Consider the following 57,671-nt stretch of genomic DNA (forward strand, 5'->3'; position numbering starts at 1 on the left):
TTCAAGAAACTCTATCCTGCTATCAAGCTCTGCGCAGTTAACGTAGATACTCAGGAGCAGTATGAGGAACTTGTTAAGGACGGCGGCTATGACTTCTATGAAGGAAAATTCTTCAGAATGCCTGTAAGCCGTTCTGATAAAGAGGTAAGCCCTCTTAAGGTCAACTATATAGAGCTTCTTAACGTTGTTAACGCTCCTGACTTTGACCTTACAGATGCAGCAGATGTCATTGGAAAAGACCCTGCTCTTGTAATTTCTCTTTTAGAAATAGTAAACAGAATGGCCCTTAATTCTGAGATCACTTCTATCAGACACGCAGCTGCGATGCTTGGTCAGAAGGAACTTAAGAGATGGATCAACACAGCCGTTACAAAAGAGCTGTGTGCAGACAGACCAAGTGAGATCGTAAGACTTGTAATGATAAGAGCTAAGTTTGCCGAAAACCTGGCAAGTGACTTCGAACTTGCAATGCAGGCGCCTGAGCTGTTCATCATGGGACTGTTCTCAGCTCTTGATATCATGCTTGAAAAACCAATGGAAGAAGCTCTTAAGATGGTTCAGCTATCCAAGAACGTAACTGACGCTCTTTTGGAAAATAAAGGCGACTTCGCCAAGGTACTTGAGTTTATCAAATGCTATGAGGATGCAGACTGGAACGAGGTTTCAAGACTTCTTGTCCTTTCAGGTATAGATATGGACAAGATCTATACAGCATACCTTGGAGCACTTAGATGGTATAGAGATCTTATTCCTGCATAATATGGCTTTTGATCTGGTACCATGAGGGCGGTCTATGAGTATTGCTAACGGCATAGGAAATGCTATTACCTTTAATCTTGCAGCCGTAATAATCGCCGTAACATGTCTTTTCTACACTCTGATAATGCGGCGTAAGCTCAGGATAAAGAATAAGCTTTTTATAGCAAACTTAATAATAATCATTCTCAATGCTCTTACAGTAGTAGTCGGAGATGTGATGCTAAACAGTGAGCTTGCGGTTGACAGCAAGCTCATTTTAGCCAACATCCTTCAGTTCCTCTACTATTTTACCCACTATGCCATTGCGCCTTTCTTTGCGCTGTATATTATTCTTGTATGTAATGTCTCTTACAGATTTCCAGAAAAGTCGAGGCTTATTATTGTCATGCCTTTCTACATTCTGGAGCTCTTAGTTCTTATCAATCCCTTTACCAATCTTGTTTATACCTATGATTACGATCTGGTGCTCCACAGGCATTTTGGAGTATATCTTGCCTATATTCAGGCTGCATTTTACATTCTCTTTGCAATCGTAGCTCTTTTCCTGTACTGGAATACATTAAATGGCCTGAAGAAGGTCGCCCTTTTGTATTTCTTTGTCATTGTTCTGGCTGGAACAGCTATCCAGATGTTCTTCATTGATGTTAAATGTGAGCTTATGTGTGAAGCCATAGGCTTTATGGGCATCATGATAGTTCTTGAAAATGACGACGACAGAGTCGATACCCCGACAGGAGCTTTTAACAGAAACGCATTTACCAAAGATGTATCCAGCTACTTTAAATATGGCAGAAAATTCTGCGTCATCTGTATAAGGATTGAGAATGCGGATGTCTTCAGAAAGATAACCGGTTATGAGGCATTTGAAAAGGTTCTTACTACAGCTGTTAACTATGCAGGAAACTTAAATAACAAGATAGACGTTTACAGGTCTTCGGCGGACAGTATTATGGTCCTTTGTGCTGATATGGGACTGGATGAGGCGAAATCTATCGCCTATACCCTCTATGAAAAAGCCCACGGCGACTGGGCAACATTAGGAAACAGACTTCATCTTAAGACCAACGTCCTTCTTTGTCAGTGCCCTGAACAGTTTTCATCCCTGGATCAGATTTTCTTGCTTTCTGATTCAAACTTTGAAGTATCAGAAGATAAGGTCCTTATGGGAGATGACCTCAACTTCCTTCTTAGAAGAGGAGAGGTTGAAAACGCAGTAAGGCGTGGAATCAAGGAAAAGACTTTCAGGGTTTACTTTGAGCCTATCTATAAAAAAGAGGATCTTTCAATCTGTGGAGCACAGGCCCTCCTTAAGTTTGAGGACAGCCGTCTTGGAGAAATTGATGCTTCAGAGTTTATCCCAATTGCGGAACAGACCGGTATGATCGAAAACCTTGGCTGGTTCATGATGGATGAGGCTATGTATTTCCTTGGCGGTATGACGCAGGAGATGGGCCTTGAGTTTATTGAGATCGGACTCTCATCAGTTCAGCTCATTAAATCAGATTTCGTAGAAAATACCAGAACCCTCATGGAAGAGCACGGCATTTTGCCAAATCAGATAGTATTCGATATCACAGAATCTGCAGCTGCAACAGATCAGGATGTCCACGAAAACATCATGCAGGACCTCAGTGAAGATGGCGTCAGATTCTTTATGGATGAGTATGGTACAGGATTCTTTAACATGCAGTCTGCATCCTCCCTTATCTTTGAAGGTGTCAAGATGGATGCGCGGCTTCTAAGTAAGTCAGAAGACCAGAGGCAGAACAGGATCATCTTAGAGAACAGACTTAAGATGATGAGCCAGATGGGTAAAAAAGTTTTCCTCGACCATATAGATTCTCAGGAGATCATGAACAGCACAGCTGTCATAAAGCCTGACTACCTGAAGGGAAGTTATTTCTCTGAGCCGGTTAGCAAAACAGAGTTTATCGCTATCCTTCGTGCAACAGAGCTTGCCAAGATGGAGGAGAGAAGAGCTAAGGCTGCCAATGACGCTAAGAGTAATTTCCTTGCCAATATGTCCCACGAGATCAGAACTCCTATCAATGCTGTTCTTGGCATGAATGAAGTTATCCTTCGCGAATGTAAGGATGAGAAGATCCTTGAATATGCCCAGAACATTGAAGGGGCAGGAAGAACTCTTTTGTCCCTTATAAATGATATCCTTGACTTCTCCAAGATCGAATCCGGCAGCATGGAGATCCACGAGGCTGCCTATGACCTCAGTACCATACTTAACGACATCTTTAACATGGTGCATATCAAAGCTGAGCAAAAGGTCATCGATCTGATATTTGATGTTGATGAGACGATCCCGGACAGAATGCTTGGCGATGAGATGAGACTTCGTCAGATCATAGTAAATGTCCTTAATAATGCCATCAAATATACATCAAAGGGAAGTGTCACCCTTAAGATAAAGGGCGAGAGAACCTTTAATGACAGCATTCTCCTAAGGATCGATGTCATCGACACCGGTATTGGAATAAAGCCAGAGGATATAGATTCTCTGTTCGATAAGTTTAAGAGACTTGATATTGATAAGAATAAGACCGTTGAGGGAAGCGGCCTTGGCCTTGCTATCACATCGTCGCTTCTTGAACTCATGGGCGGAACCATAGGTGTTCACAGTGAGTATGGAAAGGGTTCAGTATTTAAGATGACCCTTCCACAGAAGATCGTAAATGATGCACCGATCGGTGACTTTAAGACAAGACTTCAGGAATCCTTAAAGGAGAGAAAGACCTACAAGGAGAAATTTACAGCTCCAAAAGCTACGGCTCTTGTAGTAGACGATACTCCAATGAACCACGTAGTAATAAGAGAGCTCTTAAAGCACACGCTTCTTAAGATAGAGTCTGCAAGAAGCGGCCTTGAGTGCCTTGAAAAGCAGCACGGCAAGAAGTACGACATTATCCTTCTTGACTATAGAATGCCCGGAATGGATGGAATTGAAACACTTTCTGCCATGAAGAAGGATGTGGATTCTCCAAACTATGAAACTCCCGTTATCGTTCTTACGGCCAATGCCATTTCAGGAGCAAGAGAGAATTTCCTCAGGGAAGGCTTTGATGATTACTTAAGTAAGCCTATTGAAAGTGACAAGCTTGAAGAGACTCTGATCAAGTATCTTCCAAAGGACAAGGTGGAGATCACAATGTCTGATGAGGATGAAAGTGCTAAAGCGGCGCAGAGTACCGACGATGAAAAGATCCCTGATTACCTTATGAACCTTGAAAAGGTTGATGTCACGGAAGGACTTAAGAACTGCGGAAGTGTTGACAGTTACCTGAGCATCCTTAAGGTTTATTACGAATCAGCAGATATGACAAGGGACAACATTGAGACAGCCTACGATACCAAGAACATCAAGGATTACACCAGCTACGTACACTCATTAAAGAGTACCAGCAGGACCATCGGGGCAAAAGAGCTGTCGAAGCTCTCTGAGATGCTTGAAAAAGCAGGTAACGACGGAGATGTTGAAACTATTGAAGAATTCCACAATGAGCTTTTGAACCTGCATTCAATAGTTATCTATTCCCTGTCAAAGATTCCTGATTTTGATGAAGATGCCACTGAGGATATGAGTGACATCAACAAGGAACAAATAAGTGTGCCTCAGATGATAGATGCATATCAGACTATCATTGAAGTCAGTAAGTCTCTTGACTATGACACACTTACCTTTATTCTTGATTCACTAAAGAAATACAGACTTAGACCTGAAGACAAAGAACTTATCAAGAAGATTGGAGACAGAGCATATAAGCTTAAATGGGATGAAATAACAGAGCTCTCGTCTCAGGGCCTTAAAGGGCTCAAGGAGTAAGATATGTTTAACAAAAAGATTTTGCTTGTAAGAAATGAAGAGACCTTCCTTGTAAATGCCATCAAGAACGCCATGATAGCAGCTAAGTATCAGGTGATTGAATCCACCTACTCAATAGCTGATCTGTCCAGCAAGAAGAGCGGCGCAAACCTCATTGTTCTGTACACTGATACGGAATTTGAGGAGCATCGTGATGCCATGGTCTTCTTTAAGGATCTTAGCATGGAAGAGAATATCATCATGATGGTCATCGGCGATAAGCCGGCTTTTGATTTGGTGCATCATTACATTCCAAAAGAGGATGTGGCATTTGAGATAACAAGGCCTCTTGATATGACGGACCTTATGAGCAAGATCATGATTGCTACAGACGACGAGTTTGAGATGCAAAGAAGAAAATGCATCCTTGTGGTTGACGATGACCTTACCTTCCTTCAGATGATAAGGGAGTGGCTAAAGGATACCTACAGAGTCGGAATGGCTAACTCCGGAACCCAGGCGGTGGCGTGGCTTGCCACCAACAAGGCGGATCTTATCCTTCTTGACTATGACATGCCGGTTTTAGACGGGCCAAAGGTCATGGAGATGCTAAAGAGTGAGTCCTTCTCAAACTCAACTCCTGTAATGTTCCTTACGGGCAAAAACGACAGGGAAAGTGTTACCAACGTTATCTCATTAAAACCAGTAGATTACCTGCTTAAATCAATTTCCAAAGACAAGCTCCTTGCTACTTTGGATGCATTCTTCAAATCAAGAAAGAGCGACAAATGAGCAATACTCTGATAGGTGGATTATCATTTAGAATAGCTGCAGCGCTGATCTGCGTGACGTGCATTTTCTACACGGCAGTTATGCGAAGACTCAATAAGAAACGTCTTCGCAGCCGCCTTTTCATTACCATGCTCTCAATTATCTTCATTAACTGCACCACAGGCTTTATTTCCACCTACGTCACACCATCGAGCCTTCCGTTTATTGCAAGGCTTGCCATCACCTATGCATGTAAGTTTATCTATTACATTACCCACATCGCACTGATCCCGGTATTTTGTATCTACATCATCGTGGTGTGCGAAGTATTCCACAAATTAAGCCGCCAAAAGCTCTTGCTTTTCCTTACTCCATTTTTACTTCTTGAGATTTTGGTAATATCAAATCCTCTTACGCACCTGTATTTTTATTATGATCAGGATCTTAACTACGGAAGAGGGATTGGCGTCTATATAGCTTACGCCGTATGTATTGCTTACGTTGTTTTCTGTGTTTATCTGCTTAAGCGCTTCTGGCATTCCATGAACGGCCTCCAGCAGATAGCCATGTTCTACTTTATGTTCCTTGCAACCAGTGCAACCATTATCCAGATGGTGTTCCCTGCTGTAGTTTGCGAGCTCATGGGTGAAGCGCTTGGTCTTATGGGTCTTATGATCATGATAGAAAGAGATGACTACAGACTGGACTATAGGACCAATGCATATAATAAATCAGCTCTTTTGCACGACATGAACGTATACTTTAATGTTAAAAGAGATTTCTACGTAGTCTGTGTAAGAGTCATGAACGATGATATGTACAGAAGAGTAGTAGGTCATGAGGGCTATGATGCTCTTATGGCTGAGATTGCAGACTTTCTGGAGAAGCTTGATACCAGATACGATGCTTACAGGTCTACCGGAGGAAACTTCTTCCTGGTATGTCCGGAAGCCAACAAGGATATCATCGATGGAATCCTTGTTAAGATCGAAGAGAGATTTAAGCTTGGTTTTTCGGCAGCAGGCGGTATCGCCAATGTTAAGATAAAGGTTCTCTGCGCAAAGTGCCCTGATGAGCTTCAGGATGCCAGCGACGTACTTCTTCTTGCTGAAGCAGAGCTTGAAAATACCGATAAGATGGTATTTGAGGGAGATGACCTTGATTTCATCCTAAGGAAGATCGCTATTGAGAAAGCTATCACCAAGGGTATGGCAGATAACAGTTTCCTTGTAATGTACCAGCCTGTTTATGACAAGAATTCTCACAAGATATCTTCCGCAGAGGCTTTCCTTACTCTTAAGGAACTGGAAGCACAGAACATAAGCTTTGCAGAGTTTATGTCAGTTGCAGAGAATTCTGGATTTGTAACAGAGCTTGAGTTTAGAATGATCGATTCTGTCTGTGCCTTTATAAGAGATGGCCTGTCTCGCAGCGGAGTAGGAGATGTGAATCTTGTTATTCACATCATGTCAGTTCAGGTTCTTACTCATGAGCTTATTAAGAGAGTAAGGGAGTGCCTGGATAAATATGTTATCGATCCATCCTTCCTTGTCTTTGACGTAAGTGACACAATAGCCATGCAGGCTCAGGATGAACTTGAATACATTATTGATGAATTCCAGAAGATGGAGATTCCATTTGTTCTTGCAACAGATGACGCAGGACTTCTTGGTCTTGACAGCAGAATCGTAGCCAAGTTCGACGGCGTTTCCATAAATGTACGAAAGCACTATGAGACAGTTCATACCGGACAGGAAGACATAATCCTAAAGAACAGGACCACCATGATCAATCAGCTTGGAAAGGTAATGATCCTCTCAGGTATTGATACAGAAGAGCTCTATGAAAAGGCCAATAAAGTCATGGGTAACCTGATGGTTGGTAATTATCTGGCAAAGCTCTGCACCAAGAACGAGCTTCAGAACAAGTTCTGGCATGAAGAGATCTTTAGCAGGGAATGGTAAACTCTAATAATTCATAGACAAACAAGGCTCCCGGCAAAGAGTTGTTGCTTTGCAGGGAGCATTTTTATACAATAAAGACTATTAGGACAAAAAACGCATAATTATAAGGGGAGAGCTATGGCAACAACACCATTTTGTGAAGTCAAGGAATTGGCAAAAACGGGGAAATACCGCCTGATTCCAATTATGAAGGACATCCTCTCTGACGTGGCAACGCCGGTTCAGGTCATGAGGAAACTCAAGAATGTGAGCAATCACTGCTTCCTTCTTGAAAGTGTGGAAGATTCAAGACAGTGGGGAAGATATTCTTTTCTTGGATATAATCCCACAATGCAGCTGTCAGGCCGCGGCCAGGAGATGACAGTTACCTATGACTGCGGAAAAGAAGAGACCTTTACCATTGATAACCCAAGTGACTACATAAGGGAACTGGTTGATAAGAACAGGGCTCCAAAGCTTCCTGATGCCCCGACCTTTACTGGAGGGCTTGTTGGATACTTTTCCTACGACTACATGCAGTATGCTGAACCCTCATTGCATTTTTATGCGAAAAATGAGCACGATTTTTCTGACTTTGATCTGATGCTCTTTGAGAGCCTTATCTGCTTTGACAACCTGAAGCAGAAGATCCTTCTTATATCAAACGTTAAGGTCCCTGAGAATACAGAGGGTGCATCTTTTGAAAGAGATATCACTGATGCCTATGAGGTTGCGATTAGCAATATAGCTAAGATGGAGGACCTTATCCTTAACGGGCAGATGATGGAGATCCCTAAGGGTAAGCTTAAATCGGAGATACAGCCTCTTTTCCCTAAGGAGGAGTACTGCAGGAAGGTTGATAAGGTCAAGGAGCATATCGTAGAAGGTGATATCTTCCAGCTTGTTTTATCAAATCCCATGGAAGCTGATTTTGAGGGAAGCCTTTTTGATACCTACAGGATCCTTAGGACCACCAATCCATCCCCTTACATGTTCTATTTTTCAGGAGATACAGAGATCGCAGGTGCTTCCCCGGAGACCCTTGTTAAAGTTGAGGACGGAGTTATAAGGACATTCCCGCTTGCCGGCACAAGGCCAAGAGGTGCTACCCTCGAGGAGGACCTTGCTCTTGAAAAAGAGCTTCTGGCTGACGAGAAAGAACGGGCTGAGCACAACATGCTTGTGGACCTTGGAAGAAACGACCTTGGTAAGCTGTGCGAATTTGGCTCTGTAGAAGTTGAGAAATACATGGTGGTTGAAAGATACTCCCATGTTATGCATATTGGATCATCAGTTAAGGGAAAGCTTCGTGATGACAGGTCTGCTATAGATGCAATCGATGCTGTCCTTCCAGCCGGAACATTATCCGGGGCTCCCAAGATCAGAGCCTGCCAGATAATAGATGAGCTTGAAGGCGTAAAGAGAGGTATCTACGGCGGAGCCATCGGATACGTAGACTTTACTGGAAACCTCGATACCTGTATCGCCATAAGACTTGCCTACAAGAAAAACGGAAAAGTCTTTGTAAGAAGCGGAGCGGGACTGGTTGCTGATTCTGTTCCTGAAAGTGAATTTACTGAATGCGTAAACAAGGCTAAGGCTGTTGTGAATGCGATCAAGGAGGCCTGCGATGATTCTGATAATTGATAACTACGACAGCTTTACATATAACCTATATCAACTTATTGGCTCCATCGAGCCTGATATGAAGGTCATAAGAAACGACGAGTGCACCATAGATGAGATCAGACAGATGGCGCCTTCAGTCATCATCCTCTCACCTGGCCCTGGTAAGCCATCAGATGCCGGAATCTGCGAGGATGTAGTTAAGGAGCTTGGAAAAGAGATTAAGATCCTTGGAGTATGTCTTGGACATCAGGCAATCTGCGAGGCCTTTGGAGGCACTGTATCCCACGCCAAAAAGCTCATGCACGGCAAACAGTCAGAGACCACAGTTGATAATACGTCAAAGCTCTTTAAGGGACTTGATAAGAGGGTTAAGGTTGCAAGATACCACTCCCTTGCTCTTAAGGAGGAGACACTTCCATCATGCCTTAAGGTTGTGGCTACTGCTGACGACGGCGAGATTATGGCAGTTGAGCACAAAGATTTCCCAGTTTACGGTGTTCAGTTCCACCCGGAATCCATAATGACCCCTGATGGAATGGACATGCTGCGGAATTTCCTGATGTAATAAATTGGCCAAAATAAGAAAAGAATTAAAAAAGGTAGTTGTGGTAGAATCTCAGATATGAAATACGTTTATGAAACACATCTTCACACCATAGAGGCCAGCGCCTGTTCAAGGACACCTGGCGAAGATTATATAGATTACATGAAGAACCTTGGCTACAGCGGGTTTATCGTTACGGATCACTTTTTTACTGGTAACACCTGTATCCCCGCTAACCTTCCCTGGGATGAAAGGGTAAAGAGATACTGTAGTGGTTACCATCATGCTCTTGATAAAGCGGGGGATGATTTCACGGTCCTTTTTGGAGTTGAGTATAACTTTAGAGGGGATGAGTTCCTGATCTACGGTATCGACGAGCAGTGGCTTCTTGATCATCCTGATTTTACGGAAAGGGAAGACAGGAACAAAGTCTATGAGATGGTCCACGAGGCTGGTGGCATAATGCTTCAGGCCCATCCCTACAGGGAGAGAGGGTATTTATCAGATATCAACATCACTCCATCTGCCTGCGACGGAATAGAAGGCTACAACGCAGCCAACCCTGATTACCAGAATGCTCTTGCATATATGTACGGCAAAGAGCGGGGATTTAAGATGACTGGCGGATCTGACATTCACTATTTTGAACAGCCGGACATGGGTGGAACTGCCTTTGACCACCCCATAAACACAATAGAAGAATTTGTGGCAGCATTCTTAAATGGTGAGGGAGTGCCTGTTTACAAGAAAGATATATTAAATTCGAATATAGATTTTGCACCTGTATCAGAGTGTGAGGATCTGATATTCACAACCAAGAGCCCGACACTGCCGGTGTTCTGGCACTAAGATCTTATTTTGGAGGTTATTCAATGGAGAAGTGGGCAAGACTTAAGTATCAGCCTGGTATCGCACTTTATGAGGATGGAGAGAGAGTAACTGGCAGCAGGAGCCATATCGAGATTTCAAAAAGAGCTGCTGACGAAGCAATAGTTCTTTTAAAGAATGACGGCGTTCTCCCTCTTTCAGGAGATAAGCCACTGGCGCTCTTTGGCAAGGCGAGCTTTGAGTACGTAAAGGGAGGCGGCGGTTCAGGTGATGTTTACTGCAAGTACATCCACTCTCTCTATGACGGACTTAAGATAAGGGGCATCAAGGTATTTGAGCCTTTGATCGATCTGTATAAAGAAGAACTTGATAAGCAGTACAAGGAGGGACTGGTTCCCGGAATGACCAGCGAAGTTGCGGTTCCGGATTCTCTTTATAATGAGGCAGCTTCCTTTACTGATACTGCTCTTATAGTTATCAACAGGTTCTCTGGTGAGAGCTGGGACAGAAGCAACATAGAGTGTACCGGCGAGTTTAATCCATGGCCCAGAGGACTGTCTATGCCTGAGGTTTCAGGCAAAGTATTCCCTAAGGGAGATTTCTATATAACTGAATTGGAACAGGCCATGATAGACAAGGTCAAGGCTTCATTTAAGAACGTCATCGCGGTGCTTAACGTAGGCGGTATCATCGACTGCAGGTGGATAGCAGAGGACGACGCCATTGGAGGTGCTATCTACATGGGACAGCTTGGAATGGAAGGTGGCCTTGCTGCGGCAGACGTCCTTCTTGGAAAGGTATGCCCATCCGGTAGACTTGTGGATACCTTTGCAGGGGAGCTTTCTGACTATCCTTCAACAAAAGGCTTCCACGACAGCTTTGACTATGTGGACTATAACGAAGATGTCTATGTAGGCTACAGATATTTCGAGACAATTGACGGGGCAAAAGAGAAAGTGGTTTACCCTTTTGGATACGGACTATCCTATACCTCTTTTGAAACAGAAGTGGTATCCGCTGGCGCTATGTCAGATGGATTTACCTTTACAGTTAAGGTTACCAACACAGGAACGGTAGCAGGCAAGGAAGTAGTTCAGCTCTACTTTAGTGCTCCGGATGGACTTCTTGGTAAACCTTCCCGCAATCTTGCAGATTTTGCCAAGACAGGGGAGCTTGCACCAGGCGAGTCAGAGCTTATCCCTCTTTCAGTTACCTTCTACCAGATGGCTTCCTATGACGATCTTGGCAAGGTTAAGGAGGCAGCATATGTTCTTGAAAAGGGAGTATATGAGTTCTATACAGGCTCTGATGTAAGAGATTCCGTAAAGATTGATTTCTCCTACGGCCTTGATGAGAACGTTGTGGTAAAAGAGCTGTCTCATAAGCTTGCTCCTGTAGAGCTTAAACAGAGAATGGTATCAGACGGCAGCTACGAGGAACTTCCTCTTGGAAAGCACAAGGATATCAATGCGTGCATCTTTGAAAAGATGGAGCCTGGAACAGAAGAAGCTCTTACTCCTGTTATCAGAGCTGTTGACAGCCATTACCTTACATATCCATACAAGGAAGGCGCCAAGACCCTTCTGGATGTTGCTGAAGGAAAGGCTACTCTTGATGAGTTTGTTTCCCAGCTCCCTGTAGAGAGACTTATAGATCTTCTTGGAGGTCAGCCAAACACAGGCGTTGGAAATGTATTTGGATTTGGTAACCTTCCTGAGTATGCAGTTCCAAACGCACAGACAGCTGATGGACCAGCTGGAGTCAGGATCATGCCAGGCACAGGAGTTCTTACAACGGCATTCCCATGTGCAACCTCTATCGCTTGCACCTGGAACAAGGAGCTTTCTGAGGAGATAGGCTTTGCAGGAGGAGAGGAGCTTAAGGAGAATAACCTCTGCGTATGGCTTACCCCAGCAGTCAACATTCACAGAAGCCCTATGTGCGGAAGAAACTTTGAGTACTACTCAGAGGATCCATACCTCACAGGACGTATGGCAGCAGCCATGGTCCGTGGTATCCAGAAGAACAAGGTTGGAGCAAGCGTCAAGCACTTTGCCTGCAACAACAAGGAAACTAACAGGAAACACAGCGACTCAAGAGTATCTGAGAGAGCTTTAAGAGAGATTTACCTTAAGGCTTTTGAGATAATTGTAAGAGAGTCAGACCCATATACCATCATGTCCTCCTATAACGCTGTAAACGGAGAGAGGGCATCTGAATCAGCAGACCTCCTTACAGGAATCCTTAGAGATGAGTGGGGATTTAAGGGCTTTGCCACATCAGATTGGTGGAACAGAGCTGAGCATTACAAGGAGATAAACGCAGGTAATGACCTTAAGATGGGCTGCGGCTTTACTGACAGAGTATTAAAGGCCTATGAAATGGGCGCTATAGACAGGCAGACCCTTGAAAAGAGCGCCAAGAGAATCCTTGATGTGATTCTGAGATTTGAATAATTATCCCCGGAGGAATATATGATAAGACACAACACAACTGTTAAGGACCAGATTAGCGACTATTCAAGAAAGAGTACCTTTGCAAGCTTTCTGCCAGGAATAGCAGGAATAAAGGGAATACCTATCTGGTGCTACTACGTAAACAGAGGCCAGGCAGTTACAAGCTTTGGAGTATCTGACAAGGATCATGGAATCATGGAGTTTTCTCCTGCTCACAATTCCTATCAGATGGTGAAAAGAACGGGTTTCAGGACCTTTGTTAAGATAGATGGCAGCTTTTTTGAGCCCTTCTACACTGATAATGAGTCAGAGAACATGACCATCTACATGAATGGCTTTGGCATAAGCGATAAGAGTGCTGAGTTTGGCATCACTACAAACGTAGACTACACAACACTTCCAGGTGAAGAGATCGGAGCGCTCCTTCGTGTAGTTACCATTAAAAATGACAGCGATAAGACCAGAAGCTTTGAAGTTCTTGATGGTATGCCAGCTATGGTTCCTTACGGAGTTGAGCAGTTTGGTCTTAAGATGATGACCCAGACCACCAAAGCCTGGATGCAGGTTGAGGATGTGGATAGCAGGGTTCCATATTACAGAGTTCGCGTAAGTATGGAAGATTCTGCAGTTATTCAGAAGGTGGACAGTGGTAACTTTGGATTTGCGGTAAGCGAAGGAACATATAAGCTCCCAGTTCTTGCAGATCCAAGAGTCGTGTTTGAATATGACCTTTCCCTTAACAAGCCTGAGGGCTTTATTGCAAAGGGATTTGATGAGCTCCTTAAGAGTGAGCAGAACCTTTCCAATGAGTTCCCGTGCTGCTTCTTTGCATGCAAAAAAGATCTCGCTCCGGGACAGGAACTGACAATCTACGAGATCATCGGTCAGGTCAGAAATAAAGAGGTTCTTTCAAAGTTCCTTAACAAGAAAATAGACAACGCTTATTTCGAAGAGAAGTTTGCTGAGGCAGACAGATTAACTGACGAGCTTACAGATGTTGTATCAACCAGTACCGCAGATCCAGTATTTGACGCCTACACAAGAGTCAACTACATGGACAACGTCCTTAGAGGCGGAAGCCCTATAGATCTTGCAGGCCACATTTTCTATGTGTACTCAAGAAAGCACGGAGATCTTGAGAGAGACTACAACTATTTCTCCATGTCTCCTGAGTATTACTCCCAGGGAAATGGTAACTTCAGGGATGTTAACCAGAACAGGAGATGTGATACCTTCTTTAGCGGCAGCAGCAAGGTAGGTCTTAGAAACATTAAGATGTTTTATTCCCTTCTTCAGCTCGATGGTTACAATCCTCTTAAGATCGAGCAGCTTCGCTATGAGGTTTCAGAAGATGAGCTTAAGGGCGTAGCGCTTAAACAGCCATTTACACCAGGTGAACTCTACGCAGCTCTTCTTGATAAGGGATGTGACGACAGATTTGAGGATATCATGGGTAAGGCCGTTGAAACCGGCGGAGCAGAGTTTGGCGAAGGCTATTGGAGTGACCACTGGTCCTACAACCTTGACCTTATCGAAGATTATCTTGAGGTCTTTCCTGACAGGGAAAAAGAGCTTTTGTTCGATACCACTGTATCGGCCTTTGACTGCAAGGAAGAGGTTCTTCCAAGGTCTGAGAGATACGTTAAGACAGAAAACGGCATAAGGCAGTACAACTTCTTAAGGGAAAGAGATACGAAAAGAGAAGGCTCTTTTGCTGTATATAAAAATGGCAGGAGCGTTGAAATGTCCCTTATGGCCAAGATGGTGATATTATCTGCTGTTAAGTTCAGCTCTCTCGACGTATGCGGAATGGGAATCGAGATGGATGGCGGTAAGCCAGGCTGGTACGATGCCCTTAACGGAATGCCAGCACTTCTTGGATCTTCCATGAATGATACCTATGAGCTCCTTAGGATGATCAGGTATGAGATAGACAGGACAAAAGAGCATAGACAGAACATTGAAGTGCCTGTAGAGACAGCGGAATTTATCGATAAGCTCGTAGAAGCCGAGAGCTCTTTTACTGATGAGTTTGATAACTGGAATAAGAGAAATGAGCTCAGGGAGAGCTACAGAGCTAAAGTTTACGGTAATCTCTCCGGAGAGACCAAAGAGCTTTCAGCGGACTACGTGGCAAAAGCCCTTGAAACCTTTGCAGCAAGGATAGATAAGGGCGTTGACAGAGCCCTTGAGATCGGAAAGGGAATCAGCCCTTCATACTTTACCTTTGACGTTGATAAGTATGAGGAGACCAGGGAGGGAATCATTCCACTTAGTCTTAAGCTTGTGACTGTCCCTGATTTCCTTGAGGGTCCGGTAAGATACCTTAAGCTTGACCGCAGCATAGAGGATAAGAGAGAGCTCTATGGCAAGGTTAAGAACAGTGACCTCTTTGACAGGGACCTTAACATGTACAAGGTTAACTCATCCCTGTTGGATTCAAGCTTTGAGCTTGGAAGATGCAGGGCATTTACTCCCGGGTGGCTTGAAAATGAGTCAATCTGGATGCATATGGAGTACAAGTATCTCCTGGAGCTTATAAGGAGCGGACTGTACCCTGAGTTTTTCGAGGACTTTGGCAAAATGGCGGTTCCATTCCTTGATAAGAATGTCTATGGAAGAAGTACACTGGAGAATTCATCATTTATTGCCAGCAGCAAGAACCCTGACAAGAGCATAAGAGGAAAGGGCTTTGTAGCAAGACTTTCAGGATCAACCATAGAGTTTATCAGTATGTGGAAGCTGATGTTCTTTGGAAAGAAACCATTTAGCTATAAAGATGGAGAGCTTACCTTTGAAGCTGCGCCAGCAATTCCTTCATACCTCATAAGAGAAGAGGATGGAAAATTTAGCGCCAGCGCGATGCTTCTTGGAAAGACAGAAGTTATCTACGAGTTTGATGCCAAAAAGGACTATTATCCGGGCAATTACAAGGTAACAGAGTACGTTGTTACCACTGATTCCGGAGAGGAAAAGGTAGTATCCGGAAGCACTATTACAGGAGAATTGGCAAAAAATATCAGAGAAGGCAGAGTGTGCAAAATATGTGTTAAAATAATATTAGTATGATTGCGTCAACTTAATTACAAAAAGGAGAACATGGTACAGTGAAGATCCGTCTGCCACGAGTTAGCAAGCTAACTATTAGATTAGTAATTCTGGGTATCCTTTGCATAGGAGTGAACGTAGCACTGTGCCATACGACCACAACTCTTGGTCTGCCTCTTTATTTTGATACTTTAGGCACTATTTTTATGGCATTTGTTGGAGGAGGGCTTCCTGCAATCACTGTTGCTGTTGCAACAAGTCTTGCGTGTAGCACTTTTTCAATAGATGCCATTTATTTTGCCCTTTTGGGGGTATTTGTGGCTCTTAGGGCTTCTTACATTCCTTGTGACAAGATAGATCCAAAGAAGACACTATGTGCATCTGGTGACCTGGCTATCATTACCGGAATCCTTGGAACAGCTTTTCAGTGGCTGCTTCTTGGAGAGCCCCAGTACGCTTATGTGACTGAAACTGCAGGAATCCTGGCGGGACGCAATAAGACTCTTTTGTTCCTTGCATCTATGGCTCTTGTCATCGGCTTTAACTTCATAGACAAGAGTGTGTCGGTTATTATATCTCTTTTGGCTTATCGCTTCATGCCAGAAAAAATAAAGACACAGCTTAAGCACAGCAGATGGTTACAGAAGCCACTTAGCAAAGAAGAGATAAGGAAAATTGGCTCCAGCATGAGAGAGGGCAGAATGTCCCTTAAGGTAAAGGTATCAATCCTTCTGGTATCCCTTGTGTTTGCCATTACCCTGATCATTGGCGTAGTAAGTGCCAGAACCAACTACGATTACATGAAGCAGGAAGGCAGAAAGACTGTTACAGATGTGGCTCAGTATACAGCTACAACTCTTGATACAAACTTTTTTGAAAAGTTCCTTTTAGATAAGCAGAGTGTCGCAAACTATGGCAATGCCAAATATCTTCAGTACAATAAAGAACTTTTGACAATAAAGGAGCAGTTTGAAGATATTGAGTACCTCTATGTACTTGAGATGAGGCGGGATGCCTGCTATTTGATATTTGATACAGATGAGGCTTTCCAAAATGAAGGCGTTGTGGGAGATAAGCTTGAATATGATGAGCAGTACAAGGAGCTGATACCTGACTTTCTAAAGGGCAGAGAGATAGAGACCCAGGAAGTTGACTCCAGCTACGGTTTCTTTATCACGGCCTATGAACCTATCATGGACTACAAGGGCAATCCTACGTCATATTATGTTGGAGCAGATATTTCCCTGGAAAACTATGATGACTACGTAAGGAACTATTCCATAAGAGTGGCCCTTGCTTCTTCCGGATTCTTTGCACTTATCATTGCCTATGGAATCTGGATGTCAACATATCACCTTGTTTACCCTATTGGAAGACTTGATAACAGTATTGATAACTTCATGAAGAATCTTGCAGATCAGGACAATCTTGATAACTGTGTTAAGGATCTTGAGTCCATCGATATTCACACTGATGATGAGCTTGAGCAGCTCTATAAGGCGGTGTGTGATATGGCCAATCAGACAGCAGACCAGATCAGAAGTATTCGAATGCTGGTAAGGACCAATGAAAAGATGCAGAGCGGTCTTATCGTTACCATGGCGGATATCATTGAAAACCAGAGCATAGATTCAAAGGCCCACATTCAGAAGACTGCGGAGTATGTAAGGATAATCCTGGAGGGACTTAAGAGGAAGGGATATTACCCTGAAAAGATGACGGACAAGTTCATGAATGACGTTGAGATGTCCGCACCTCTATATGACATAGGAAAAGTTAAGATTCCGGAAGCAATATTAAATAAGCCCGGAAAACTCACTGAAGAAGAAAACGAGATCATGAAGACCCACACCACGGCTGGTAAGAGAATCCTTGAAAATGCCATTTCCACAGTTGAGGGTGAGAATTACTTAAAAGAGGCCAGAAACATGGCAGCTTACCACCACGAGAACTGGGATGGATCTGGATTCCCGATCGGACTTCACGGAGAAGTTATTCCTCTTTCAGCCAGGATCATGGCTATAGCTGATTCCTTTGATGAGCTTACCTCATCAAGAGTATATAAGGATGCAATATCACCTCAGGAAGCTTTAGAGGAGATCAAAAAAGATTCAGGCATTAAGTTTGATCCAAGATGCGTTGAAGTATTTGAAGAATCCTTTACAGAAGTCAGGGGCATTTTAAGGAAGTATCCTGAAAGGTAAAGTTATTTGGCCAGATTCGTGCGGAGGTTTTGCTTAATATGACACGCTTTAACAGGGCAAAAGTATATATAGCTGCAATGCTGCTTTCTACATGTTTTGTAGGAAGTACTTGTGTTGCCTATGCAGCTGAGACAGCTGACAGCTCTTTTGACAATACTGCTTCTGAAGAGAACACACCAACCTATACACTTATGGGTGGTGGATATGCAGCTACAGGGCAGATTGCAAACACTGGATATATGGCAGTTTTGTATGACGCCACAAATGGTCTTCCTACTTCAGAAGCTAACTGCATCCTTGGAGCTTCAGACGGATATGTCTGGATCGGAGGCTACGCAGGCATTATAAGATATGATGGCTCAACATTTGAAAGGCTTCCTGCATCTGTTGGTCTTACAAACGGCAGAGGAATGTTTGAAGACAGCAAGGGAAGAGTCTGGGTTGGAACCAATGATAACGGTGTAGTGGTCCTGCTTCCAGGGGATGAAAACATCCATTTTTCTAAAGATGACGGACTTCAGTCCTCATCCATAAGAACCTTTGCTGAGGATGCCTATGGAAATATCTATATAGCATCTACAGCCGGAGTTGCTTATGTCGACGAAGATATGCACCTGCATCCTGTGGAGGATGAAAGGCTTACCAACGAAAGAGTTCTTAGGCTTGTGACAGACTCTCTTGGAACTGTTTATGGTCAGACCAAGAGCGGATCAGTATTCAGGCTGACTATGGGACAGGTTTCAAGCTTCTATACAGGGAGAGAGCTTGGAATTGGCAATGTCACAACTATCCTTGCTGATCCAAAAAAACCGGGAAAGCTTTATTTTGGAACTGAGTCGGAGTTTCTGTACTACGGAACCTTTGGAGAAAACGTAGAAAATCTTAAGAGAGTATATACAAAAGGGGTTAAGAATGCCCACTGGCTTAGCTATGACTGCGGCCGCATCTGGGTTTCATCCGAGTCTGCCCTTGGATACCTTGACAGAGATGGAAGGTATATTAATCTTGATAACCTCCCAATGCATTCATCCATCGAGATGATGACTTCTGACTATCAGGGCAATATCTGGGTTGCTTCTTCTAGACAGGGCGTTATGAAGATCATAGCTAACGGCTTCCAGAATTATACTGCCGCGGCTGGTCTTGAGGATGAGGTTGTAAATGCCACATGTCTTTATGGCGATCTTTTATTTGTGGGAACTGACGCAGGACTTAAGATCGTTTCTGCCACAAAAGTACCCATTAACAACATGCTTACAGTCCATATTGGCAAAGACAGGATAAGAGACCTGATGAAGGACAGTAAGGGGCATCTGTGGATATCCACATTTACCGGAAGGCATGGACTTGTATGCTATGGATCAGATAAATCCATAACCGACTTTACCACTGCAGAAGGAATGCCAAGTAACGATATCAGATGTACCTACGAGACCAGTGATGGCAAGATCCTGGTTGGCACCAATAATGGCGTTGCTGTGATCAAGGACGGTAAAATCGTATCAACAATTGGAAGCGAAGATGGACTTAACAATACAGTCATCCTGTCTGTGTGCGAAACAGATGATGGCAGGATACTTGCTGCATCTGACGGTGATGGCCTGTATCTGATAGACGGAAAGAAGATCAGCAAGATAGAAGAGGGTCTTACAAGTGACGTCATCATAATGATCAAAAGAGATATCAGAAGAGACGTACACTGGCTCATCACCTCCAACTCCATAGAGTACCTCAAGGACGATGTGGTTACGCCTGTTACTACATTCCCATATAACAACAACTTTGACATTTTCTTTGACAGGAAGGACAACTGCTGGATTCCTTCATCCCAGGGACTCTATCTTGCCAAGGTAGATGATCTTATAACTGATAATGTCAAAGAGTATCGACTCTATACCATGGCTAACGGACTTACCAGTGTTCCGATAGCCAACGGCAGAAGTTTCCTTGACTATGACAACAATCTATACATTGCCGGAAGGACCGGAGTCAGCAGAGTAAATATAGACACCTACTATTCTGAGATACCACTTATCATGACCAAGGTTGCCCAGATCACTTTTGATGGAGAGAGGGTTACTCCTCAGAAGAACGGATCATACGTGATCCCTGCTGGCGGCGGACGTGTACAGATAAAGCCAGCGGTTCTGGATTATACCACCACTAATCCAATGGTCAGGGTATACCTTGATGGAGAGGTGGAGCAGGGTATAACAGCTGAGCATAACAAGCTCACAAACCTTGAGTACACAAGGCTTCGCTACGGCAATCACACCCTTCATATTCAGATACTTGATAATCAGGATCTTAGCATTATCTCAGATGAGACCTTTGACATCAGAAAAGAGCCAAGGTTCTTTGAGATCACTGCTGTATGGATCCTTATGGTAAGTATGCTGGTTACTCTCGCTGGTGTTATCGTATGGCGTGTAATGAACGGAACTGTCGTAAGCAGGCAGTACCTTGAGATCCAGGAAGCCAAGGAAGAAGCGGAGAGAGCCAACATGGCCAAGTCCAGATTCCTTGCAAATATGTCCCATGAGATCAGAACTCCTATCAACACCATCCTTGGTATGGATGAGATGATCATAAGAGAAGATGGCAAGAACGTACCTGACAACTACTACCTGTCAGTTATGGGCTATGCCCTTGACATCAAGGGCGCTACAGAGTCCCTGCTTGGACTCATCAACGACCTTCTTGATATTTCCAAGATCGAATCAGGCAAGATGCATCTGGTTGAGCAGGAGTACGATGTAGAGACGGTTCTTCGCGCTGTCATCAAGATGATCAGAGTCAGGAGCGAAGCTAAAAAGCTGTACTTTGACGTTGAGATAGATGAGACAACCCCAAGGCGCCTTTACGGCGATGACGGCAAGATCAAGCAGATAATCCTTAATCTTCTTACCAATGCGGTCAAGTACACGGAAGAAGGAGGATTTACTCTTAAGGTTTCTGTCACATCAAGAACTGATACTTCCTGCAAGCTCAGGATCTCGGTAAAAGATACCGGTATCGGAGTTAAAAAGGAAGACCTGGACAAGCTCTTTTCCGCCTATGAAAGACTCGATGAGGAAAAGAACAGCGGTATTCAGGGAACAGGCCTTGGACTTGATATTTCAAGGCAGTTTGCAGAGCTTATGAATGGTAAGCTCTGGTGCGAGAGTGAGTACGGAGAGGGCAGTGAGTTTATCCTGACTCTTTCCCAGAAGATAATCGATGAAAAGGGAATAGGAATCTTCCACGAGGATGAGGATGCAGGAAATACCGGACCATATGTGCCTAAGTTCATTGCTCCTGACGCTGACATCCTGGTCGTTGATGATAATCCGATGAACCTGAGCGTAATAAAAGGTCTTTTAAAGCCTACCAAGATGTTCATCACCACCGCAGGAAGCGGTGAAGAGTGTCTTGAAAAGCTTAAGACCGGAACCTTTAACGTGGTACTTCTTGACCACATGATGCCTGGCATGGACGGAATCGAGACCCTTGCCCAGATCAGAAAGAAGTATCCAGAGCTTCCTGTTTATGCTCTTACAGCCAACGGAACTGCAGGTGAGGACTTCTATAAGTCCAAGGGCTTTAACGGATATCTGGCTAAGCCTATAGACACTGTTCAGGTTGAGAAGGCCATCATGAAGCATCTGCCTGAAAACATCATGATGAAGGCAGAGGAGGCACCGCAGGAAGAAGAGAAGGCTCCAGACAATGAGCTTAAGGGCGAGTACACCTGGCTTCTTCAGACTGAAGGGGTTTCAGTTCCTGAGGGAATCAAGAACTGCGGCGGTGCAGAGGAGTTCCTTACATCCCTTAAAATGTTTGCAGAGACCATTGAAGACAACGCCAAGGTCCTTGAAGATGCATATAATGACGGAGACGTAAGGCTCTTTACAGTTAAGGTTCATGCCCTTAAGAGCTCTGCAAGGATCATCGGAGCCAGCGTGCTCTCACAGTTCTGCCAGAGACTTGAGGATGCTGGAAATAAAGAGGACCTCGAGTTTATCGAGACCAATATCCATAAACTTCTTGAGGACTTCAGGGCTTATGTTCCAAGACTTCAGAGGCTTGTTGAAGAAAAGGATAAGGAAGAGACCAAGGATCTTCCAGAGATCCCTGCGGATGAGCTTGAAGAAGCGTTTGAAGCTCTTAAAGAGCAGGTTTCCCAGATGGACTACGACGGCGTGGAAATGGTCATCTCTCAGCTTCGAGAGTACAGACTTCCTGAGACCCACGCTACGCAGCTTAAGAGTATTGAGAAGGCTCTTAAGATATTTAACTGGGATGAAATGGAAAAGATATTAGGACTTTGATACTGACTATAGAAACAGGAAAGGAAGCTATACATGTTTGAACTGCTTCGTGTACATCAGGTTGATGTAATGCTTGGTCTTGCTTGCGTTTGCCTGATAATAGCCTTTTTTACCATCATCAGTACCATTATGACAAAACGCAGAAAAACTATTCTGATACTTATGCAGATTGGTTCTGCCATATGGCTTGAAGCTGACAGGATAGCTTATAAATACCATGGCGTTCCCGGGACTGAGGGATACTATGCTGTAAGGATCAGTAATTTCCTGGTATTTTTGATGACGGTATTTGTGCTTAATACAGTCAGCGTTTACCTTGGAGATGTTATCAAAAACGAGGGCGGTTTTGAGAAGACACCTATTGCCTTGAAGATCACTTATGGGATAGGTGTTCTTGCCATGATCCTTGTGGTGGTATCACAGTTTACCGGCCTTTACTACACCTTTGATGAGAACAACACCTATCAGAGATCTCCGTATTATGTACTGAGCTTTGTCTTCCCGTATATGATCTTCCTGATACAGTTTGGCATGCTGATCTATTACAGGAAGAGGCTTAAGGGAAGGATCGCTCTGTCAATCTTTCTGTTTGTACTGGCAAGTATCCTGACTTCAATCATTCAGCTCTTTGCCTATGGCATATCCCTGGTTGATATGGTTGCGGTTTTCATGGTTGTAATGATCTATGCCTTCGCCCTTGTTGACATGAATGAGAGGGTGGAGATGGCCACCAAGGCTCATATTGCCAACATCTTGAAAGAGCAGGCTGTCATGAGAAAGCTCTCAATGGAGACAGCAACGGCTCTTGCTAATGGTGTTGATCTTGGGGACGATTATGGTCATGGCCACTCTGTTAGAGTTGCTGAATATGCAAAAGAGATTTCAAGGCTCGCAGGCTTTGATGACAGGAAATGTGATGAGGTGTATTACTGTGCACTTCTTCACGATGTAGGAAAGATAGGAATTCCTGATGAGATAATCAAAAAGGATACGGATCTTACACCTGAGGAATTTGAAATATTTAAAACGCACACCACAGTGGGCAGTGATATTCTTTCGGGTGCCAGCGATTTTCCGCTTCTTGCTCTGGCTTCCAAATACCATCACGAGAGATATGATGGAAAGGGCTATCCGGAGGGACTTGTAGGAGATAATATCCCGGAGATAGCCAGGATCATAGCTGTAGCGGATGCTTACGACTCCATGACATCAAGGCATCACCTTCAGGATCCTCTTCCTCAGAGTACTGTAAGAGAGGAGATAGCCAAGGAAATAGGTTCAGCCTTTGATCCTGTATTTGGCGAGATCATGATAAGTCTCATCGACCACGACACTGAGTACCTTATGAGGGAAAAGGATTTTGCGGAAAATGCCCAGATTGTGGAAGACTTAACCCACGCCTACGAGATGTATTTCACTGAGTACAAGGAGCATATTTCTGAGGGAATCCAGGCCACAGAGAAGGTTTCAAAGATCCATTTTGACTATCAGCCAGAAATGGGATTTGATGAAAAGAAATCCATTCCGGCTCTCATTGTTTACGACGCCCACGACGGATGTGTTCACAAGGATGAGAGGAGCATTAGACTTATCAAGTACCTTGAGTATGGTGAGATCTGGCTTGATGGTAATTACGTATCTACAGCTGCCAGAAACATGAAGGTAAATATAGCTCCTTTAGAAGAGCAGCTGGAAAAGAAAAATCTTATCCACTACGATATAGAGACTGTAAGATTCAGGGATCACGTAAGGATAAAGATCACTGATGGAAGTAAGATGATTGATGCTATCATCGCACTTCCTGATGCCATAAGGTTCTGTTATGTGGCTATTACCGGAGAGCATTGCCACATTATGAATATCAAGGTTGAAGAGAATGGTGAAACTGCTGATAAGGATACTATCCCAAGAATAGCAGAGGAAGTAAGTTATATAGACAGGATAGAAGGAGATATCCCTAACGTTCAGATAGAAGGATACAGAAGCGGATATTCGCAGCCTGTTCCTGTTATTGACGGAATGAGGGTTAAGTTCAGGACCAAGTCCCTTCCTACAGCTAACCTTATCTGGCACTGCGCGTTTATGCTCCTGTTCTCATCAGAAGATGGCCTTCCAGAGGGTGAGGGCTATGTTGAGCATGGGTGCTTGCGTCTTGACGGCGAAGATGCCACCAACAACGACATTGCGGTCAACGAAGTGACAGCCACCAAAGATGACAGCTTCAAGGGCTGGGATGGCTGGAAAAAAGCCAACAAAAAGGGCTTTGAATGTGAGGTTCGTTTCTCAAGAAGAAAGAACCGCATCACCATGGAGACCTATAATGCAGGAATAACCATGAAGAGCACAACAACGATCCCTCCAACAGATGGGGATGTGTATCTTGCTCTTACCGGTGACCAGTGCGCACTTACTGATATCAGAGTGCTGACCTGATCAGGGCTGGCTCTGCTGTCTTAGCTTTCTGTACTCCTTGGGAGAGCACTTCATCTCTTTTAAAAAGACCTTGTTAAAGTTTGAAATGCTCTGGAAGCCTGATAAAAAGGCGACATCAGTAATTGATATATTGTCAGAAGTAAGGAGCCTTACTGCGTGTTCCAGGCGATGCCTTGTTAGGAATACGTTGAAGCTTTCATCTGTATATTCTTTAAAAATCCTCGAGAAGTAGTAGGTTGAGAAGTTCACATAATCTGCTACTTCTTGTTGCGTTATGGGCTTGGTGCAGTTCTCGATTATGTAGGAGCATGCCTGCTGCACCTTGTTGTAGGTGTCGCTGGAATTGCCCATAAGAGCGCTGTCAGAAATCTGCTGTGAGATGGCAAATACCGCTATCTGATACAGCATGTCTACAATCTTAAGTTTTATCTGTGTCTCTATAAATAGTTCCCCTGAATGATAAATGTTATAACAGGAAGTCATGTTCTCGTACAGATTTCTGTAGAGGGTGCTGTTGTCACGCCTTATAAGGTGGATACTCCTTAATCTGTTGGAAATAAGATCTATGTCCTTGTGGGTTGTTATGAGCTCTGATGAGAACTGCAGGATAAGGGAAGCATTTTGCGGCGTCTTAACAACTTCATGCACTTCAGCAGGCCATACCAGAAGGATATCCCCCTCGTTTAAGGTATAGTTTTTACCATTTATCTCATAGTTGCAGTCATCCTTTCTTGCCAGGACAAATTCCGCCGACAGATGCCAGTGTGGCGGGAAAGTGCATGGCGAGCTTTCGTAGGATACTCCAACGTCCTTAAAGTCTGTATAATTGATGATCTCCCGGTTCTGATTAGGCTGAAACATAGTCCCCCTCCAATTTTGTCATAAAAGCAATAAGACTAATCTTAATTTGCTCTTTAATTCTTTCATATCTAGGGCAAGTTTACCAAAAACTACTTCAAAATGTCTATAGTAATATCTTAATCGCACAAAAAGACGGCAAAAAATGAAATATTGAACGCAAAATATTATGAGAAGTTTTTGCGGGGCGGAATTAGGATAATCTTGTAAACGAGGTAGTGCACAAGGGAGACGTCCCAAGTGCACGTGGCGAAAAAAGTAAAAAATGTATGGGAGGTTGTTAGATGATGAAGAAACAGATTACACGCAGATTATCAGTTTTGACAGCTGGTCTTATGGTGGCTGCGTCTCTTGCAGCATGCGGACAGGAAGCTGCAGCACCAGCTCCGGCAGCTGATAATGGTTCAGCTTCAGGTGAAGCTCAGCAGGCTACAACAGTTTCAGTTGAGACCACCGAGAGCAACACATCCAAGAAGACTGTTGCCATGGGCGACAGACAGATCGAAGTAGAAGTAACTGATATTGGTCTTTCAGGATCATTTTCATACTGGTCAGCATTTACAGGCGACTCTGCTACATGGGAGCAGGAGAGAGTAGATGCTTTCAACGAAGCTTACAAGGATCTTGGAATCACATGTGAAGTTCAGTACGTTCCTGATGGAGCAGGTATCAACAATGGTAAGCTCCTTTCAGCTATAGCTGGTGGAACAGCTCCAGATCTTCTGATCACAGATAACCCAACAAGTGCATATCAGTATGTTGCTGAAGGTTCATTCATGGCTCTTGATGATGTTCTTAAGCAGATCGAGCTTGATGTAGATTCTTTCTACGATGGATGTAAGGACGTTATGTACTACAACAATCAGTGCTATCTGATCCCACAGGATACTAACGTTATCATGCTTTACTTCAGACCTGACATTGCAAAAGAGTGCGGCCTTGATGTTAATAACCCACCTAAGACTCTTGATGAGCTTGATGCTTGGGCAGATGCAATGACAGTAGCTGATGGCAGCAATTACAGCAGGATGGGACTTATCCCATGGCTTGATTCCGGTAACGATGCATTCGTAGTTCCTTTCTTCTTTGGCGCAGATCCTTATATCCAGTCAGAGAACAAGATCGACCTTACAAGCGAGAACATGGTCAACTACATGAAGTGGATCCAGAGCTATGCTTCCAAGTATGACCCTGAGAAGATCAACGCTTTCTCATCAGGACTTGGCGGAATGTTCTCACCTGATCATCCTTTCATGACAGGTAAGGTTGGTATGACAATCACAGGTAACTGGTTCACAGGCGCTCTTAAGGCTTATGCTCCTGATGTTGAGTACACAGCAGTTCCTGTTCCTGTACCTGATTACGGAAGAGCAAACAGCTCAACCTTTGGATGCAACGTATTTGCAATTCCTAATGGAACAGACCCTGACAAGGCAGCTCTTGCAGCTCTTTATGTTAAGTTCTGTGAGCAGGGAACAGTTAACGATGACAACTTCTGCCAGTGGAGATCAATCCCTGTTATCGATGCAGCCTTTGATGATGTAACACTTACCAAGGAAGGCGATGCTATGTACGCTATGGAGCGTGAGATCGCAGGATCACCTCTTAATGGTATCCCAGCTCTTTGCTCAGTATCTGCAGAGCTTTCAACTCAGTTCCAGACTCTTCGTGAAAACCTTATCTATAACACATCACTGGATCCTGAGACTGAGCTTAAGACCCTTGAAGAGCAGATGCAGGCTGCTATGGATTCTAAGTAATTTGAACTAAAAATTATGTTTTGTTTGGAGGAGTAAAAAATGGGAAAGGAACTGCGGGGGTATAAAATCGGTGTCATGCTGCAAAAAGGTGTTATTTATCTCTTTTTGCTCCTATTTGCAATGGGATTTCTTTTACCGTTTTTCTTCCTCCTTACAGGATCATTTAAAACATCAAGTGAACTTTTTTCGGTGCCATTTAGGTGGTTTCCAAAGCACATCACTTTAGAAAACTATGAGCAGGTATTTACCAAGATTCCTTTCTTCAGGTATTTAAGGAATACGGTCATTATCGTAGTGCTTAACATGGTGGGAGCACTTATATCAAATTCTCTTGTAGCTTATGGCTTTAGCAGACTTCGCTGGCCAGGCAGGGATAAGATATTCATGATCGTAATAGCCACCATGATCCTGCCCTATCAGGTAACACTTATTCCGCTTTACCTTATGTACACCAAGGCCGGACTCATTGGAACCTTCGTTCCACTGACACTCCCGGGATTCTTTGGAAATGCCTTCTTCATTTTCCTTATGAGGCAGTTCCTTGTAGGTATACCAAAAGAGCTGACGGAGTCCGCAAGGATCGACGGAGCAGGGGAGTTTACTATCTTCCTTAAGCTCATGATGCCAATATCAAAACCTGTTCTTGCGACAGTGGCCATCATGTCCTTTATGAATTCCTGGAAAGATTTCCTTGGTCCATTGGTATTCCTTGGAAGCGACAGGCTCTACACACTTTCACTGGCAGCATCCATGCTGCGCTCCAACTTAAATCCTAACTGGGAGCTTCTGCTTGCCCTTGGAGTTGTGATGGTTCTTCCTGTACTGATCCTGTTCTTCGTTCTTCAGAAGTACTTCATTCAGGGAATTACCATGAGCGGTATCAAAGGCTAAGTTTGGGATTAAGGAAGTGGGGAGTTTACTATGACAGGATTAAAAGAAAAGCTATTTGGTGAATACATTCATTCTACGCAGCGAAAGAAAGAAGCGCTTCATGGCCTTTTGTTTGTGCTTCCATGGATAATAGGATTTCTGGTGTTTACCCTTTATCCCATCATCAGCTCTTTTTACTATTCGCTGTGTAATTACAACGTAATAGGAAAGCCTACATTTATTGGCTTTAACAACTACGTCAATCTGTTTAAGGATAAGACATTTATAAAGGCATGTCAGAATACCGTGTACATGATAGGAATTGGTGTTCCGGTTACTACATTTACAGCAGTTTTAGTATCACTTCTTCTAAACAACAAGAAGCTTCGCGGAACAGACTGGATGAGGGTTGTTTTCTTTATCCCGACCCTTGTACCTACTGTTGTTGCCTGCCTGTTATGGATATGGGTTATGCAGCCTGATTCAGGTATTGTAAATACTGTTCTTGGATATCTTCATATTCCGGGACCAGGATGGCTTTCATCACCGACATGGGCTAAGCCTGCATTTATCCTGATGATGATCTGGACCTGTGGTAATGCCATTATCATTTATCTGGCAGGACTTCAGGATGTTCCAGAGAGTCTCTACGATGCAGCAGCTATTGATGGAGCAGGCTTCTGGAAGCAGTCACTACATATTTCAGTACCACTGATCAGACCAACTATTCTTTATAACGTAACAACCCTGATCATCGGTGTGTTCCAGTGGTTTGCTGAGCCCTATATCATGACTGAGGGCGGACCCAGTAACGCCACCATGTTCTATTCACTGTATCTGTACCAGAATGCATTCTCATTCTTTAAGATGGGCTATGCTTCTGCTCAGGCCTGGATCATGCTCCTTGTAGCCATGGTGATAATACTGGTACTTTTCAAGGTCTTTAAGTTCAATGAGACGGAGATTGGGTAATGAATATGAAGATAGGTATCATAGGCTGCGGCGTAATTTCAAACACATATATCAGAGATATAAAGCGCCTTTATAAGGATCTTGAGATAGTGGCAGTAGCTGATGTGAATCTGGAGGCTGCAAAAGAGTGTGCTAAAAAGTACGAGATCTCCCAGGCTCTTTCTGTAGATGAACTACTGGATATACCTGAAATAGAGATGGTAGTAAATCTGACGCCTCCAGCTTTTCACACAGAGGTAAGCTTAAAGGCCCTGGAGGCTGGGAAGCATATCTTTTGCGAAAAGCCTCTGGCTCTGACCATGGAGGATGGGAAAAAGGTACTGGACCTTGCTGAGAGTAAAGGCCTTAAGTTTGCCTGTGCCCCTGACTCCTTTATGGGGAGCAGCCTCTCAACCTGCAGGAAGGTACTAGAAGATGGCTGGATAGGAAAGCCTATGTATGCCATAACCAACATGCTAAGCGGCGGTGTGGAAACATGGCACCCAAGACCAGAACCCTTTTATAAGAAAGGGGGAGGTCCTATCTACGATATGGGAGGCTACTATTTTACAACGCTGGTTTCTATGTTTGGCCCGGTATCTTCTGTAAGAGCTGTTGGTCTTAAGGGCTTTGAAAAAAGAAATGTCTATGTGGGAGAAAGGGCCGGCGAGAGCTTTGATGTAGATGTGCTTACCACATATTCTATTCTGGTCAGCTTTAAGAGCGGGTTTATGGCGAACATGAACTTCAGCTTTGATGTGTTTAAGACGCAGATGCCAATGTTTGAGATCTATGGAACAGAAGGAACTTTATTTGTTCCTGATCCAAATATGCATGGAGGAACGCCAAAGATCTATAGAAGGCAGCAGGGACTTGCAAAGTGCTATGGCGGTGTAAGCGACCACGAAGACGATATCTATGAACTTCCAGAGATGTTCCAGAACGTTGGTGAATATGTAAGGGGCATTGGAGTTCATGACCTGGCTCTTGCTATTACAGAAGGCCGTGAGCCTGTAGCAAGTGGCAAGCTTGCGCTTCACGTTCTTGATATTATGACCAGCGTTATGAAATCAGCAGAAACAGGTGATGTCGTAGAACTTTCAACAACTATTTTGATTTAGGAGAATGCCGGATGAGGATAGGTATTTCAACTTCACTAAAACATGATACTCCCAGGGAGTGGGCTGATAAGATGTCTGCCCTTGGATGCAGGTCTGTTGTTTTTCCTGTGGACTATACCGCTCCTGACAGTCTTATTGCGGATTATGTACAGGAAGCAAAGAGGTGCGATCTTCGGATAGCAGAGGTAGGCATTTGGAAAAATGTCTTTGCCATTGATAAGACGGAGAGGCAGCAGGCTCGTCAGAGAGCTCTTGCTCAGCTTCGCCTTGCAGATGAGATCGAAGCCGATTGCGCTGTTAACGTTGCTGGAACCTGGGGCGGTCCTATATGGGACGGCGGATATGCGCAGAATTATGGGAAGGAAGCCTGGGAAAAAATCGTAGCTTACATTCAGGATCTTATTGATACGGTTAAGCCAAAGCGCACCACCTATAGCATCGAGGCTATGCCCTGGATGTATCCGACAGGACCTGATGAGTATGTGAAGATGATCGAGCAGGTGGACAGAGAAGAGTTTTCCTGTCATCTGGACGTGGTTAACATGATCAACTGCCCGGAGAGATATTTCTTTTCCGGAGACTTCCTTGATGAGGTCTTCGATAAGATGGGAGGCTACGTTAAGAGCTGTCACTTAAAGGACATAAGGCTTCGGGACGAACTTACCTTCCAGCTTCAGGAAGTGGCCTGCGGAGAAGGAACTCTGGACATTGGCAAGTACATGTCTCTGGCTCATAAGTGCGATCCTGATATGCCTATGATCATTGAGCATTTAAATACTGATGAAGAGTATGAGAACAGTCTTCGCTTCGTAAAAGAGATAATGGCGGAGCGTGATATTAAATAACACGGGAAGAGGAATTGTATGAAGGTATTAGTAATAGGAGCTGACAAGGGGCTTGGAGCACTGCTTCCGGGAGTTCTTAAGGAAGGCGGCCACGATGTGGCAGCAGGCTACTACAACCTTGAAGGCTATAGTGGGGATACAGACGACGATATATTAAGACTGCAGATGGATGTCACTGACGAAACTCAGCTTCTTAAGGCAGCAGACAGGCTAAAGGAGAAGTACGGCGAACTGGATGCGGTTATTGATGTAGCAGGGATTCTTTTAAATGATGACAGGGAAAAGAATCTATTGGAGCAGCCACTTGAGTCCATAAGGGCTCATATGGATGTTAATGCCCTGGGACTTTTGCTGGCTTTCAGGTCACTTCTTCCTGTTATGGCAAAGGGCAGCAGGTTCTTTGCTGTTACCTCTGAGGGAGGAAGCTTTACTTTGGCAGGAACTCTTTTCCCGGCGTACAGCGTATCAAAGACTGCAGCCAACAAATTTGTGCAGGTTCTAAGACTTACTCTGGCAGAGCAGGGCAATACTGACGTTGATCTCATAGCAGTTCACCCTGGAAGAATGAACACTGAGATGGGCAGGACCACAGCCAATATGGAGCCAATTGATTCAGCATATGGATTCAGGGATCTGGTTGAGGGTAAGACCAAAGTGGATTCTTCTAAGAACTGGTTCATAGACTATAAGGGAAATCCAATGCCAGTTTGAGGCTTGGAACAAGGAGGAATTAAAGATGGCAATAGGAACAAAGAGCGTTGTTCACATCGCTTTTGTTGTAAAGGATATAGAAAAAACAATTGATAACTGGTCAAAGCTTTTGGGGCTAACTGAGAGACCTGATATCTGGAATATTCCAGGACCTGACGTAGCACCCACACTTACAAATGGTAAGCCTGAGCTCTATCAGAACTGCAGGATCAGTGTTATTAAGCTTGATAATCTGGTACTTGAGATCGTGCAGCCTGGAGATGAGCCAAGCCCATGGAAGACATATCTTGAAAAGCACGGAGAGGGCTTCCAGCACATGGCATTTCTTGTTCCTGACGAAGAGGAGGCAAGAGCTACCATCAAGGAAGTTACAGGAGCTGAAGCAGAGTATCACATCGGCTACTACCCTGGACAGAGCTACATGTTTTTTGATACCTTTGACGCCTTAAAGACAGAACTGAACATTAAGGTGGATGGTGATTATACAGGCATTATTGCCGACTTACAAAAAGAGATAAAGGAGAATCAGAAATGAGTTTAAAAGCTATTTTACAGAGCGCAAAGTTTGCCCAGGTTGGATTTGTGGTACACGATATCGAGGAGACCAAGAAGCAGTACAGCCTTTTGTTTGACTGCGTAGCTCCTGAGACTCAGCCAGGCGGAGAATATGAGATCACTCAGACTACAGTATTTGGAAATCCAGCTCCAGAGGCAGGATGCAAGCTCGCTTTCTTTGATATGACACCAGGAGTACAGCTTGAGCTTATTGAGCCCAACAAGGCTCCTTCAGTATGGAGAGATCACCTTGATAAGTACGGAGAGGGAATACATCACATCGCATTTAACGTAGACGATGCTGACCCTGTTATTGAGCAGCTTAAGGCCGAGTTTGGCGCTGTTGTTGAGCAGGTTGGTAACTACGGCGATGGAAGCGGAAGATATATTTATTTATCACTTCATGACAAATTAAAATGCAGAATTGAGCTTCTTGAGAGTTATAATAAATAATAGTAGTGATGTTTATGGCTCGAAAGGTATGGGGTGATTCTTATGGAGAAGGCGAAAGTATTTTTTACCGATTTTAGGACGAAGTTAGATGTTCCTCAGACAGCTAAACTTCAGAAGCTGATCAGGAAAGCTGGTATCGGGGATATCGATTTTGAGGGCAAGTTTGTTGCTATCAAGATGCATTTTGGTGAGCTTGGCAACATGTCATATCTGCGTCCTGGTTATGTTAAGGCTGTGGCTGATGTTATCAAGGAACTTGGCGGTAAGCCATTCCTTACAGACTGTAACACACTGTATCCGGGCAGCCGCAAGAACGCAGTAGATCACCTTTATAATGCAGAAGTTAACGGCTTTAACAGCGTGACAACTGGATGCTATATCATCATTGCTGATGGACTTAAGGGCACAGATGAAGCTGTTGTTCCGGTTCCTGGCGGAGAGTACTGTAAGGAAGCTCAGATTGGAAGAGCTCTCTACGACGCGGATATCATCATCTCACTTTCTCACTTCAAGGGACACGAGATGACTGGCTTTGGTGGTGCTATCAAGAACATCGGAATGGGCGGTGGAAGCCGTGCTGGCAAGATGCAGCAGCACAATGATGGTAAGCCTGTTGTTGACCCTGAGCTTTGTAAGAATTGCCATATTTGTGCAAGGGAGTGCGGATCTGATGCTATTTCCTACGACACAGGTAAGGCATTTATCAACCAGGATCTGTGTAAGGGCTGTGGACGCTGTATCGGAGCATGTGCTTTTGATGCTATAAGCGCTCAGGACGACAGCGCAACAGAGGCTCTTTGCTGCAAGATGGCTGAGTATACAGCTGCTATCTGCGATGGCAAGCCTTGCTTCCATATCAGTCTTATCATGGACGTATCACCTAACTGTGACTGTCACGGTGAGAACGATGCTCCGATCCTTCCAAATATCGGAATGCTGGCATCCTTTGACCCTGTGGCTCTTGATCAGGCCTGTGCAGATCTGTGTCTTGCTGCAGAACCTGTTAAGAACAGTCAGCTTGGTGATCACCTCTCTCAAGAAGGATGGCATCATCACCACGACCACTTCCTGGATTCCAATCCAAATGTTAAGTGGAAAGAGACCTTGGAGCATGGCGAGAAGATTGGCCTTGGAACAAGGGATTATGAACTTATTAAGATGTGAGTTTTAAGAAAATTAAAAGGAATGGCGCAGTAAGCGTCATTCCTTTTTGTTTTAGTGAGTATTTTGGCCTGCTGGATGAAATTACCAGTCAGAATCCCAGTCTGTTCCCCCTGAATCCCAGCTGTCGTCAGAGCCCCAATCATAATCTGAGTCGCTGTCTGAATCGCTGGTGGAGTGGTAGTAATCATAGTAAGATGAATCGTCCCAGTCCCCAACGTAGTAAGAATTATTCCAGTCCTTGGACATGTAGTATTCGTCGTAGTTGGACTCAATAGCGGTTGGGATAGTGGTGTCGTCAAAGTAACCATATCTTTCCCATTCGTTGTCATCCCAGTAGAACCAGTCACCCTGATAGTTGTAGAGGATAGCAGAGTCGTACTGGTAGTAACCGTTATGTCTGTTCTTGATGGGAACTATTATAAGTGAACCAACAAAAGCTGCGATAAATGCAATGATCCAGAACCAGAAGAAAAATTCGCTAATTAAAAGTGAAAGCTTACTCTGTTTCTTTCTGCCTTTGCCTGAACTTCTGGTGCCGCTTTTTTTCTCGCTGTTTAAGTGCTTCTGATGTACAATCTCATCCTTGAGTCTCTGGTACAGCTCATTGACAGCGTACTGTTCATCCTTGCCCTGATATCTTACAGCCCTTGTACCATCAGCCTTGTTCTTGTAGACGATGAAATCTCCAGTTGATTCATCCTTGTAGATACCGAAGGCCTTGGGTTTTTTGTAGTCCTGTCCAATAAAGAATCTGGTAACTTCCGGAGCCGGGAGATTTCTCTTTTTATACCAGTCCTTGAGTTCTTCTATAGTTTTGGGTTTACCAGTATTTTGGTGGGAAGGATTCGGTGCTCCGCAGGAGGGACATTTCTCCTGGGTATCCTCGTAGGTGTTCCCACAATAATCGCATTGAATCTTCATAGTAACCTCTTGGTAATATATCTTGCGACCTGATGTCACACCTGCATATTATAACCGACCCGTCAGGGTTTGGAAAGATAGTGATTGTTTACGATAGAAACGATTTGCTTTGGATCATAGAGGGATGGATTACCAGATCCATCACCCGGAACTACGCTCATTGGATAGTCTGGTTCTGCGCCTCCATCAACGCCCTTATATTTTGAATCTGTCATGGTGAGAGATGAAGAGAGCTGGTAGGAGTTAAATTCATCAGGCAGTACCAGCGAGTTTACATAGCATCCACCGCCTCCGGAAGTTTCACCAAGCATTGGAATGCCGTGTTCTTTTGCAAGAACCGCAGCGTAGTTTCCGCTGGAATATGTATATCCTGATATCATGAATGCGTAGTTAAAATCGAATTTCGTCTCAGCATCCATATCGTCAATGGTGCCATCCGGATTTTTATCCGCATGAAAAACTCTTTTCATACGACTGCCCGTATTCACGTCATAGTTGTAAGCGTACACATCTTCCCCACAGATCATAGTGAGGATATATCCCATTACCTGATCGCTTCCGCCTCCGTTTATAGAAAGGTCTATAACGAAGTTGTCACAGCCATTTTCTTTAGCATATTTTAATGCATCCAGGAAAGGCTTTTCTCCGGAGCTCATGCGGACAACATCATCCGTAAAGCTGTCAAACTGAAAGATGGCTGTATTGTCAAAAAGATAAATAGAAGCGACTTCTTCTTCGTACTCATTTGTCCAAATCTTTGATGGAATGCCAAATCCTTCCATGCGCTGATTATACAGATTAGCATTTTTGACCGTGCCGATTTCCCACAAAGATATAAGATCATTAACTGTGTCTTTGGCAGATGGATCCTCATTAAGGAGTTCTCGATAAGCATTGCTTAACGCAGAATCATCATTGTATAGCAATGTGAACAAAAAAGGACTGCTGACAAAAGTATGCCCGCCATCAAACAACAGACAGTCCAGCATGGTAAGTCCATTGACAAATTCTGCTTTATTAGTGGAAGTAAGATAGTTCTTCATTTTCTTAAGATCTATCCCTTCCATGGTTCCACCTTTTTCAAGAGTTTTATCAAGACCAATGGCTTTAAGACTGTCCACGAATTCCTGAGAATGTGCTCGCGGCGGCCTTCCATAAAGGTTTTCAAGTGAAAAGCACAGTTCATGATATGCGTGGGATGCTACATCTGCCTCTCTGGTCAGAGTGTCATAGTACGCTTCCTCTTTTTGCAGCATTTCGTGTGCCTCATCAGAGGAGGAACCACTTCTGATCAGATAGATCGATCCATCGATATAGTCTGCATAGGTTAAGCTCTGATCAAGAATATCTGACCAGGTGGAAAGAGGGAGAAATACCTGTCCATCCTGAGTGCAGATATCCATTTCGTAGCGGGAGAGGTCATAGGTTACTTTTGGATCTCCTTTTTGAGATACAAGAATAGTATCCACGTAATCAACCATGGTCTCGTCTTTTTTGCCGACTACGAAGTCCTCGTATTTTTCAAAAGTCAGGGTTTCCTTTTTTGTGTCTACCTTAAGTTTGCTTCCGGTCTTTCCGGTGTTTTTATTTTTCCCTGTGACTACAAAATGATTGCCCTTTCCTGTCAGGGAATAATCAGAATCTCCTCCGTAGACCAGGTCCAGATATTGTTCCAGGCTGACATAGGGGATATTTGGCGTGGCATCTTTAAATACACAGGTAAGCTCTGATTTTTCAGTGCTTCCTGTGTCATAAACTGTTATTTGTTTTTGGGTAAAAGAGCTTTCTTCTTTCGAAGCGTTATTTCCGCAGCCAAATAGGAGTGTTGCAGGAATTATAAGCCCTAAAGCGACAATCAGCCTTTTCTTCATTAGACTTCTCCGATCATGAAAGAGCAAACGCTGAAAAAAGACCCTCATGTGACTGGTCATCATAGAAGGTCTTTATCATCAGTTTTTATGTAGTACGTTATCTGTTACTGGAAGCACTTAATATCTTGCAAGGGTTCCAGTATTTTTGGTGCTGGCCATACGACCTTTTTTTGCATTATTAGCAAGAGCTGCGTTGTTTGCGACACCGCCCTTCTTTGCGTTATTTGCGAGAGCAGCGTTGTTGGCAAGAGCTGCATTGTTAGCAAGAGCAGCCTGACTTCCGCCAGTAACATTTTCAAGCTCATCAGCGTTAAGGATACCCTCAGTGTTCTCAATCAGATTCTTCTTGTTATTTGGTGCCATATCGTTCCTCCTTATATTTGGGATTATTCAACTTGGTTATTCTTTTATACGAATGAAATTACAACACGGCAAAAAATAAGTGTATTAATAATCACTTATCTAATTATAGAATAAGGAGAGTGATGTGTAAACGATAAGACGTTTATACAATTCTTATAATTGCGAAAAATAAATATAAAATTTGTTAATGAGCTAATACCAGATGGTAAAATAGTATATGCATAATAGAGGTAAAACATAAATTGAAGATCATATTATCACCAGCAAAGAAAATGAATACCGATACGGATACCCTTGAGTATGATGGACTTCCTGTATTTCTTGATCAGACTGAAGGAATACTGAAATGGCTTAAAGCGCAGTCTCATGACTACCTTCAAAAGCTCTGGGGATGTAACGACAAAATTGCTGAGCAGAACTTTCGGCGCTTAAATGAGATGGATCTTAGGAAGAATCTGACCCCTGCGATCCTTTCATATGAGGGAATAGCTTACAGGTACATGGCACCAGCTGTGTTTGAGGACAGCTCTTTTGACTATGTCCAGGAACATCTCCGTATTCTGTCAGGATTCTACGGAGTGTTAAAGCCCATGGACGGCGTAACTCCCTATAGGCTTGAGATGCAGGCAAAAGCCAGTATTGATGGAAAACAGGATCTGTATGAACTGTGGGGATCCAGACTCTATCAGGAAGTAATTGATGATTCTCATGTTATAATCAATCTTGCTTCAAAAGAGTATTCAAAATGCATAGAGAAATATCTTAAAACTGATGACAAGTACATAACAGTCACATTTGGAGAGATGGTAAAAGGAAAGCTTGTCACCAAGGGCACTTATGCCAAGATGGCCAGAGGAGAGATGGTACGATTCATGGCTGAAAACCAGATTGAAGATCCAGAGCAGATAAAGCGATTCGACAGGCTTGGTTATGTATACAGAGAGGATCTTTCTGGAGAAGGTGAGATAGTATTTGAGAGAATGGTATAATCTATTTAAATCACCGATGATTTAATTTAGGAGAATAGGATCCGGATGAAGAAGATATTTAAGGAACTTGGTACAAGAGAGATCATCATTATCTCATCAGTAATTTTCGCGGTTACATTTGCAATCATTCTGTTCATGGCGATCAAGAAGGGGGCTATGGACAGAGCTGGGGGTGAGGACGGCAGTGATAGTCAGGTTGTAAGTGAGGAAACAGCGGCTGGTGATGAGGATATGCCCGTAATTGAGACGGCAACTGAAGGGATGAAGGCTGAATCAACCCCGGATACAACTGTACTTGCAAAGAAAGAAGGCGCTAAGGATGGATACCTTAACAGATGCGTCTTCCTTGGCGATTCCAGAACTGTAGCTATGGTTAACTACGGCTTTTTTAACGATGATGCGGCTCTTGCGCAGATTGGCATATCGCATCCGGCATTTGCATCCAATAAGTTTATTAATAATGCGGGTAAAGAATATACTCTAAAAACGTATCTTTCGTCTCATCAGGCTCCGGTCATCTATATTCTTCTGGGAGTAAACGGAATCAATGATCCCAGCGAGTCACATTATCAGAAAACATTTATTTCTCTTATAGACAGTGTTATCGAGATGGCGCCCAATTCCAATGTTGTCCTTGTGGCGATAGGTCCTGTCGATGATAACGGAATCTATAAAAACAGTGTTCAGAACGCATGGATAGATAAATACAATAATTTTCTATTGGAAACAGCAAAAGAAAAACATATTTTCTATCTCGATATCGCTGAAATCCTCAAAGGATCTGACGGACAGGTCAAATCTGAGTATAACGGCGGTGACGGGCTTCATTATTCCGGAAAAGGATGCGAGGCTATATTCAGGTATATAGTAGAGCATCCTGTGCCAGGAATATCTGATGACGGAAAATATGTAGTTAAGTATATTAAGCCTGATCCAAACAGGATGAAGGTTACCATGGGCGAAGATTCAGGAATCGATGAAGAGAAGCTTAAGGATCTCATGGATATGATGATGGGAAACGAGACTGTATCAGAGGCCGACACTCTAAACAGTGAGGAAACGGAAGAGGAACTGCGCTTAAAAGAAGAGGAAGAGAGACTAAAAGCTGAAGAGGAAGAGAAGCTTAAAGAGGAAGAAGAAAAGAAAAAGAAAGAGGAAGAAGAGAAAAAGAAGAAGGAAGAGGAAGAGCGAAAGAAAAAAGAAGAGGAAGAGCGAAAGAAGAAGGAAGAGGAAGAAAAACTAAAAGAGGAAGAAGAGGAAAAGAAAGCCGAAGAGGAAGAGCAAAAGAAGAAGGAAGAGGAAGAGAAAAAGAAAAAGGAAGAGGAAGAGCGAAAGAAGAAGGAAGAGGAAGAAAAAAAGAAAGCTGAGGAAGAATCCCAAAAAGAGGAAGAAGAGTCCGGAAAAGAGGAAGAATCCGAACAGAAAGAAGATGAGGGAAACTCCGAAGGAACTGAAAAAGAAGAATCCTCATCTCAGTCAGAAGGAGAAACAGGAAACGAGCCGTAATGAGAAATTCTGCGAGGAAATTATGAAAAAGAGAAATGTAATTGTACCGGTATTATTATGTGTAGCTACTCTTATGTCAGCATGTGGTAAGAAGAACACAACAGAGACCACTTCATTGTTTGAGCCGATGAGTACTGAGACAGAGTCACAGCAGGAGACACCAGCTCAGCCTGATGTTATTACAGAAGATCAGGCATATGCTGCTGTTATAAACTACAATAAAGCTATCGGTTCTGGTATCGATGGAGAAATAAATTCTGAAGGATATTCAGAGTATTGGGATGTTTCGACAAATGCTGATGGAAAAATAGTCGTGTTGTATCGCTCTTACACAGGAGCGCAGACATTCTATTATGTAGAACCAACATCAGGAGAGACTTATGTAACAGAACTTGTTCCAGGAATTATAGATGAGGAACAGGAAACCGGCGAAAAATTCAATGCAAGAGATTATTTGGGTGAATAATACTTAATTTTTTCAAAGCCTCATTCTGGCAGACTTTCAGATTAATAAACAAAACCACTATCTCATTATGGGATAGTGGTTATTTGTGTAAACTGGAAGTTATCAGCTTTTATTTTTCAGCCAGAAAAACACTTCTGTAATGCTCAACCTTAGGAATCATACCCATTCAAAGCTGTCTTTTTCCGCTCCCAGCTCAAAGTGGTATTTCACAAGACCTGTATCCACACCGGTAAAGATGCCGTTATCGCAGGAGATAGATACCTTATTTCCTTTACCTTTGATGGTGAATGCCTGTTTTGCCAGTGCGGTAGGTGCCAAGAGTGCTGCTTCAATGCCGCTCTTAAACCACTGTGGTGCTTCTCCGTCGTATGAACTGACCTGTTCTGCTGTCTTTGTCTTATGTGGAACACCTTGTGTCTGGCCATAACCAACAGCGATGATTCCTACGGGCTTTGCACCTTCGATTTTTTCCTGTGCTCCTTTTCGGTTATAGGTTCCTCCGACCCACCATGTATTCAGTCCCAGCGTCTGTGCGTAAAGCATCAGATCAGCTCCACAGTATCCACACAGTTCATCTGCACCATCAGGCCCGGCCATGATAAAGAAATTGTTGACCCCCTTAGCGAGGATCAGTTTGATCACACCGGGAACAGCACTATCATCATTGGTCATCAATTTGATAGATAGTCCATACTGCTCATTATTCTCTCTTACCCGATGATTCAACTTTTCTACGATATCCTCCGGAATAGGTTCATCAGTGTACTTTCGAACCATATGACGTTCTTTCATTGCCTGCTTCATATCCATGTTATTTACCTCCTCGCACCTCGGTGCCTGTTTATAAGAGAAATGAATATTCCTACAAATCCCGATTTATCGATTTGTTATGCTAAAGATATTACTACACCACAAATTAAAAATCCAAGTTTTTATTGACTTACAGTATACAGAACTGTATAGTCTAAAAAAGGATGTAGCGTATCTAGCTACACCCTCACAAATCTAAATTATCATAGAATTTCCATATTTACAGAGAAAATTTCAAAGTCTCTTTTTCCTGCCATTCATTTTTTTTCCTCGTATAAATAAAAGGATGTAAAAATACGAGATGTGCATGGCGCATGAATGGAGGAAAAATATTATGGAAAACAGAAAGAACATTTTTAGAGCAATCGCAGGTATCGTGTTAGCAGGCTGTCACAGAAACCACTGCTGCATGCGCTATGGCTTACGTTAAACTCTCATTATTGCTGAAGATATTCCCCATAACGCAAAAAGGAAGTGCAATCTGCACTTCCTTTTTTAGTAGCGAGAGGGGGACTTGAACCCTCGACACCGCGGGTATGAACCGCGTGCTCTAGCCAGCTGAGCTACCTCGCCATAACTGCCTGCTCATTGGAGCCGACTAAGATAATATAACGCGAACAGGCCTATATTGTCAACAACTAATTTGCGATTTTAAAACTTTATTTTTTCGACAACTTTGATGGGGGCTTTTACCAGTGCAGCAAAGTCTTTCGCATCTGATGGCCTTCCAACAGTAGAGCCGTAGTGAGTAGGAATAGCATACTCGGGAGCGATGATGTTGATAAGCTCTGCGGCCTTTCTGGAATCCATGGTATAAGTTCCGCCAATTGGAACGAGAGCAATGTCGCACTTAACCTGTTTGGCTTCCTTGGTTACACCTGTATCACCGGCGATATAGATTCTCTTTCCATCAATGCTCAGAATATATCCAACCCACTCAGCACGCCTTGGATGGAAAGGTTTGATGTTGTTGTAAGCGGGAATAGTCTCAATAGTCATAGCGCCAATTTCTCTGGTGACGCCAGGCTCAACACCAATGATCTCTGAAGTCTCGCGTTCAAATTCCATGGCGTCGTCTATCATACTCTCTGGAGCCACGATAACAGTAGAGTCGCCAATGACTTTCCTGATATCATCAATCGAGAAGTGATCATAGTGAGGGTGGGTAATGAAGATGTAATCAGCATCGTTGTAATTGTCCGCAATCTGAAAAGGATCAACGTAGATCATTCCCACGCTGCTCTTTATTCTGAGACTGCTATGAATTAGAACCTCAATGTTATCAACCATAATCTTCCTTGCCCATTTACAACTAAAGACTATTAATTGTTCCAATTTCAGTATAATATATAAATAAGATTAATCGCAAATGTGATAGATCATTTGCAAAAGTTTTGGTGGGAGAAATGTATGAGGAAGCAGCTTACTTTATCACAGCTCTGCAGCGAGCTGTCCATATCTATGGCTACAGGCCGCAACTGGCTTCGTCTTGGCAAGATCTCCCCATCTGGTTTTGATAAGAAGACTCCACTTTTTGATTCAGTCTATGTTTCCAATCTGAAAAAAGATATTGAGTCTGGAAGGAACACTTCTCTTAAGAGCCGTAGAAACAAGAAGTACAAATCCGGTTTTGATCTGTACTATTCCTATGTTTCAAAATCATCTCCAAACATTTCATCAGTGCTAAGTGTACTGAACTATATCAAGGAAAAAGAGCTGACAGTGGACGAGGCTCTTCTTAGAACTCTCCTTTCTGATTGTGCGCTTCAGCTTATGAAGGATAAAACACAGGGAGCCTTTCTTTTAGATGACCTTCTTAATGGAAAGACTTTGACTGAGAAATTCAGGAAAGCACATCAGGAGCTCTTTTCCATAAGCTATACATATATTCCAACAGAAGACACTCTGGGGCTTCTATACATTTCACTCAGTAACCTCACTAAGAGAAAGGCCAGCGGATCTTACTTCACGCCAACAGAGGTGGTTGGTAAGCTCTGCGACAATCTCTTTTCCAATGGATCCTTTGAGGGAAAAGAAATCCTGGATCCCTGCTGCGGAACTGGCAACTTTATCTTGCAGCTCCCTGAGGGAATTAAGAACGAGCAGGTCTACGGTAATGACATCGATGAGATCAGTGTGAGCCTTTCCAGGATAAATTACGCACTAAAGTACGATGTCTATGATAAGAAGAAAATCTATAGTCATATCACTCAGTCAGATTTTTTGAAGATGAGTGATAAAAGAAAATTTGACTACATCATTGGTAACCCGCCATGGGGAAGTGAAGATCCCTATGACGCCTTTGTGGAGAAGGGGATTAAGAGCCTTAGGAAAAACGGACATCTTTCTTTTGTTCTGCCTGAATCGATATTAAGCGTTAAGGCCCATAAGAGCATCAGAGAATTTCTGCTTGGTCGTTGCAACTTTGAATATGTTGAATACCTTGGAGAAGTGTTCCATGGTGTTCAGTGCCCTTCTATAATTCTGCATGCGAAATATACTGGTAAGCCATTTAGTAGTAAGGGACTTGTGATTAAGGATGGAAGCAGAGAATTTACTATTGGGACTTCAAGGACGGCCGATGCATCTTCATTAAGCTTTAGAATCACTGATGATGAATATGAAGTCATCAGGAAAATGGAAAGTATCGAGAATAAGACGACTCTGAAAGGCCATGCTGTCTTTGGACTTGGAATAGTAACTGGTGACAACAAGAAGTTTATATCAGATGTTAAGACTGCCGACAATGAGCCTGTTCTAAAGGGAACTGATATTAGTAAGTTCAAATATGAAGTGTCCAATAACTTCATGCATTTTGAACCTGACAAATTTCAACAGGTTGCTAAGACAGAAGTTTATCGTGCCAAAGAAAAACTTCTATATCGCTTCATTAGTAAAGAGTTAGTCTTTGCCTATGATGACACTGGAATCCTTTCTCTCAACAGCTGCAACATCCTGATTCCACAGATACCAGGACTAAGTATGAAGTACGTAATGGCTGTCCTCAATTCCAGCGCTGCGCAGTTCTATTATTCAAAGATGTTTGGATCAGTTAAGGTACTTAGATCTCATCTTGAGCAGATACCGATTCCTGTCGCTGATGCCAAAAACCAGAGGGCTATTGTTAAGCTGGTAGACGAGATAATTGAGTCAGGAAGCGCTTTGGCAAGGCAAAAGCTGGATAAAAAGATTGCGGGGCTCTATGGACTGCCGCTTCAGAATTTATAAATCTTTAAGATTTGTTTTCTCGGAAAAGAGGTACAATAGTCCTTGTGTGATATTCATATGAGGAGGGAAATATGAAAAAGAGAGAGTCTGTTGTACTTCAGAATAAAACTGCCAGCGTTGAGCTTGAGGAGACACTTGCTTCATTGGGGGCGCTTTCAGCAGTGATGAGGATCAGGAAATGTTATCCTATCTCAGATTCATTTAACAGTTTTGATCATCATCAGGTAGAAGACGTAAACCTTCGCCTGGCATGACAGTTAGTAATAAAGGGTTATACATAATGCGTACAGTCTGCAGAGGCTGTACGCTTTCTTTTTGCCTAAAGGGAAACTCCAGCAAAATCTTCTCTACAAAATCAGTGTAAAACCTGTCAACATCCGTGCGGATAATCATGAATTTGAATATTTATGCGATACTAGGCTCAGGAGGAGACTTACAGACAAGGAGGAGACTATGGTTAAGAGCAAAACAAAATACGAAGCGACTGAAATGGAGATCAGAAAACTTTTTTCCTTCCATGACATTGGTGAAGTGGAAGAGATAGCACTTCTTGGAAATGGTGAGTTCAATGCGGCCTACAAGGTAAGCTGCAAGGACGCACGCAGCTACGCCCTAAAGATCGCACCTCCAGAAGGAGCCAGCATCTTAAGCTATGAAAAGAACATGATGGCTTCGGAAGTTTTCTGGTACAAAAAGATGCATGAGAACACAGATATTCTCTGCCCTCAGGTTTATGTAGAGGACTTCTCGGAAAATATCATCAAGAGCAAATGCTTCATCATGCAGCTAATGGATGGAGAGCCTTTGTGGGCAGCCAACCTTTCTGATGATGAATACGAAAGCGTACAGAGACAGAAGATAGAGATGCTCACCAAGATCCATAAGATACATAATGATAAGTTTGGCTACATTCAGACCGGCCTTTATGACACCTGGTATGAAGCCCTTAAGTCCATGGCCAGTTCCCTGGTTAATGACTGTAAAAACCTGGGCTACGAAACACCAGATGGAGAGAAGTTCATAGCCATGATAGATAAGCACAAGGATCTGCTTAAGTCAGTTCCCTGCCGTATGGTAAACTTCGACCTATGGGACAGCAACGTCCTATATAGCAAGGGCACGATATGCTGGATAGATCCTGAGCGCGGGTTCTGGGGAGACCCCGTTGCAGACTTCATAACTCTTGGACCTGGTCAGAAGGCACCTCTTTCTGCCAAGGAAAAAGAGCTGTCAATCTATAACGAGACAGCTAAGGAGAAGATAGTTCTAACCAGTGAAACAGAAATAAGATATGCCCTTGCAGTCTGTTATCTTGCACTTATCGAAGAGGTTGAGAAGTACGTTAGATATGAACCTGATGAGCCTAACTATATTAGAAACACGATAGATGCAAGAGACATGTATGACATGGCCTTTGGAATACTCTAAGGCAAAGAGAGGAGAATGAAAAAATGATACAAGCAAAAGAAGCGTACTCAAAGATTGGTATGAGGTATACGCTAACCTACTTGCTTTACCTGGCAATCTGGATATTAGCTCTTTTTATTATTGGCTTAACTGGACTTCTTGAGAGTTTAGATTCAGGCATATTAACAGTTGTTGACATGGTACTTCGTTTTGCGATGCTCTATCCGCTTATGTACCTGGTTATCAGAAATGTGCCCAAATTTGACATCCCCAAGAAGAAGCTTGGAGCAGGAAAATTTATCGCATGTGCCATCATCGGATACACCATTATGTATCTTTCAAATCTTTGCGGCATGATCCTTAATGGTATTGCTGGAAGATTTACAGGCAAAGGCGCGGTTGTACCCCTTCTTGATGCCTTCGAAGATACTAATCCAACTGTATGGCTTATATTTGCTGTTTTCCTTGCACCTGTATTTGAAGAGCTGCTGTTTAGAAAGTTTATCATCGACAGAGTGGGCAATTTTGGAGAGCTTCCAGCAATGCTTATTTCTGGTCTGATGTTTGGTCTTTTCCATCAGAACCTTTCACAGTTCGTTTATGCAACTACCCTTGGAATGTTTTTTGCATTCATTTACATAAGGACAGGCAGGGTCATATATACAATCCTTCTTCACATGATCATAAATGGCATCAATACTCTCGTTACAAGAAATGCCATGGGAAATGTTGATGTAGGAGAGATGATAAGACTTCTCAACAACGGTGACACTGAAGGGTATATGCAGTTTGTTCAGGAAAACAGTGCAGCCCTTACAGGAATGATGTTTATTGGTTTTGCAGTGATCATCCTCGTTATTGTTGGAATCGTTCTTATGATAGTAAACAGGAAAAGAGTTAGATTTGCATATCATCCAGGAGAGGTTGAAAAGGGACACAGATTTAACACCACAATGGTGAATCCTGGAATGCTTCTTTACACAGCATTCTTTGTGGCAATGGTTGTTCTGGCACAGTTTGGTATCGATATAGTAGCCACTGTTGCTCAGATCCTTAAACTTATATAATTCCATAAATAATTAAAGGAATGGCCTACGCCATTCCTTTTTTGTTTGCTAAGGGAGAATCACACTTTTCTAAGCAGCAGTTCAACCACAAATCCGCCGTCATTGTAGTATTCCATACCTCCGCCCTGTTTGTTCATGTACATCTTACACAGGTACATTCCAAGGCCGTATCCGGATTTATCAGAAGAGTTCTTGCCTCGATAATACTTTTCAGAGATAAGTGGAAGATCGTCCTTATCAACGCCAGGACCATAGTCCCTTATACGTATCTTGATAAAGCTTCCGCTCTTTCCATCGGCCATCAGCATATCTTCAGTTTCGGAGAAAGAAACTGAAATATCAGTTCCAGCGTACTTGGTGGAGTTACCAATAATGTTATCGATTACCTGATCCATGCGCTGTCTGTCCATGTAGACAAGACATGGGTGGATGTGATTTTCTAATACGATTTTTCCATAAGAGGAGAGTGAACGTATTCTTTCTTCAAGAAGAACAGTGCTTTCTTCTTTGACGTTTAGCTCTACCTTTTCCATTTTCTCAAGGCTTGCGTGCATCACGTCACTCATGAGAGCACTTACGCTTTGGGCTTTGGATGAGATGGTCCGAACCTTATCAAGGGTGTCCTGGCATTCCTCTATGGGAGCGCCTTCTTCTTTCATTTTCCTTGAGTACTTAAGCTCTAGTACTTCACAGGTTGCTCCGATTACAGAAAGCGGAGTTTTGATGTCATGGCTAAGGCCCTGGATCAGCTCTTTTCTTGCTATCTCAGCCTGTCGCTCACGGCTGATGGAGAGTTTTATCTGTTCACGCATCATGTCAAAGCCTTCAACAAAGCTTCCAAACATGTTGTCCTTGCGGATGGGCAGAGGCTTATCAAGATCGCCCTTTGCTATGTTGATGGCGAAATCTTTAAGTTCTTCGATGGGTTTTAAAAAAGATCTGTTCATATAGAACATGAGAAGATAGCCAAGTACAAGGATAACTGCCCATAAAAGGGTGGCGGCGTAAAGAAACTGCTTCTTGGTATTGTCAAAGTTATCCAGCTTGTCATTCCATGCGACTTTTCCGATGTAGTCGCCATCCACTGTAAGGTCCAGGACAAGAGCGCCATCAACGTATAGTTCAGTGAGCTCCGGATTATTTATCTCTTTTGCCATAATGATCTCGCAGGAGTATTTTTCCTCAGCAAAAGACTCAGGCATCCCGTTTTCGAGATCCTGTTCTATCTGGTGAAGCTGATCGTTATAGTATACGATGTCTCTTTTTCCATACTGGGTCTTTTCAGAAATCCTGTAGAAGAGTGAGATTCCTATGACCATGAGTATGGTAAAAGAAATAAATATCCTCTTTAAATTTTTCATGACAGCTCTAAAATGTATCCCGTTCCCCAAACAGTCTTAATGAGCTTTGGCTCGTTGGGATTTTCCTCAATCTTTTCACGAAGCTTCCTTATATGTACGTTAAGCGTACTGTCGCTGAAAAAAGTATCTCCCCACACCTCGTCGAAGAGAACTTCCTTTTTTACTATTGTGCCCTTGTACTGATAGAGACAGTTAAGAAGGGCATATTCCTTGGCTTTTAGAGGGATGCTGTTTCCTTTGATGATGACGGACATGGTTGGATAGTCCATTATAAAATCCTTGGAAGGTGACGCACCCTCATCACCATTATCAGAAGCAGAAGCAGCATCTCCACTTGTTGTTGCCTCTTTCATCTGGGCAATCCTCTTAAGGTTTACCTTGACCTTTGCCAGAAGGATAGAGAGACTGTAGGGTTTCTTGATGTAGTCGTCGCCGCCGATGGACAGAGCAATAAGGACATCATCGTCGCTCTGTCTTGCGCTGATAAACAGGATAGGAAGCTGCATGTCTTCCCTGAGTTTTTTGCAGACATCAAACCCTGAGCCGTCTCCAAGGTTTATATCAAGGAGCACCAGATCAGTGGTATTTCCTTCTTCGAAAAATGTAAGACAGGACGCCGCGCTGTCTACATATTCTGTAGAAACGTCGAACATCCTGAAATACTCTGCAGTCATTTTTGCTAATTCAATTTCATCATCCACAATAAGACAGTTGTAATGCATAACGTCATCTCCGTATGGATTATTGTAACATAAATCTATTATTCTTCGGTAATCATCTTAACAGGTTCAAGGCTCTTTATCCTGCGTCCCATCACAGCTGCGGTCAAAAGAGCTACTCCGCAGATTATGATGGCCGTGAGAATATAGGATAAAACTCCGATGGTGAAGGTTACTTTCTTAAATCCAAAGATTGAGAATGTAGCCACCATGAGCTTACCTCCCAGGACAGGAGAGAGAAGCAGTCCTAATGTAACACCAATAAGAATTGCAGGAAGGTTTGACATCATAACCTGGAAGATGAGCTGCCTTGATGTAAAGCCAAGAGCCTTACTTACACCCAGGTTTCTCCACTGCTTGTTGATGTTGGTCCTGACAATAAGTGATTCAACAAAGGCCACCACAAGGATAGTGATAAGTACTACGAAATATGTAAAGACCTTCATTCCTGAGGTGATAATACCAACAGTCTGGTGGGCAGCTTCTGCGTAGTCGGAGACAGTTACTTCTGGATAGGACTCCTTAAACTCTTTCTCAAAATCCGCAAAGGTCACGCCGTCCTTAAAGTTAACGCAGATATTCATGGTTTCTGGAAGAGAGGTTACCTTTGAGAGACCGTCTGTAGTCATGAATGCCATCATTCCCATGTTGTTCATGGTCTGGCAGATTCCGCATACGATGTAGGATTCATCTGCCATGTTATTCTTAACTGTCACAACATCGCCGACTCCCGCTCCAAGCCTTGTGGATGTGTTGGTTGCCAGCATGACTTCATTTGGGTACTTGGGCCAGCGACCCTCTATAATGGAACCGCCAACAATGGTTGATGTATCTGAAAAAGATCTGGTGGTGATACTCTGCTTGTTCTTTTTGTAATAGTAGTTGACACTCATCCAGGACTCACGTCTGGTGTTTTTAACGGTCTTCATGCTTTGGACATTCTTTTCCATGATCTCGTCTCCGGAGAGGAATGCGCCGTAAACATCAAAGCCTCCAGTTTCAAGGATGCCCTCATCGCTACCATAGGTGTCCGCCATTCCAAAGGCAACAATGGTAGATAAGGCAAGGATCATCATGATGAAGATTACGCCAAGCTGGTTCCTGAATCTTCCAAAGGTATCCTTCAGGGCCAGAGTCACTGCAATTGGAAAGGAAGTCTTGTCGAAAGAGAACAGGTTCTTTTTATAATTGTGAGTATTAACTCCGCCTCTAAGAGCAGACAAAACGCTTACCTTGCTGTATTCCCTGCCAAGCATTATGGTGAGGCCTGAGATCAGAAGGCAGATGCTGACAAATACTGTGATCGCCACTGGAATATTTACTGGCTGATTCCAACGTAGCCCCAGGGTAATGAGGATGATAATGCCAATCTTATCAAGAAGAAGAGCACCAACCACAATGCCTATAAGTGTGCCAAGACCTGAAACCAAAAGCAGCTGAAACAGCAGGATCAGGACAAGCTCTTTTACCGTGTAACCTGAAGCCTCCATGATGGCTGTGTTCTTCATGTTCGTCATGATGAAATTCTTGACGCTGAAGTTGATGATGACAATAGCTATTGCCAGGATGATGATAGCGAAAAGAAATATCATAGCAACGAAGATGAGAGGAAGGATCATGGATCCTGTCTTCATAAGATCCGAAGGGATAACATTGATGCTTGGGATCTTTACATCAGGGTGAGAATTGGTGTAATCGTTGTACCAGTTTATAAGATCATCAGTGATCTGATCAGAGAGGGCGTTGGTATCAAGGTGCTTCTTTTGGGCTGTATCAGTAAGCTGTGATTTAAGATACCTTGAATCTGTGGCACCCTTGGGATTTTCAAACTTAACGTCCTCATACATCCTGTCAGATACATAGACCTTGTAGATACCAAGGTTTAAGGGCGAGCAAAAGATATTATCCTCGTTGTAACCTGCAACCTTAAGATCATAGATGTTATCGCCGATCTTTATCTGAATAGTGGAACCTATTTCAAAAGTGGTGCTAAAGGATACAGGGACTATTGCCTCGTTTCCTGAAAGCCCTGCGGGGTCTATGCTAAGGGTCTGGATCTTAGTATCTTTTTCATAGCTGCTAAGATAGAAGGGATATTCAATCCAGGTCTTGCTTCCTTTTTTTCGGTACTTGGATTCACAAGCAAGGTACTCCTGAGTCTCGAAGTTCTTAAGATATACATTGCCCCTCATGATCTCTTCAAGCTTATCAACGATTGGCTCGCTGTTTCCTACGATAACCAGAATATCAGCTGCGTTTATCTTTTCTCTGTTGGTGTCAATTACCTTACCTGTATCCACCAGGAAAGAGGCGCTGATAAAGATAAAAAGAGAAGCCAGAGCCGACAGGATAAAGAAGGTGATCATGTCGCTCTTTTGCTTTTTTATGTTATTCTTTGCGATAAAGAAAAATCTGTACACTGCGTAATCCTTTCAAATGATGACTGTAATTACCATCCCATATCCTGCAGGAAGTTTTTAAGACGCTGATGGCGGCTTCTGGCTTCTTCGATCATGGGATTGGCTTCATTCTTGTAATCTCCAACGTAGGGGCCAAGGTCGATCTCGTCGCTTATTACACCGTCTGCGAGATAGATGATCCTGTTGCCGCGCTCAGCAGCCTTGATGGTATGTGTGACCATAACAATGCTCTGGCCCTCGTCGTTTAAGTCGGAGAGGATATCAAGAACGTTTTCTGTATTCTGTGAGTTAAGAGCTCCAGTTGGCTCGTCTGCGAAAAGAACTTCAGGACTGTTTATAACTCCTCTGACCACCGCAACTCTTTGCTGCTGACCGCCAGACATCTGGGTTGGGAATTTACGGAAATCATTTTCTTCAATCTCAACCTTGTTAAGGAGTTTCTTGGCTTTTTCGGAAAGAGCCTTTCTGTCAGTAGTCTTTAAAAGACCGCAGACCATAACGTTATCCAGGGCGCTCATGCTGTCGTTAAGATAGTTTTGCTGGAAAACAAAGCCCACGTGGTCCCTTCTGAACATGGCGAGCTTGTCATTGTTAAAGGTCTGTATCTGGGTCTCGTCTTTGCCATCGCCAGTATAGTAGGTGATGGTGCCCATACTTGGTCTGTCCATTCCTGATAGAGCGTATAGGAGAGTACTCTTACCAGATCCTGAGTTACCCATGATTACTGTGAAGTCTCCTTTATATATGGAGAGGTTCAGATTCTTAAGTACGTGCTGCTGGACTGATCCGTTTGAAAATGTTTTAGATAGATCTCTTGCACTTAGTATTGTCTGTTTTTCCAAAGTCATTATTTATTCACCTTTACACCCATTCCGTCAGTTATTTCTTCAGAGTCTCTCCATACTACCAGATCGGATTCAACAAGACCTGATCTTATTTCTACCATGTCCTCATTTCTGATTCCACACTCGACAAACTCTTTTTCTGCCTTGCCATCCTTAGCAATAAATACATAGCTTCCTTCCTCATCCTCTGAAAGAGCTTCTAAAGGAATACGGATAACTTCTGAAAGATTGGCGGTATGTATTTTTGATTTTGCTTCAAGACCAAGAATGATGTCATCGGAAGGCTCATCAAGAGTGATCTCAATGCCAATACCTGTGCCTGTTCCAGACTCCTTGGTCATTCTCTCGATTCGTGATACCTTACCTGCGTAGTCCTTGTTTTTTATATTAACAGTAGCAGGCTGTCCTTCCTCAACATTCACTATATCATACTTATTTACACTGCTTTTTATAACAATGTCAGAAGTGGACTTAAGTGTAAGAAGCTGAGTGCCTCTTCCTATGGTGCTTCCTTCAGTTACGTTGATCTCTGTGACGATACCATCGAACTCTGCCTTGATGCCTTCCTTTGCTGCTGCGTAGTCTGCAAGCTTTTCGTTGCTTGAGATCTCATTGGCTTCCTTTACGGCTGTAAGATTTTCTTTTGCACCGGAAGTCATAAGAGCGTTTACTGTGCTGGCCTTCTGATTTGTCATCTCAGCCTTGTACTCTTTAAGGTTTGCAAGCTGTGTGTTAAGAGAGTCAAGCTCCTCCTGCATTCTTACGATGTCAGGATGGTATTGTTGCTCGTATACGTTGGTCTGGATGAGCTTCTGGAGGTTTTCATATTCATCAGAATCAGGCTTATCTGACCACTCAATGAGGGAAACCTGAAGCTTTGCGCCAAAGTCTGAAAGAGTAGCTTTCTTTTCAATAAGAGAGTTTGAAGTTCTTGTGATCTGAGCCTGGGTATCAGCGATCTGCTGATCAAGGACTGCCAGGTTTGTCTTTGCTTCGCTGTAGAGACCTGCTGTACGGCCGCCCATCTGCATTGAGTTGTTGTAGCTTCCAAGATCTGCCTTGGCCTGGAGATTTGTAAGGGCCTCAAGTCTTTCGATGTCTTCAAGATCGTAGGAGATGATAACGTCTCCCTTCTTTACAAAGTCGCCTTCCTTAATATTGATGCTTGCGATCCTTGCATCGATATCTGAGTAGTAAACCTTATCGAGGTTACTCTCTACATTTCCGTTTACTTCGATCTCGCTGTCTAAAGTTCCCTTATCTACTACATATGCATTTACAGACATTGCTGCGTTAGAACTTATGGAAACTCCGAAGATTGCTGTTGCTGCAACAAGCGCTGCGGAAATAAAAACTACTTTCTTATGTTCCTTTATTATTGTAATCATTTTTTTCCCCTTTTACTAAAACGTTTACTTTTGCTTCTGCAGTTACTTTACCGCTAAATTTTCCTTAAGTCTTAACCTGTCTCTTGTACAATTATTAATTGATTCTTAACTGGGCAGTTAAGAAATTAAAAAGTGCGAAGCTCTGCACCTTGGCAATAGCTTCGCACATATCTTTATTTATGGGGTTTTTGACTAAAGTTATGACACTTTTTGTATCTCCTGTTCGTGGAGCTCCTGAATCTCATCTACAGCAGAGAGCATAGGCTTTATCTTTTTACCTTTGATCTTTCTGTCTACGTAGTTCTGAGTGATCTTCATAACTGTTCCGGAAAGGGCGATGACTCCGATAAGGTTAGGAATCGCCATCATTCCGTTAAAGGTATCTGAAAGATCCCATGCGAGAGTGAGGTCCATGGTAGCACCAATTACTACGAACAGAACAAATACAATACGGTAGTACTTGGCTGACTTGGTTCCAAAGAGGTATTCAAAACCTCTGCTTCCGTACTGACTCCAGCCAAGAACTGTAGAGAAAGCAAAGAACAGGATAGCAATGGCGATAAATGCTGCACCAGCCTTTCCATAAACAGTTGAGAAAGCTTCAGCAACAAGGGCAGTTGAAACCGCGTCAGATATAACTTCTCCTGTATCAAGGTTAACAAGACCACTTGAAAGAACTGCAAATGCAGTAAGGGTACAAACGATGATGGTATCTGCAAAAACTTCGAAGATTCCCCACATACCCTGAACAACAGGCTCTCTTACGTTAGAAGAGGAGTGTACCATTACAGAAGAACCAAGACCTGCTTCGTTTGAGAAGACGCCTCGCTTCATTCCCCACTGCATAGCGTATGCAACGCCGCTTCCAACGATTCCGCCGCCTACGGCCTTCATTCCAAAGGCACCTTTGAAGATAGAAACAAAAACAGGACCGATCTTATCGTAGTTAACTACTACAATGGCAATGGCGCATACGAGATAGATGATAGCCATAAAAGGAACCAGTCTCTCAGTTACGGATGCGATTCTTTTAAGTCCGCCAACTATTACAAGTCCTGCAAGAGCCATAAGGATAACACCTGTGAAAAGAGTTGGGATTCCAAAGGCGGAATTCATATTTACTGCGATAGAGTTGATCTGGCTCATATTACCTATACCAAATGAAGCAATAACGCAAAATACACTGAACATAACCGCAAGGAATGCTCCAATCTGAGCACATCCCTTTTTCTCGCCAAGACCGTACTTGAGGTAGTACATGGCGCCTCCGCACCACTCGTTGCGTTCGTTTCTTCTTCTATAATAAATACCAAGAACGTTCTCTGAGAAATTGGTCATCATTCCAAAGAATGCTACGATCCACATCCAGAAGATGGCTCCAGGACCGCCGGAAAGTATGGCTGCTGCAACACCAGCAATATTACCAGTTCCTATTGTGGCTGCCAGAGCAGTGCACAGGCTCTGGAACTGAGATATCTGCATGTCATCCTTTCCAGTGTGGGCAGTTACATGCTTGTCTACAAAAATGCCCCCGATAGTGTTCTTGATCCAATGCTTAATGTGTGTGATCTGGAATACCCTTGTCAGGATAGTCATCAGTATTCCTGTTCCAACTAAAAGAACCAGCATGGGAAGTCCCCAGACAAACCCATTGACTGCGCCGTTGACCTGTTCAACGCTGCTTAAAAAATCACCCATAAAAATCTCCTCCTTACCGAAAAATACAAGAAAAAGGCGCACGAATATAATCGAAACGCCTTTGTTTTGGATAGTATACCATAATACTTTGATACTGTAAAGCAATAAAGATGATTATTGTGTGCGTAAAAATGTGATATTATTAATGTAATTTGGGGAGGCGTGGTGTAATCCTATGTATTATGCATATATAAGTGCACTGGCTTTTGTGCTGAACTTAATACTGAACAGAGAACCTATCTGGAATGTCATGGCTTTGCGAAAGGAAAAGGATGAGAGCAGAGATGCTGAACTTCGCTATGGCTATTTCCTTATCGCAGCAGCAATCTATTATATAGTTGACTGCATATGGGGAGTTCTGGATGCTTATCATACTGTTCCGGGTTTGTACCCTGCTTTTTATACATCCACAGCCCTTTACTTCCTGATGATGCTGGTTACACTACTGGCCTGGACCAGGTATATTGTAGCTTACCTCAATAGGAGAGGACGTCGCAGCAAACGTCTTCTGATGTCCGTGCGGATATTGTTTATTGTTGGGGTCGTCGTTCTTTTTACAAATGGATTTTTTCCTACGATTTTCTATTTTGATGAAAGTAACAAGTATATCCCGGGCCCAGGAAGACATATACTATTTCTTTTGCAGATCGTCCTTTATCTGGTTATTTCCATATATATGTTTTACAACGCCAACAGATCAATAAGAAGCGAAAAGGTCAGATATATCGCGGTAGGAGCTTCGAGTAGTACGCTGGGACTGCTTCTGATATGCCAGATTCTTTATGTGTCTTTTCCTTTCTATGCTTCAGGCCTCATCATCGCATCCAGCGTTATCCATTCTTTTGTTGAGGCTTCTGAAAAGAGAGAAAAGCAGATCTATGACCATATCCTGACTGTAATGGCTCAGGACTATGAAGCTATATATTATGTAGATATTGAGAGTGGAGAGTTCCTTGAATTTGCCATAAGTAAGAGATACGCTGACCTGAATGTGCCTTGTCTTGGTAAGGATTTCTATGGTGAGACACAGCAAAACATCGAGCTGTATGTCCATCCTGAAGACAGGGAAATTGCACGGAACTTCTATCGTAAAGAGATAATTCTTCAAAGTCTTGAGGGAAGAAAATCCTTCGCTATAAAATATAGGCTGATACTTCAGGGAGAGTCCAGATACTTCCTGTTTACATTGATGCGTGCCAACGATGGTAAGCATTTCATCCTTTACGAGAAGGACATTCAGGAAGAGCTTAATGCGGAGAAGGCGAGGCTTGAGACTCAGCAAAAGAGTATCACCTTTGGACGTATCGCAGAGACCCTTGCATCTAACTACGACGTTATCTTCTATGTAGATATCGAAGACAATTCCTACGTTAAGTATGGGCTTCTTAATGGATATACTAATCTTGAGGATACGGAACAAGGAGAGGATTTCTTTGCAGATACCATAAGAGACGTTGATACTGTTGTACATAAACAGGACAGAGATGTTGTTAGAGCTTTTGTTGATAAGGACAGGCTTCTTGCTGACCTTGCAAAACAGAAAAGATGCAGTCTTGATCATCGAATCTTGCTTATGGGAAAACTGCGTTATGCCAGGATGAGTGTCCGCAAAACCAGTGATGGAAGTCACCTTATTGTTGGTCTTGAAAATATTGATGCTGAGATCAAGAGAGAGAAGCAGTATCTGAAAACTCTTAAAAGTGAGAAAGAACTGGCAAGAAAAGATGAGCTTACCGGAACCAAGAATAAGACTGCATATACAGAGCTTGAGAATTCGGTTCAGGATAACATTGACAATGGTGTAGACTATCTTCCATTTGGACTGGTTGTGTGTGATGCCAATGACTTAAAGAATATAAACGATACCCTTGGACATGCTGCTGGCGATGAATATATCAAAGCGACTGCTAAGATTTTGTGCGAGATATTTGATCACAGTCCGGTATTCAGAATAGGTGGAGACGAATTTGTAGTATTCCTTCGTGGAGGTGACTACTCTCACAGATATGAGCTTATGGGAAGACTTAGAGACCGTGTCCATGAAAATCAAAAGAGTGATACTGGCCCTGTCATCGCCTCTGGAATGGCAGAATTTGATTCTAATAATGACAGTATGGTATCTGATGTCTTTGACCGTGCAGACAAAGATATGTATGAAAACAAACAGTATTTAAAGTCCATCGGATAATTTTGTGTTGTATTCTTAAAGAGTACGTTGTATAATCCACTAGCTAGGTAAAACGACAGTTCATTTGTACCTTCCTGTCGCTAAACAAAACCAGGACTACATGGAAATACTATGTCTTTTTATGTGGCTCTGCTTCTGGCAGAGCCAATTTTTTTGCCCAATTTTGAGGTGGAGAACATGAAGAAGGTCATTATCGACTGTGATCCGGGGATAGATGATTCCCTGGCAATAATGCTGGCACTAAACAGCCCTGAACTGGAGGTTATTGGAATCACCATTGTGGCAGGCAATTCGCCAGCTGAAATGGGATTTAGAAATGCCAAAAAGGTGCTGAACTTTCTTGGAAGACTTGATGTGCCGGTATACGTTGGCGCAGAGAGGCCACGTGTAAGAGAAT

The 57,671-nt window shown here is 43.2% G+C and carries 42 protein-coding genes and 1 tRNA gene (2 of these 43 running past the window's edge); 30 read left to right on the forward strand and 13 right to left on the reverse strand.

From position 1 onward, the window contains the following. The 12 genes from D6855_RS01825 to D6855_RS01880 form a co-directional block, all read left to right on the forward strand. Positions 1–759, forward strand: the 3' portion of a protein-coding gene (locus tag D6855_RS01825; protein WP_120737441.1) for an EAL and HDOD domain-containing protein. 465 nt of this gene lie to the left of the window's left edge; the window shows 759 of its 1,224 coding nt (coding positions 466–1,224); its start codon lies beyond the left edge, outside the window; it ends in the stop codon at positions 757–759. A 34-nt stretch (positions 760–793) separates the two neighbouring features. After that, positions 794–4,594 carry an EAL domain-containing protein gene (locus D6855_RS01830; RefSeq protein WP_120737443.1) on the forward strand — a complete coding sequence of 1,267 codons (3,801 nt, stop codon included), beginning with the start codon at positions 794–796 and terminating at the stop codon, positions 4,592–4,594. 3 nt (positions 4,595–4,597) lie between these two features. Then, on the forward strand, positions 4,598–5,365 hold the full coding sequence (locus tag D6855_RS01835; protein ID WP_120737445.1) for a response regulator: 768 nt from the start codon (positions 4,598–4,600) through the stop codon (positions 5,363–5,365). After that, a complete protein-coding gene (locus tag D6855_RS01840; RefSeq protein ID WP_120737447.1) occupies positions 5,362–7,308 on the forward strand; it encodes an EAL domain-containing protein in 1,947 nt (648 codons plus the stop codon). The genes D6855_RS01835 and D6855_RS01840 overlap by 4 nt, the downstream gene beginning before the upstream one ends. Before the next feature lie 117 nt (positions 7,309–7,425). Next, on the forward strand, positions 7,426–8,934 hold the full coding sequence (gene trpE / locus D6855_RS01845; RefSeq protein WP_120737449.1) for an anthranilate synthase component I: 1,509 nt from the start codon (positions 7,426–7,428) through the stop codon (positions 8,932–8,934). Further along, on the forward strand, positions 8,918–9,481 hold the full coding sequence (locus D6855_RS01850; protein ID WP_120737451.1) for an anthranilate synthase component II: 564 nt from the start codon (positions 8,918–8,920) through the stop codon (positions 9,479–9,481). Before trpE ends, D6855_RS01850 begins: the two co-directional genes overlap by 17 nt. Positions 9,482–9,538: 57 nt before the next feature. Continuing rightward, positions 9,539–10,309 carry a PHP domain-containing protein gene (locus D6855_RS01855; protein WP_120737453.1) on the forward strand — a complete coding sequence of 257 codons (771 nt, stop codon included), beginning with the start codon at positions 9,539–9,541 and terminating at the stop codon, positions 10,307–10,309. 23 nt (positions 10,310–10,332) lie between these two features. Beyond that, the gene (locus tag D6855_RS01860; RefSeq protein ID WP_120737455.1) at positions 10,333–12,744 is read left to right on the forward strand and encodes a glycoside hydrolase family 3 N-terminal domain-containing protein; all 2,412 of its coding nucleotides are present in this window, start codon (positions 10,333–10,335) and stop codon (positions 12,742–12,744) included. Positions 12,745–12,762: 18 nt separating this feature from the next. After that, the gene (locus tag D6855_RS01865) at positions 12,763–15,813 is read left to right on the forward strand and encodes a hypothetical protein (RefSeq protein WP_199712388.1); all 3,051 of its coding nucleotides are present in this window, start codon (positions 12,763–12,765) and stop codon (positions 15,811–15,813) included. A gap of 38 nt (positions 15,814–15,851) precedes the next feature. Further along, on the forward strand, positions 15,852–17,996 hold the full coding sequence (locus tag D6855_RS01870) for an HD domain-containing phosphohydrolase (RefSeq protein WP_158589442.1): 2,145 nt from the start codon (positions 15,852–15,854) through the stop codon (positions 17,994–17,996). A gap of 38 nt (positions 17,997–18,034) precedes the next feature. Then, positions 18,035–22,306 carry a hybrid sensor histidine kinase/response regulator gene (locus tag D6855_RS01875; RefSeq protein ID WP_120737459.1) on the forward strand — a complete coding sequence of 1,424 codons (4,272 nt, stop codon included), beginning with the start codon at positions 18,035–18,037 and terminating at the stop codon, positions 22,304–22,306. 33 nt (positions 22,307–22,339) lie between these two features. Beyond that, positions 22,340–24,739 (forward strand): HD domain-containing phosphohydrolase, encoded by a 2,400-nt coding sequence (locus tag D6855_RS01880; protein WP_120737461.1) that lies wholly within the window; start codon positions 22,340–22,342, stop codon positions 24,737–24,739. Here D6855_RS01880 and D6855_RS01885 read toward each other — a convergent pair whose 3' ends face one another. After that, on the reverse strand, positions 24,740–25,600 hold the full coding sequence (locus D6855_RS01885; RefSeq protein WP_120737463.1) for an AraC family transcriptional regulator: 861 nt from the start codon (positions 25,598–25,600) through the stop codon (positions 24,740–24,742). Between the two features lie 281 nt (positions 25,601–25,881). Here D6855_RS01885 and D6855_RS01890 point away from each other — a divergent pair, with 281 nt between their 5' ends. Genes D6855_RS01890 through D6855_RS01930 form a run of 9 tightly spaced genes read left to right on the forward strand, consistent with a single transcriptional unit; the run spans position 25,882 to position 34,027 of the window. After that, positions 25,882–27,357 (forward strand): extracellular solute-binding protein, encoded by a 1,476-nt coding sequence (locus D6855_RS01890; RefSeq protein WP_120737465.1) that lies wholly within the window; start codon positions 25,882–25,884, stop codon positions 27,355–27,357. A gap of 39 nt (positions 27,358–27,396) precedes the next feature. Then, on the forward strand, positions 27,397–28,248 hold the full coding sequence (locus tag D6855_RS01895; protein ID WP_120737467.1) for a carbohydrate ABC transporter permease: 852 nt from the start codon (positions 27,397–27,399) through the stop codon (positions 28,246–28,248). Positions 28,249–28,278: 30 nt separating this feature from the next. Continuing rightward, positions 28,279–29,199, forward strand: coding sequence for a carbohydrate ABC transporter permease (locus tag D6855_RS01900; protein ID WP_120737469.1), 921 nt, complete (start codon positions 28,279–28,281; stop codon positions 29,197–29,199). Beyond that, positions 29,199–30,299: a Gfo/Idh/MocA family protein gene (locus tag D6855_RS01905; protein WP_120737471.1), complete on the forward strand. Its 1,101-nt coding sequence runs from the start codon at positions 29,199–29,201 to the stop codon at positions 30,297–30,299. Before D6855_RS01900 ends, D6855_RS01905 begins: the two co-directional genes overlap by 1 nt. Before the next feature lie 11 nt (positions 30,300–30,310). Beyond that, complete coding sequence (locus D6855_RS01910; protein WP_120737473.1) at positions 30,311–31,144, forward strand: sugar phosphate isomerase/epimerase family protein; 834 nt, start codon at positions 30,311–30,313, stop codon at positions 31,142–31,144. A gap of 18 nt (positions 31,145–31,162) precedes the next feature. Continuing rightward, positions 31,163–31,855, forward strand: coding sequence for an SDR family NAD(P)-dependent oxidoreductase (locus D6855_RS01915; protein WP_120737475.1), 693 nt, complete (start codon positions 31,163–31,165; stop codon positions 31,853–31,855). Positions 31,856–31,880: 25 nt separating this feature from the next. Further along, positions 31,881–32,390, forward strand: a complete 510-nt coding sequence (locus tag D6855_RS01920) for a VOC family protein (protein WP_120737477.1) — start codon at positions 31,881–31,883, stop codon at positions 32,388–32,390. Beyond that, a complete protein-coding gene (locus D6855_RS01925; RefSeq protein WP_120737479.1) occupies positions 32,387–32,863 on the forward strand; it encodes a VOC family protein in 477 nt (158 codons plus the stop codon). Before D6855_RS01920 ends, D6855_RS01925 begins: the two co-directional genes overlap by 4 nt. Positions 32,864–32,905: 42 nt before the next feature. Further along, positions 32,906–34,027: a DUF362 domain-containing protein gene (locus tag D6855_RS01930; RefSeq protein ID WP_120737481.1), complete on the forward strand. Its 1,122-nt coding sequence runs from the start codon at positions 32,906–32,908 to the stop codon at positions 34,025–34,027. Positions 34,028–34,108: 81 nt separating this feature from the next. Here the strand turns inward: D6855_RS01930 and D6855_RS01935 are convergent, their stop codons facing one another. The 3 genes from D6855_RS01935 to D6855_RS01945 all read right to left on the reverse strand — a co-directional run bounded on the left by D6855_RS01935 (position 34,109) and on the right by D6855_RS01945 (position 37,182). Then, positions 34,109–34,948, reverse strand: a complete 840-nt coding sequence (locus D6855_RS01935) for a hypothetical protein (RefSeq protein ID WP_120737483.1) — start codon at positions 34,946–34,948, stop codon at positions 34,109–34,111. A gap of 62 nt (positions 34,949–35,010) precedes the next feature. Next, positions 35,011–36,819 (reverse strand): S41 family peptidase, encoded by a 1,809-nt coding sequence (locus tag D6855_RS01940; RefSeq protein ID WP_158589443.1) that lies wholly within the window; start codon positions 36,817–36,819, stop codon positions 35,011–35,013. 117 nt (positions 36,820–36,936) lie between these two features. Next, a complete protein-coding gene (locus D6855_RS01945; RefSeq protein ID WP_120737487.1) occupies positions 36,937–37,182 on the reverse strand; it encodes a hypothetical protein in 246 nt (81 codons plus the stop codon). Between the two features lie 242 nt (positions 37,183–37,424). Between D6855_RS01945 and yaaA the strand changes: the two genes are divergently transcribed. The 3 genes from yaaA to D6855_RS01965 are packed head-to-tail and all read left to right on the forward strand — an operon-like array spanning position 37,425 to position 40,143. Continuing rightward, positions 37,425–38,171 carry a peroxide stress protein YaaA gene (gene yaaA / locus D6855_RS01950; RefSeq protein ID WP_120737489.1) on the forward strand — a complete coding sequence of 249 codons (747 nt, stop codon included), beginning with the start codon at positions 37,425–37,427 and terminating at the stop codon, positions 38,169–38,171. 45 nt (positions 38,172–38,216) lie between these two features. After that, positions 38,217–39,677 carry an SGNH/GDSL hydrolase family protein gene (locus D6855_RS16655; protein WP_158589444.1) on the forward strand — a complete coding sequence of 487 codons (1,461 nt, stop codon included), beginning with the start codon at positions 38,217–38,219 and terminating at the stop codon, positions 39,675–39,677. A gap of 22 nt (positions 39,678–39,699) precedes the next feature. Then, entirely contained in the window at positions 39,700–40,143 is a 444-nt protein-coding gene (locus D6855_RS01965; protein ID WP_120737491.1) for a hypothetical protein, read from the forward strand. A gap of 156 nt (positions 40,144–40,299) precedes the next feature. Here D6855_RS01965 and D6855_RS01970 read toward each other — a convergent pair whose 3' ends face one another. The 3 genes from D6855_RS01970 to D6855_RS01980 all read right to left on the reverse strand — a co-directional run bounded on the left by D6855_RS01970 (position 40,300) and on the right by D6855_RS01980 (position 42,243). Continuing rightward, positions 40,300–40,953 (reverse strand): nitroreductase family protein, encoded by a 654-nt coding sequence (locus D6855_RS01970; RefSeq protein ID WP_120737494.1) that lies wholly within the window; start codon positions 40,951–40,953, stop codon positions 40,300–40,302. A 499-nt stretch (positions 40,954–41,452) separates the two neighbouring features. Beyond that, positions 41,453–41,526 (reverse strand) — tRNA-Met (locus D6855_RS01975). A gap of 78 nt (positions 41,527–41,604) precedes the next feature. After that, complete coding sequence (locus tag D6855_RS01980; RefSeq protein WP_120737496.1) at positions 41,605–42,243, reverse strand: MBL fold metallo-hydrolase; 639 nt, start codon at positions 42,241–42,243, stop codon at positions 41,605–41,607. A 120-nt stretch (positions 42,244–42,363) separates the two neighbouring features. Between D6855_RS01980 and D6855_RS01985 the strand changes: the two genes are divergently transcribed. From D6855_RS01985 to D6855_RS02000, 4 genes are all read left to right on the forward strand, one after another. Next, on the forward strand, positions 42,364–44,181 hold the full coding sequence (locus tag D6855_RS01985; RefSeq protein WP_120737498.1) for a TaqI-like C-terminal specificity domain-containing protein: 1,818 nt from the start codon (positions 42,364–42,366) through the stop codon (positions 44,179–44,181). 71 nt (positions 44,182–44,252) lie between these two features. Continuing rightward, on the forward strand, positions 44,253–44,435 hold the full coding sequence (locus D6855_RS01990; protein ID WP_120737500.1) for a hypothetical protein: 183 nt from the start codon (positions 44,253–44,255) through the stop codon (positions 44,433–44,435). Positions 44,436–44,634: 199 nt separating this feature from the next. Continuing rightward, entirely contained in the window at positions 44,635–45,609 is a 975-nt protein-coding gene (locus D6855_RS01995) for a phosphotransferase family protein (RefSeq protein WP_120737502.1), read from the forward strand. Between the two features lie 23 nt (positions 45,610–45,632). Then, on the forward strand, positions 45,633–46,655 hold the full coding sequence (locus D6855_RS02000) for a CPBP family intramembrane glutamic endopeptidase (protein ID WP_120737504.1): 1,023 nt from the start codon (positions 45,633–45,635) through the stop codon (positions 46,653–46,655). A 59-nt stretch (positions 46,656–46,714) separates the two neighbouring features. Here the strand turns inward: D6855_RS02000 and D6855_RS02005 are convergent, their stop codons facing one another. From D6855_RS02005 to D6855_RS02030, 6 genes are all read right to left on the reverse strand, one after another. After that, positions 46,715–48,016, reverse strand: coding sequence for a HAMP domain-containing sensor histidine kinase (locus tag D6855_RS02005; RefSeq protein ID WP_120737506.1), 1,302 nt, complete (start codon positions 48,014–48,016; stop codon positions 46,715–46,717). After that, positions 48,013–48,738: a response regulator transcription factor gene (locus tag D6855_RS02010; RefSeq protein WP_120737508.1), complete on the reverse strand. Its 726-nt coding sequence runs from the start codon at positions 48,736–48,738 to the stop codon at positions 48,013–48,015. Before D6855_RS02010 ends, D6855_RS02005 begins: the two co-directional genes overlap by 4 nt. 38 nt (positions 48,739–48,776) lie before the next feature. Beyond that, the gene (locus tag D6855_RS02015; RefSeq protein ID WP_120737510.1) at positions 48,777–51,155 is read right to left on the reverse strand and encodes an ABC transporter permease; all 2,379 of its coding nucleotides are present in this window, start codon (positions 51,153–51,155) and stop codon (positions 48,777–48,779) included. Between the two features lie 29 nt (positions 51,156–51,184). Next, positions 51,185–52,003 carry an ABC transporter ATP-binding protein gene (locus D6855_RS02020; protein WP_120737512.1) on the reverse strand — a complete coding sequence of 273 codons (819 nt, stop codon included), beginning with the start codon at positions 52,001–52,003 and terminating at the stop codon, positions 51,185–51,187. Then, a complete protein-coding gene (locus D6855_RS02025; protein WP_120737514.1) occupies positions 52,003–53,388 on the reverse strand; it encodes an efflux RND transporter periplasmic adaptor subunit in 1,386 nt (461 codons plus the stop codon). Before D6855_RS02025 ends, D6855_RS02020 begins: the two co-directional genes overlap by 1 nt. A gap of 198 nt (positions 53,389–53,586) precedes the next feature. Then, positions 53,587–55,086 carry an alanine/glycine:cation symporter family protein gene (locus tag D6855_RS02030; protein WP_120737516.1) on the reverse strand — a complete coding sequence of 500 codons (1,500 nt, stop codon included), beginning with the start codon at positions 55,084–55,086 and terminating at the stop codon, positions 53,587–53,589. Positions 55,087–55,261: 175 nt separating this feature from the next. Here D6855_RS02030 and D6855_RS02035 point away from each other — a divergent pair, with 175 nt between their 5' ends. Continuing rightward, positions 55,262–57,274, forward strand: a complete 2,013-nt coding sequence (locus D6855_RS02035; protein WP_120737518.1) for a histidine kinase N-terminal 7TM domain-containing diguanylate cyclase — start codon at positions 55,262–55,264, stop codon at positions 57,272–57,274. A 177-nt stretch (positions 57,275–57,451) separates the two neighbouring features. Beyond that, positions 57,452–57,671 carry the start of a nucleoside hydrolase gene (locus tag D6855_RS02040; RefSeq protein ID WP_120738129.1) on the forward strand. 722 nt of this gene lie beyond the right edge of the window, so 220 of the gene's 942 nt are visible here — the first part of the coding sequence; its start codon is at positions 57,452–57,454; its stop codon lies off the right edge, out of view.

It is taken from the genome of Butyrivibrio sp. CB08 (genome assembly GCF_003625485.1).
In the GTDB taxonomy this organism is placed as follows: domain Bacteria; phylum Bacillota; class Clostridia; order Lachnospirales; family Lachnospiraceae; genus Butyrivibrio.

What these genes read in the sequence shown, in the direction of transcription:
- D6855_RS01830 (WP_120737443.1), top strand. Translation starts at nt 794, where the DNA reads ATGAGTATTGCTAACGGCATAGGAAATGCTATTACCTTTAATCTTGCA.
- D6855_RS01835 (WP_120737445.1), top strand. Translation starts at nt 4,598, where the DNA reads ATGTTTAACAAAAAGATTTTGCTTGTAAGAAATGAAGAGACCTTCCTT.
- D6855_RS01840 (WP_120737447.1), top strand. Translation starts at nt 5,362, where the DNA reads ATGAGCAATACTCTGATAGGTGGATTATCATTTAGAATAGCTGCAGCG.
- trpE (WP_120737449.1), top strand. Translation starts at nt 7,426, where the DNA reads ATGGCAACAACACCATTTTGTGAAGTCAAGGAATTGGCAAAAACGGGG.
- D6855_RS01850 (WP_120737451.1), top strand. Translation starts at nt 8,918, where the DNA reads ATGATTCTGATAATTGATAACTACGACAGCTTTACATATAACCTATAT.
- D6855_RS01855 (WP_120737453.1), top strand. Translation starts at nt 9,539, where the DNA reads ATGAAATACGTTTATGAAACACATCTTCACACCATAGAGGCCAGCGCC.
- D6855_RS01860 (WP_120737455.1), top strand. Translation starts at nt 10,333, where the DNA reads ATGGAGAAGTGGGCAAGACTTAAGTATCAGCCTGGTATCGCACTTTAT.
- D6855_RS01865 (WP_199712388.1), top strand. Translation starts at nt 12,763, where the DNA reads ATGATAAGACACAACACAACTGTTAAGGACCAGATTAGCGACTATTCA.
- D6855_RS01875 (WP_120737459.1), top strand. Translation starts at nt 18,035, where the DNA reads ATGACACGCTTTAACAGGGCAAAAGTATATATAGCTGCAATGCTGCTT.
- D6855_RS01880 (WP_120737461.1), top strand. Translation starts at nt 22,340, where the DNA reads ATGTTTGAACTGCTTCGTGTACATCAGGTTGATGTAATGCTTGGTCTT.
- D6855_RS01885 (WP_120737463.1), bottom strand. Translation starts at nt 25,600, where the DNA reads ATGTTTCAGCCTAATCAGAACCGGGAGATCATCAATTATACAGACTTT.
- D6855_RS01890 (WP_120737465.1), top strand. Translation starts at nt 25,882, where the DNA reads ATGATGAAGAAACAGATTACACGCAGATTATCAGTTTTGACAGCTGGT.
- D6855_RS01895 (WP_120737467.1), top strand. Translation starts at nt 27,397, where the DNA reads ATGGGAAAGGAACTGCGGGGGTATAAAATCGGTGTCATGCTGCAAAAA.
- D6855_RS01900 (WP_120737469.1), top strand. Translation starts at nt 28,279, where the DNA reads ATGACAGGATTAAAAGAAAAGCTATTTGGTGAATACATTCATTCTACG.
- D6855_RS01905 (WP_120737471.1), top strand. Translation starts at nt 29,199, where the DNA reads ATGAATATGAAGATAGGTATCATAGGCTGCGGCGTAATTTCAAACACA.
- D6855_RS01910 (WP_120737473.1), top strand. Translation starts at nt 30,311, where the DNA reads ATGAGGATAGGTATTTCAACTTCACTAAAACATGATACTCCCAGGGAG.
- D6855_RS01915 (WP_120737475.1), top strand. Translation starts at nt 31,163, where the DNA reads ATGAAGGTATTAGTAATAGGAGCTGACAAGGGGCTTGGAGCACTGCTT.
- D6855_RS01920 (WP_120737477.1), top strand. Translation starts at nt 31,881, where the DNA reads ATGGCAATAGGAACAAAGAGCGTTGTTCACATCGCTTTTGTTGTAAAG.
- D6855_RS01925 (WP_120737479.1), top strand. Translation starts at nt 32,387, where the DNA reads ATGAGTTTAAAAGCTATTTTACAGAGCGCAAAGTTTGCCCAGGTTGGA.
- D6855_RS01930 (WP_120737481.1), top strand. Translation starts at nt 32,906, where the DNA reads ATGGAGAAGGCGAAAGTATTTTTTACCGATTTTAGGACGAAGTTAGAT.
- D6855_RS01935 (WP_120737483.1), bottom strand. Translation starts at nt 34,948, where the DNA reads ATGAAGATTCAATGCGATTATTGTGGGAACACCTACGAGGATACCCAG.
- D6855_RS01940 (WP_158589443.1), bottom strand. Translation starts at nt 36,819, where the DNA reads ATGAAGAAAAGGCTGATTGTCGCTTTAGGGCTTATAATTCCTGCAACA.
- D6855_RS01945 (WP_120737487.1), bottom strand. Translation starts at nt 37,182, where the DNA reads ATGGCACCAAATAACAAGAAGAATCTGATTGAGAACACTGAGGGTATC.
- D6855_RS16655 (WP_158589444.1), top strand. Translation starts at nt 38,217, where the DNA reads ATGAAGAAGATATTTAAGGAACTTGGTACAAGAGAGATCATCATTATC.
- D6855_RS01965 (WP_120737491.1), top strand. Translation starts at nt 39,700, where the DNA reads ATGAAAAAGAGAAATGTAATTGTACCGGTATTATTATGTGTAGCTACT.
- D6855_RS01970 (WP_120737494.1), bottom strand. Translation starts at nt 40,953, where the DNA reads ATGGATATGAAGCAGGCAATGAAAGAACGTCATATGGTTCGAAAGTAC.
- D6855_RS01980 (WP_120737496.1), bottom strand. Translation starts at nt 42,243, where the DNA reads ATGGTTGATAACATTGAGGTTCTAATTCATAGCAGTCTCAGAATAAAG.
- D6855_RS01985 (WP_120737498.1), top strand. Translation starts at nt 42,364, where the DNA reads ATGAGGAAGCAGCTTACTTTATCACAGCTCTGCAGCGAGCTGTCCATA.
- D6855_RS01990 (WP_120737500.1), top strand. Translation starts at nt 44,253, where the DNA reads ATGAAAAAGAGAGAGTCTGTTGTACTTCAGAATAAAACTGCCAGCGTT.
- D6855_RS01995 (WP_120737502.1), top strand. Translation starts at nt 44,635, where the DNA reads ATGGTTAAGAGCAAAACAAAATACGAAGCGACTGAAATGGAGATCAGA.
- D6855_RS02000 (WP_120737504.1), top strand. Translation starts at nt 45,633, where the DNA reads ATGATACAAGCAAAAGAAGCGTACTCAAAGATTGGTATGAGGTATACG.
- D6855_RS02005 (WP_120737506.1), bottom strand. Translation starts at nt 48,016, where the DNA reads ATGAAAAATTTAAAGAGGATATTTATTTCTTTTACCATACTCATGGTC.
- D6855_RS02010 (WP_120737508.1), bottom strand. Translation starts at nt 48,738, where the DNA reads ATGCATTACAACTGTCTTATTGTGGATGATGAAATTGAATTAGCAAAA.
- D6855_RS02020 (WP_120737512.1), bottom strand. Translation starts at nt 52,003, where the DNA reads ATGACTTTGGAAAAACAGACAATACTAAGTGCAAGAGATCTATCTAAA.
- D6855_RS02025 (WP_120737514.1), bottom strand. Translation starts at nt 53,388, where the DNA reads ATGATTACAATAATAAAGGAACATAAGAAAGTAGTTTTTATTTCCGCA.
- D6855_RS02030 (WP_120737516.1), bottom strand. Translation starts at nt 55,086, where the DNA reads ATGGGTGATTTTTTAAGCAGCGTTGAACAGGTCAACGGCGCAGTCAAT.
- D6855_RS02035 (WP_120737518.1), top strand. Translation starts at nt 55,262, where the DNA reads ATGTATTATGCATATATAAGTGCACTGGCTTTTGTGCTGAACTTAATA.